The 42,387-nt window shown below is 44.0% G+C and carries 36 protein-coding genes, 4 tRNA genes and 1 pseudogene (1 of these 41 cut by a window edge); 35 read left to right on the plus strand and 6 right to left on the minus strand.

Annotation, left to right across the window (positions count from 1 at the left end; translation table 11 throughout):
- Positions 1–136 precede the first annotated feature (136 nt).
- The 7 genes from KDM90_RS09750 (at position 137) to lon (ending at position 10,930) form a co-directional block, all read left to right on the plus strand.
- Positions 137–1,339, plus strand: a complete 1,203-nt coding sequence (locus KDM90_RS09750; protein ID WP_329605316.1) for an efflux RND transporter periplasmic adaptor subunit — start codon at positions 137–139, stop codon at positions 1,337–1,339.
- The gene (locus KDM90_RS09755; RefSeq protein ID WP_212675395.1) at positions 1,336–4,446 is read left to right on the plus strand and encodes an efflux RND transporter permease subunit; all 3,111 of its coding nucleotides are present in this window, start codon (positions 1,336–1,338) and stop codon (positions 4,444–4,446) included. The genes KDM90_RS09750 and KDM90_RS09755 overlap by 4 nt, the downstream gene beginning before the upstream one ends.
- A 282-nt stretch (positions 4,447–4,728) precedes the next feature.
- Positions 4,729–4,815 (plus strand) — tRNA-Leu (locus tag KDM90_RS09760).
- Positions 4,816–4,842: 27 nt separating this feature from the next.
- The gene (gene tig / locus KDM90_RS09765; protein WP_212675396.1) at positions 4,843–6,186 is read left to right on the plus strand and encodes a trigger factor; all 1,344 of its coding nucleotides are present in this window, start codon (positions 4,843–4,845) and stop codon (positions 6,184–6,186) included.
- A 13-nt stretch (positions 6,187–6,199) separates the two neighbouring features.
- Positions 6,200–6,826 (plus strand): ATP-dependent Clp endopeptidase proteolytic subunit ClpP, encoded by a 627-nt coding sequence (clpP, locus tag KDM90_RS09770; protein ID WP_329605317.1) that lies wholly within the window; start codon positions 6,200–6,202, stop codon positions 6,824–6,826.
- A gap of 191 nt (positions 6,827–7,017) precedes the next feature.
- Entirely contained in the window at positions 7,018–8,283 is a 1,266-nt protein-coding gene (clpX, locus tag KDM90_RS09775; protein ID WP_212675397.1) for an ATP-dependent Clp protease ATP-binding subunit ClpX, read from the plus strand.
- Between the two features lie 238 nt (positions 8,284–8,521).
- On the plus strand, positions 8,522–10,930 hold the full coding sequence (gene lon, locus KDM90_RS09780; RefSeq protein ID WP_212675398.1) for an endopeptidase La: 2,409 nt from the start codon (positions 8,522–8,524) through the stop codon (positions 10,928–10,930).
- 161 nt (positions 10,931–11,091) lie between these two features.
- Here the strand turns inward: lon and lexA are convergent, their stop codons facing one another.
- Positions 11,092–11,745 carry a transcriptional repressor LexA gene (gene lexA, locus KDM90_RS09785; RefSeq protein ID WP_212675399.1) on the minus strand — a complete coding sequence of 218 codons (654 nt, stop codon included), beginning with the start codon at positions 11,743–11,745 and terminating at the stop codon, positions 11,092–11,094.
- Between the two features lie 279 nt (positions 11,746–12,024).
- Between lexA and rpsF the strand changes: the two genes are divergently transcribed.
- From rpsF to KDM90_RS09820, 7 genes are all read left to right on the plus strand, one after another.
- On the plus strand, positions 12,025–12,393 hold the full coding sequence (gene rpsF, locus KDM90_RS09790; RefSeq protein WP_186917837.1) for a 30S ribosomal protein S6: 369 nt from the start codon (positions 12,025–12,027) through the stop codon (positions 12,391–12,393).
- 60 nt (positions 12,394–12,453) lie between these two features.
- Entirely contained in the window at positions 12,454–12,768 is a 315-nt protein-coding gene (priB, locus tag KDM90_RS09795; protein WP_212675400.1) for a primosomal replication protein N, read from the plus strand.
- Between the two features lie 9 nt (positions 12,769–12,777).
- Positions 12,778–13,062 (plus strand): 30S ribosomal protein S18, encoded by a 285-nt coding sequence (gene rpsR / locus KDM90_RS09800; protein WP_186889822.1) that lies wholly within the window; start codon positions 12,778–12,780, stop codon positions 13,060–13,062.
- Positions 13,063–13,099: 37 nt separating this feature from the next.
- A complete protein-coding gene (gene rplI / locus KDM90_RS09805) occupies positions 13,100–13,552 on the plus strand; it encodes a 50S ribosomal protein L9 (protein WP_212675401.1) in 453 nt (150 codons plus the stop codon).
- A 177-nt stretch (positions 13,553–13,729) separates the two neighbouring features.
- A complete protein-coding gene (locus KDM90_RS09810) occupies positions 13,730–15,118 on the plus strand; it encodes a replicative DNA helicase (protein ID WP_438947431.1) in 1,389 nt (462 codons plus the stop codon).
- Between the two features lie 164 nt (positions 15,119–15,282).
- On the plus strand, positions 15,283–15,909 hold the full coding sequence (locus KDM90_RS09815; protein ID WP_212675403.1) for a DUF47 domain-containing protein: 627 nt from the start codon (positions 15,283–15,285) through the stop codon (positions 15,907–15,909).
- A 72-nt stretch (positions 15,910–15,981) separates the two neighbouring features.
- Positions 15,982–16,977, plus strand: coding sequence for an inorganic phosphate transporter (locus KDM90_RS09820; RefSeq protein ID WP_212675462.1), 996 nt, complete (start codon positions 15,982–15,984; stop codon positions 16,975–16,977).
- Positions 16,978–17,033: 56 nt separating this feature from the next.
- On the opposite strand, the gene KDM90_RS09825 is transcribed toward KDM90_RS09820, so the two are convergent.
- From KDM90_RS09825 to KDM90_RS18545, 5 genes and pseudogenes are all read right to left on the minus strand, one after another.
- Positions 17,034–17,732, minus strand: coding sequence for a hypothetical protein (locus KDM90_RS09825; protein ID WP_212675404.1), 699 nt, complete (start codon positions 17,730–17,732; stop codon positions 17,034–17,036).
- Between the two features lie 45 nt (positions 17,733–17,777).
- Positions 17,778–18,536 (minus strand): LytR/AlgR family response regulator transcription factor, encoded by a 759-nt coding sequence (locus KDM90_RS09830; RefSeq protein WP_212675405.1) that lies wholly within the window; start codon positions 18,534–18,536, stop codon positions 17,778–17,780.
- A 36-nt stretch (positions 18,537–18,572) separates the two neighbouring features.
- Positions 18,573–19,889 (minus strand): sensor histidine kinase, encoded by a 1,317-nt coding sequence (locus KDM90_RS09835; RefSeq protein WP_212675406.1) that lies wholly within the window; start codon positions 19,887–19,889, stop codon positions 18,573–18,575.
- A 282-nt stretch (positions 19,890–20,171) separates the two neighbouring features.
- Positions 20,172–20,957: a putative bifunctional diguanylate cyclase/phosphodiesterase gene (locus KDM90_RS18540; protein ID WP_438947432.1), complete on the minus strand. Its 786-nt coding sequence runs from the start codon at positions 20,955–20,957 to the stop codon at positions 20,172–20,174.
- A 27-nt stretch (positions 20,958–20,984) separates the two neighbouring features.
- Positions 20,985–22,403 (minus strand): annotated as a pseudogene (locus KDM90_RS18545) (DUF3369 domain-containing protein); the annotation flags it as partial.
- A 243-nt stretch (positions 22,404–22,646) separates the two neighbouring features.
- On the opposite strand from KDM90_RS18545, the gene aroC reads away from it, so the two are divergent.
- The 21 genes from aroC to KDM90_RS09945 form a co-directional block, all read left to right on the plus strand.
- The gene (aroC, locus tag KDM90_RS09845; RefSeq protein ID WP_212675407.1) at positions 22,647–23,741 is read left to right on the plus strand and encodes a chorismate synthase; all 1,095 of its coding nucleotides are present in this window, start codon (positions 22,647–22,649) and stop codon (positions 23,739–23,741) included.
- A 234-nt stretch (positions 23,742–23,975) separates the two neighbouring features.
- Positions 23,976–25,379: a 3-isopropylmalate dehydratase large subunit gene (leuC, locus tag KDM90_RS09850; protein ID WP_212675408.1), complete on the plus strand. Its 1,404-nt coding sequence runs from the start codon at positions 23,976–23,978 to the stop codon at positions 25,377–25,379.
- 37 nt (positions 25,380–25,416) lie between these two features.
- Positions 25,417–25,548, plus strand: a complete 132-nt coding sequence (locus KDM90_RS09855; RefSeq protein WP_212675409.1) for an entericidin A/B family lipoprotein — start codon at positions 25,417–25,419, stop codon at positions 25,546–25,548.
- Positions 25,549–25,550: 2 nt separating this feature from the next.
- Positions 25,551–26,198, plus strand: a complete 648-nt coding sequence (gene leuD, locus KDM90_RS09860; protein WP_212675410.1) for a 3-isopropylmalate dehydratase small subunit — start codon at positions 25,551–25,553, stop codon at positions 26,196–26,198.
- Between the two features lie 66 nt (positions 26,199–26,264).
- A complete protein-coding gene (leuB, locus tag KDM90_RS09865) occupies positions 26,265–27,335 on the plus strand; it encodes a 3-isopropylmalate dehydrogenase (protein ID WP_212675411.1) in 1,071 nt (356 codons plus the stop codon).
- A 54-nt stretch (positions 27,336–27,389) separates the two neighbouring features.
- Positions 27,390–28,517 (plus strand): aspartate-semialdehyde dehydrogenase, encoded by a 1,128-nt coding sequence (gene asd, locus KDM90_RS09870; RefSeq protein ID WP_212675464.1) that lies wholly within the window; start codon positions 27,390–27,392, stop codon positions 28,515–28,517.
- A 276-nt stretch (positions 28,518–28,793) separates the two neighbouring features.
- Positions 28,794–31,550 (plus strand): motility hub landmark protein FimV, encoded by a 2,757-nt coding sequence (locus KDM90_RS09875; protein ID WP_212675412.1) that lies wholly within the window; start codon positions 28,794–28,796, stop codon positions 31,548–31,550.
- Positions 31,551–31,622: 72 nt separating this feature from the next.
- Complete coding sequence (truA, locus tag KDM90_RS09880) at positions 31,623–32,444, plus strand: tRNA pseudouridine(38-40) synthase TruA (protein ID WP_212675413.1); 822 nt, start codon at positions 31,623–31,625, stop codon at positions 32,442–32,444.
- Positions 32,445–32,639: 195 nt separating this feature from the next.
- Entirely contained in the window at positions 32,640–34,433 is a 1,794-nt protein-coding gene (gene lepA, locus KDM90_RS09885) for a translation elongation factor 4 (RefSeq protein ID WP_212675414.1), read from the plus strand.
- Complete coding sequence (lepB, locus tag KDM90_RS09890) at positions 34,430–35,326, plus strand: signal peptidase I (RefSeq protein WP_212675415.1); 897 nt, start codon at positions 34,430–34,432, stop codon at positions 35,324–35,326. The genes lepA and lepB overlap by 4 nt, the downstream gene beginning before the upstream one ends.
- A 56-nt stretch (positions 35,327–35,382) precedes the next feature.
- Positions 35,383–35,739 carry a DUF4845 domain-containing protein gene (locus KDM90_RS09895; protein WP_230409709.1) on the plus strand — a complete coding sequence of 119 codons (357 nt, stop codon included), beginning with the start codon at positions 35,383–35,385 and terminating at the stop codon, positions 35,737–35,739.
- A gap of 9 nt (positions 35,740–35,748) precedes the next feature.
- Complete coding sequence (rnc, locus tag KDM90_RS09900) at positions 35,749–36,603, plus strand: ribonuclease III (protein WP_212675417.1); 855 nt, start codon at positions 35,749–35,751, stop codon at positions 36,601–36,603.
- A gap of 17 nt (positions 36,604–36,620) precedes the next feature.
- Positions 36,621–37,514: a GTPase Era gene (era, locus tag KDM90_RS09905; protein WP_212675418.1), complete on the plus strand. Its 894-nt coding sequence runs from the start codon at positions 36,621–36,623 to the stop codon at positions 37,512–37,514.
- Positions 37,515–37,602: 88 nt separating this feature from the next.
- On the plus strand, positions 37,603–38,376 hold the full coding sequence (recO, locus tag KDM90_RS09910; protein ID WP_212675465.1) for a DNA repair protein RecO: 774 nt from the start codon (positions 37,603–37,605) through the stop codon (positions 38,374–38,376).
- Entirely contained in the window at positions 38,373–39,131 is a 759-nt protein-coding gene (gene pdxJ / locus KDM90_RS09915) for a pyridoxine 5'-phosphate synthase (RefSeq protein ID WP_212675419.1), read from the plus strand. Before recO ends, pdxJ begins: the two co-directional genes overlap by 4 nt.
- Positions 39,128–39,535: a holo-ACP synthase gene (gene acpS / locus KDM90_RS09920; protein ID WP_212675420.1), complete on the plus strand. Its 408-nt coding sequence runs from the start codon at positions 39,128–39,130 to the stop codon at positions 39,533–39,535. Before pdxJ ends, acpS begins: the two co-directional genes overlap by 4 nt.
- Positions 39,528–41,408 (plus strand): excinuclease ABC subunit UvrC, encoded by a 1,881-nt coding sequence (uvrC, locus tag KDM90_RS09925; protein WP_212675421.1) that lies wholly within the window; start codon positions 39,528–39,530, stop codon positions 41,406–41,408. The genes acpS and uvrC overlap by 8 nt, the downstream gene beginning before the upstream one ends.
- Positions 41,409–41,507: 99 nt before the next feature.
- Positions 41,508–42,086 (plus strand): CDP-diacylglycerol--glycerol-3-phosphate 3-phosphatidyltransferase, encoded by a 579-nt coding sequence (pgsA, locus tag KDM90_RS09930; RefSeq protein ID WP_212675422.1) that lies wholly within the window; start codon positions 41,508–41,510, stop codon positions 42,084–42,086.
- A gap of 62 nt (positions 42,087–42,148) precedes the next feature.
- Positions 42,149–42,224 (plus strand) — tRNA-Gly (locus KDM90_RS09935).
- A gap of 34 nt (positions 42,225–42,258) precedes the next feature.
- A tRNA-Gly gene (locus KDM90_RS09940) sits at positions 42,259–42,334 on the plus strand.
- Between the two features lie 34 nt (positions 42,335–42,368).
- Positions 42,369–42,387: transfer RNA gene (locus tag KDM90_RS09945), tRNA-Gly, on the plus strand; it runs 157 nt beyond the window's last position.

Here is a 42,387-nt window from a genome sequence, read left to right on the forward strand (position 1 = left end):
GTTGCATCAAAATTGCATAGATTACTCGTCGTGCTGTTTTATATGGTTGTCAGGATAGAATGTTGATTGCTTTATTCGCTATCTGGACTTACAGCCTTACATTGTTTAGTGATGGAATCGTAAAGGAAATAATCAAGTGTCTATCCAATTATCGCAATCACACAGTCTGACTTCTGTTCGGTCGTTGATTTTAAAGAAAACAAGTTACCGCTTAGCGTTCCTGACTGTATTCGGTTTAGGGTTGCTGGTTGGTTGTTCAAAGAAACTTGAGAAAACTGAGGATGTTCGGCCAGTTCGTGCAGTTCAAGCGCAGCTCGAAGGCAGTGAAGTGACTGCCGAATTTTCAGGTGAAGTGAGGGCTCGTGTTGAATCTAGGCTGGGCTTTCGAGTGCCCGGTAAGATCATTGCTCGCAAAGTCGAGCTAGGAACCGTTGTCAAGCGCGGGCAAGTTTTGATGCAATTGGATCCGCAAGATTTATTGCTAGGACAGACCCAAGCTCGTGCAGGCTTGACGGCTGCAGAGAGTAATCGCGATTTGGCGCAAGCGGAATTGAAGCGATATCAAGAATTGCGGGATAAGAATTTTGTCGCACAGGCCGTTTTAGATGCCAAAGTGACTGCATTCAAAGCCGCCCAAGCAAGCTATGAGCAAGCAAAGGCCAGCCTATCGAATCAATCGAATCAAGCGGGTTATGCGAGTTTGACTGCTGATGTCGATGGCGTTGTTACTGCGATTGAGGCAGAAATTGGACAAGTTGTTGCGGCTGGCGCGCCAGTTGTTAGACTGGCTAAAACTGATGAATTGGAAGTCATTGTCGGGATTCCAGAAGATAAGATTAATTCAATTCGGCAAATGTCGGATGTGAAAGTGAGTTTGTGGGCAAATCCAAAAGAGGTTTTGCAAGGAAAATTACGCGAATTGTCGCCGATAGCCGACCAGGCGACTCGAACATTTACCGCCAAAATAATACTGCCGGCGAGCGTGAAAGACGTTCGCTTGGGTATGACGGCTATGGTCGTTTTTGGGATGAAAAATCCAAATAATATGATTCGCTTGCCAATCACTGCTTTGTTTCAGGATAAAAGCCAAAATTCTGTTTGGGTTGTTGAATCCGGTGTCGTGAAGTCAGTTCCAGTGCAGCTTGCATCTAGTCAAGGTGAAGATGTTTTGCTTGCATCAGGTGTTGTTGCAGGACAAACTGTGGTGACTGCTGGTGTTAATTTGTTGAAGCCAGGGCAACGCGTAACGATTTTAGGTGTTGAGTCAAATCAAGCGTCCAATCCTTCGACGGGAGCAGCTTCTGCGGCAACATCGGCTGCATCAGGAGCAGCAAAATGAGTGGCGAATTGAAAAAAGAAGGTGGATTCAATTTATCCCGATGGGCACTCGAACATATTCCCTTGACTCGATACTTAATGGTTGCACTTTTGCTTGGGGGGATTTTTAGTTTTGCTCGCCTCGGTCAAGATGAAGATCCACCATTCACTTTCCGTGCGATGGTTGTTCGGGCTGTTTGGCCTGGTGCGACAGCATTGCAGATGGCAGAACAGGTGACGGATAAGCTCGAGAAGAAACTGCAGGAAGCACCTTATGTAGACAAGATTCGTAGCTATTCTAAGCCCGGAGAAACGCTGATTATTTTGCAATTGCGTGAATCGACTCCGCCCAAGGAAACATCGCAAACTTGGTATCAGGTTCGGAAGAAGATTGGAGATATTAAAGGGACTTTACCTTCTGGAGTGGTTGGCCCATTTTTTAACGATGAATTTGGTGACACCTACGGCTCAATATTTGCGATTTCTGCGGATGGCTTTAATTATGAGGAGATGCGGGAATATGCGGATTTTATTCGCCAGCAATTTTTGCGTATCCCGAAGGTGGCCAAAGTTGAAATGTTTGGCGTGCAAGAAGAAAAAATTAATATCGAATTTTCACAAAAGAAGTTCTCGCAGCTAGGGGTGCCTTTTGAATCCATCGTTTCGCAAATTAACTCGCAAAATCAAATAGAGGCGAGTGGCGTGCTGACGACCTCGTCGAACAATTTGCAAGTACGTATTTCAGGCGCTTTGCTATCGGTTAAAGATCTCGAGAATTTGCAATTGCGCGCCAATGGTACGACTTTTCGGTTGGGCGATTTTGCGCAAGTTAAGCGGGAATACAAAAATCCCCCCGGGGACAAAATGCGTTTCAATGGCAAAGAGGTCATTGGGCTAGGAATCTCAATGGAAAAGGGTGGAAACATCATTGAATTGGGTAAACATCTGCAGGCTGAGGTCGCAACAATCAAAGCTAAATTACCGGTTGGGATTCAACTTGAACGTGTGTCCGATCAACCGAAAATTGTTGCGTCTTCTGTTGGCGAGTTTGTGAATACACTGATTGAAGCTGTGGTGATTGTTCTTGCTGTAAGCTTTTTGTCATTGGGTTTGCATACCAAGCCATGGCGACTCGACATCTGGCCTGGTTTGGTTGTGGGTTTGACGATTCCATTGGTGCTGGCTGTCACTTTTCTATTTATGCGTATTTTCAATATTGATTTGCATAAAATTTCGCTTGGCGCTTTGATTATTGCTTTAGGACTTTTGGTTGACGACGCCATTATTGCGGTTGAAATGATGGTGCGAAAAATGGAGGAAGGATTCTCGCGTTTTGATGCCGCTACATTTGCATACAGCTCAACTGCAATGCCAATGTTAACTGGTACTTTAATTACTGCGGCTGGATTTTTGCCTATCGGTCTCGCCGAATCAGCGGCGGGCGAGTATACGTTCTCGATGTTTTCTGTGAACGCCTTAGCACTGCTCATTTCTTGGTTGGCGGCAGTATTATTTACGCCTTACTTGGGGTATTTGCTCCTGCATGTCAAACCCCATGCAGGTGCGGATGGACATCATGAGTTATTTGATACTCCGTTTTATACGCGGTTCCGTTCTTTGGTTAATTGGTGCGTCACTTGGAGAAAAACAACGATCGCGATCACTATGGGCGTATTCGCTTTGGGGGTATTTGGATTTAAGTTTATTGAGCAACAATTTTTCCCGGATTCAAGTCGACCAGAGTTGATGGTTGAGCTATGGTTACCTGAGGGATCTTCGTTTGCAGCGACCGAAGCGCAAGCAAAGAAATTTGAGAGTTTTATTCAAAAGCAGCCTGGTGTCGAGAGCGTCACTAGCTATGTTGGGACTGGTAGCCCCCGTTTCTACTTACCGTTAGATCAGATTTTTCCGCAAACGAATGTGACGCAAATCGTTGTGTTGCCGAAAGATTTGAAAGCACGGGAATTTTTGCGGTTGAAAATTAATCAAGCGTTTAAAGAAGACTTTCCAGAAGTGCGCGGAAGGGTGAAATTACTTCCGAACGGACCTCCAGTTCCTTATCCAGTGCAATTTAGAGTGACTGGATTGGAAGTTGAGAAAGTTCGAGAGATTGCGGATCGTGTTAAGGCAGTGATGCGGGCAAATCCGAACGCGATAGGGGTCAACGATAACTGGAATGAGTCAGTAAAGACTGTGCGGATTGATCTAGATCAGGATAAATTGCGTGCACTCGGAGTGACTTCACAAATGGTAATGCGTGCGGCAAATACGATCTTGACCGGCACCACAGTGGGGCAGTTTAGGGAGTCAAACAAATTAATTGATATCGTCGTGCGCCAGCCAGTGAGCGAGCGTTCAACCATTCAAGCATTGAGTGATGCGAATATTCCTACTGCGAGTGGAAAAACGGTACCTTTATCGCAGGTTGCGAAAGTTTCTTTGGCGTGGGAACCTGGAGTTGTTTGGCGTGAGGGGCGTGAATGGGCCGTGACTGTGCAATCTGACGTTGTGGATGGCATTCAGGGACCGACAGTATCAGCGCAAATTAATCCTAAGCTTGATGCTATCCGAGCGTCGTTGTTGCCTGGATATAAAATTGAATTGGCTGGTGCGGCCGCGGATAGCGGAAAGGCACAGGAATCGATCGCTGCAAATGTTCCACTCGTGATCTTTATCATTTTTACGCTCTTGATGTTACAACTACATAGTTTTTCTCGTGCTGTGTTGGTTTTCTTGACTGGACCTTTGGGTGTTGCTGGGGCCGCGATGGCATTGCTGTTATTGCAGCGTCCGTTTGGCTTTGTCGCTCAACTTGGCGTTATCGCATTGTTTGGAATGATTATTCGGAATTCGGTCATTTTGATTGATCAGATAGAACAGGATCGCGCATCGGGCGTCCCAGCTTGGGATGCGATTGTGGAGGCTGCGGTAAGGCGCTTTAGGCCGATTATTTTAACAGCTGCCGCAGCAGTTCTTGCGATGATTCCATTGTCCCGTTCAGTCTTCTGGGGACCAATGGCTGTCGCAATTATGGGTGGGCTGATTATTGCAACAGCGTTGACTTTATTGTTCTTGCCAGCTTTGTATGCCGCATGGTTTCGAATTAAGAAACCTGCATTCTCAAACTAAGTGTTGTACGAATTAAGTGGAAGTTGAACTAGATTGTTCCATTAATAGTAAAGGATGAGTAAGGCATGGTTCGTTTCCGCTTGTTAGTTTTTTCCAGTGCAAAAGCGGAGAAAAATCAGAAGTTTCCAATTCAATACAAAAAATTGAAGACAACTTTGGTTAAAATCTAGTAGAATAGCTGGTTGAAGTTGAAATGCCACAGCACAAGTGATGGGCGACAATGTTATTGCAGTCGCCCTTTGCTTTTGTGCCGGTTTTTCTACCGGAAGGTGTTTTCATCCCGCGAGGATGGCGAAATTGGTAGACGCACCAGGTTTAGGTCCTGACGCCAGCAATGGTGTGGGGGTTCGAGTCCCCCTCCTCGCACCACAGACTCTTTATATTTGGACGATTTTCATGGCAACTGCAGTCGAAACTTTAGAAAAATTAGAACGCCGTATTACGCTGACATTTCCGATTTCAGAAATGCAGCCGGAAATTGAGAAACGTTTGAAAGTGCGCGCTCGTTCAGCAAAGGCGCCTGGCTTCCGTCCTGGTAAAGTGCCGATGAAAATGGTCGCGGCTCAATATGGGTATCAAGTTGAAAACGAAGTTCTCAATGAAAAAGTTGGAATTGCATTTAGCGAGGCAGTAAAGGAAAACAATCTGCGCGTTGCTGGCTATCCACGTATTGAACCTAAGAAAAGTTACTCAGATAATTATTTTACTTTTGATGCCACTTTTGAAGTCTATCCTGAAGTGGTCGTTGGTGATCTATCTGGAGTTGAGGTAACGCAAGTTAAAACTGATGTGACCGATGCTGAGATCGATAAAACTATTGATATTTTGCGTAAGCAGCGTGTGCATTTTCACGTAAAAGGTGAGCAGGGCGAGCACGGTGATGGTGGCACAGATCAGTCTGCGCAGAACGGTGATCGTGCAACTGTCGACTTTACAGGAACTATCGATGGAGTTGAGTTTGCTGGTGGTAAAGCTGAGGCTTTCGCCTTTGTAATGGGTGAAGGTCGTATGTTGCCAGAGTTTGAGGCGGCGACCTTGGGCTTGAAAGTAGGGGAGTCGAAAGTATTTCCGTTGGCATTCCCGGAAGATTATCATAGCAAAGATGTGGCAGGTAAGACTGCAGAGTTTACAGTCACATTGACGAAGTTGGAATGGGCTCATTTGCCAGAGGTGGATGCTGAGTTCGCCAAAATGTTGGGCGTGGAAGATGGTGATCTTGCCAAAATGCGTAAGGACATTAAGGAAAATTTGGAGCGTGAAGTTAAGGGTCGCGTGAAGGCGAAAACCAAGGATAGTGTCATGGATGCTTTGGTTAAGGCCGTTGAATTTGATGCGCCTAAAACTTTGATTGATCAAGATGCAGAGCGTTTGGCTGAGATGACTCGTCAAGATATGGCTCAGCGTGGAATGAATGTTCAAGGCGTTCCGTTTCCTACAGAGCTGTTCACGACTCAAGCTGAACGGCGTGTTCGTTTAGGTTTGATTTTGGCTGAATTGGTAAAAACAAACCAATTGCAGGCAACAGCCGAACAAATTAAAGCGCAGGTTGAGGACTTTGCCCAAAGCTACGAAGATCCACAGCAAGTAGTGAAGTACTACTATAGTGATCGTAATCGTTTAGCTGAAGTGGAAGCACTTGTATTAGAAGAAAACGTCGTTAACTATGTGTTGGGTCAGGCAAAAGTGACCGATTTAATTTTGCCATTTGATGAGTTAATGGGCAATAACGCGACACAATAAGATAGGAAAATACATGGCAGGCATCATTCATAACTCTGGTTTCGAAACTAATATGCTTGGCATGGTGCCAATGGTTGTTGAGCAAAGTGGGCGCGGTGAGCGTGCCTACGACATCTATTCTCGCTTGTTAAAAGAACGCGTCATTTTCTTGGTCGGCCCAGTGAATGATCAGGCGGCGAATCTGATTGTTGCGCAATTGTTGTTCTTAGAGAGTGAAAACCCCGATAAAGATATTTCTCTTTATATCAATTCGCCAGGTGGATCTGTCTCTGCCGGTATGGCGATTTTCGATACGATGCAGTTTATTAAGCCTGATGTCTCTACATTATGTACAGGCTTGGCTGCATCGATGGGTGCATTTCTTTTGGCTGCTGGTGCAAAAGGGAAGCGTTTCTCATTGCCGAATTCTCGAATTATGATCCATCAACCGTTGGGCGGCGCCCAAGGACAAGCATCTGATATCGAAATCCAAGCACGTGAAATTTTATATTTGCGTGAACGATTAAACGGTATCTTGTCAGAAAAGACGGGTCAAACTGTTGAGCAAATTGCAAGAGATACAGATCGCGACAATTTTATGTCTGCAAACGCTGCCGCTGAATATGGTCTGATTGATAAAGTGTTGACACATCGCGTTTAGAATTGACTTGAGGGTTTAAATGAAACGCCCGCAGCCGACAGGTGCGGGCGTTTTTTGTTTCTTGAATCAATTCGAATCTGCGTGAAAAGAATGAAAAACGTTTTTTTATGTAAGGTAAAGCTGCGAATGTCGGTTTTTTTGCAGTAATATAGTGTCTATTAGCGCCTTCGTTGAGTTTATTGAAAAGTATTATGTCAGATAAAAAAAGTTCCTCAAGTGAAAAATTACTGTACTGCTCATTTTGCGGTAAAAGCCAGCATGAAGTAAAAAAACTTATCGCAGGGCCATCTGTTTTCATCTGTGACGAATGTATTGATTTATGCAACGATATTATTCGCGATGAAATGAACGCTTTGGAGCCGATCGCGTCGTCGAAGAGTGATCTGCCAACACCAGTTGAAATAACCGAGTTACTTGATCAGTACGTGATTGGGCAAGATAAGGCAAAGCGAATATTAGCCGTCGCTGTTTATAATCATTACAAACGACTTAAACATCTCGGTAAGAAAGATGATGTCGAGTTAGCGAAAAGCAATATACTTTTGGTTGGACCTACTGGATCGGGTAAAACTTTACTTGCACAAACTTTAGCGCGCATGTTGAATGTGCCATTTGTTATTGCTGATGCGACAACGCTTACCGAGGCAGGGTATGTCGGCGAAGATGTGGAAAATATCATCCAAAAATTATTGCAAAATTGCAATTATGAAGTGGAGCGAGCGCAAAAGGGAATTGTTTATATTGATGAAATTGATAAAATCTCCCGAAAAGCAGAAAACCCATCGATAACACGCGATGTGTCTGGCGAGGGTGTGCAACAAGCTTTGCTGAAGTTGATAGAGGGAACCATGGCGTCGGTACCGCCACAGGGTGGTCGAAAACATCCGAATCAAGACTTTATTCAGATTGATACGACAAATATCATGTTTATTTGTGGCGGCGCGTTCGATGGCTTGGCAAAGATTATTTCAGATCGTTCAGAAAAAGGTGGAATTGGATTTGGCGCAAGTGTGAAAAGTGAGAGCCAAAGGAGTGCGAATGAGGTGATATTGGATGCAGAGCCTCAAGATTTGATCAAATTTGGAATTATTCCTGAATTAGTCGGACGCCTACCTGTTATTGCTACTCTGATGGAGTTAGATGAGACTGCATTGACTCAAATTCTTGTTGAACCGAAAAATGCTCTGATAAAGCAATATTCAAAATTACTTGAGATGGAAGGTTGTGAACTTGAGATTCGGCCTTCAGCGTTGCAAGCAATTGCGAAGAAGGCTATAGCAAGGAAGACTGGCGCGCGTGGTCTTCGTTCAATTTTGGAATACGCACTCCTTGATATTATGTTTGAGTTGCCAAGTGAAAAGAATGTTTCTAAAGTTGTTATTGATGAGAATACGATCAACAATGGCGGTAAGCCTTTGTTGATTTACAACGAACAGCCAAAGGTTGCGGGCGCTTGACTTGTAAAAGTTTGAATTGCACTCTCATTGATAAGAATTCTGTTTTTTTTCTCTTACTTTTAAAAAATAAGCAGTACAATTTATTGAAACAATAGAGATATTTAGCTTCAATCGAAAAGCTACGCGGGGAGAAAGACTCTGTGTGGCTTTTTTTATTGTTTTTTTCGGATGACGGGCTTGAGTTTTAGCCTAGTGCGCCAATCTAGTTATTGAATGTATTTATTTAAAAAGGTGCGCCATGACAACTTCCATAATTACTGAACGTACAGAACTACCACTATTGCCTTTGCGTGATGTCGTGGTATTCCCGCACATGGTGATCCCATTGTTTGTCGGTCGTCCTAAATCTATCAAGGCACTTGAAGCCGCGATGGAGCAAGGTAAGAGCATAATGCTCGCTGCGCAAAAAGCCGCTGCGAAAGATGAGCCATCAGCTGACGATATATATGAAATCGGTTGTATCGCCAATATCTTGCAAATGTTAAAGCTGCCTGATGGTACGGTTAAAGTGCTTGTGGAGGGGGCTCAGCGAGCACGCATACACAAGATTATTGATTCTGAGTCGCATTTTGTAGCAGATTTAACACCAATTGCGATGGACGGTGGTGATGAGTCAGAAGTGGAAGCAATGCGTCGAGCTATCGTTCAGCAGTTCGATCAGTACGTGAAATTGAATAAGAAAATCCCACCTGAAATCTTGGCATCCTTATCTGGGATTGATGATGCAGGCCGCCTTGCGGATACGATTGCCGCGCATTTACCTTTGAAATTGGAACAAAAGCAGGTAATCCTTGAAATATTTAGTGTTGCTAAACGTCTTGAACATTTGCTGGGGCAGCTTGAGGGGGAATTAGATATTCTTCAGGTTGAAAAACGTATTCGTGGTCGCGTTAAACGTCAAATGGAGAAGTCTCAACGCGAGTATTATTTGAACGAGCAAGTGAAAGCGATTCAGAAAGAACTCGGTGAAGGTGAAGAGGGTGCTGACATCGATGAGCTTGAGAAGAAAATTACGGCCGCTAAGATGCCAAAAGAAGCGCGCGATAAGGCGATGAATGAGTTGAAAAAACTCAAGATGATGTCGCCTATGTCTGCCGAGGCAACTGTAGTTCGTAATTACATCGATACCATCGTGAATCTACCTTGGAAGAAAAAATCTAAGGTGAACAATGACTTGAGTAATGCCGAGAAAGTCTTGAGCGATGATCATTATGGGCTGGATAAAGTCAAAGAACGAATTCTTGAGTATTTGGCGGTACAACAACGAGTCGACAAACTGAAGGCGCCGATTCTATGCTTAGTCGGCCCACCTGGTGTAGGTAAGACCTCCTTGGGGCAATCGATCGCGAAAGCGACAAATCGTAAATTTGTGCGTATGGCTTTAGGTGGTGTGCGTGATGAAGCTGAAATTCGCGGTCATCGCCGTACCTACATCGGCTCTATGCCAGGCAAGATTTTGCAAAGTTTGTCTAAGGTTGGTGTACGTAATCCTCTATTCTTGTTGGATGAGGTCGATAAGATGGGAGCGGACTTCCGTGGTGATCCGTCGTCTGCGTTGTTAGAGGTATTGGATCCAGAACAAAATCACACATTCTCAGATCACTATATCGAAGTCGACTTTGATTTGTCTGATGTGATGTTCGTGGCGACATCGAACTCTTACAATATCCCAGCGCCGTTATTGGATCGTATGGAAGTGATACGCCTCTCTGGCTACACCGAGGATGAAAAAGCGAGTATCGCACAACGGTATTTATTGCCGAAGCAAATCAAGAATAATGGTTTGAAGGAAGAAGAAATTAACGTTTCTGAATCCGCGATTCGCGACATCATTCGTTATTACACGCGTGAAGCTGGTGTGCGTTCTTTAGAGCGAGAAGTATCAAAAATTTGCCGTAAGGTAGTGAAGATGCTGCTTCTCAAAAAGAACGAGAAGAAAGCCACTATCACTGCGAAAAACTTGGATAAATATTTGGGCGTGCGTCGCTATGATTTTGGCGTCGCCACAAAAGAGAACCAAGTTGGGCAAGTTGTGGGTTTGGCTTGGACCGAGGTTGGTGGCGATCTATTGACAATCGAAGCCGTATCGATGCCAGGTAAAGGCGGAACAATTCGCACCGGTACTCTTGGCGATGTGATGAAGGAATCGATTGAGGCTGCTCGTACGGTTGTTCGTAGTCGTGCTGCGCGTTTGGGAATAAAGGCAGACATCTTCGAAAAAACAGATGTGCATATTCACGTACCTGAAGGTGCGACGCCAAAGGATGGGCCTTCTGCTGGTATTGCGATGACGACTGCTCTTGTTTCTATTTTTACTGGAATTCCCGTGCGTGCTGATGTCGCCATGACCGGAGAGATTACTCTGCGAGGAGAGGTATTGCCGATTGGTGGTTTGAAAGAAAAATTATTGGCAGCACACCGTGGTGGAATCAAGACTGTGTTAATCCCTGAGGAAAATGCGAAAGATTTAACAGAAATCCCTGATAACGTGAAGAACAAGTTGGAAATCATCCCAGTGCGTTGGATTGACAAAGTTCTGGAAATTGCTTTGGAGCGTCAGCCTGTTGCATTGACTGAAGAAGAAATGGCAGTGCCAGCGGTTGCTAAGGCAGAGGCAGCGACGGACACTTCTACAATTAAGCACTAGAATTAAGATAGTGAGTCTGCGAAGATTCTTGTGAAAGGATCTTCGTCACTTGGTCTGATATCAATCTTGATTTCGATGCTTAAGTTGAGGTCAAAAAAAGCCCGATCGATTCGGGCTTTTTTAATTTGGGCTTTTTATTTTTTGAAATTTGACGGTGTCGATTACCAGCTACGCAATAGCCCGACGGCAAGACCTTCGAGTGCGAACTCCGGCTCATTCTCGTTAATGATGATTGGCGAGAAGTCTGGATTTTCAGGAAGCAATTCAATACCTTGTGAAGTTTTCATGTAGCGCTTTACCGTGACTTCCTCACCGATACGTGCAACCACGATTTGACCATTTCGTGCGCTGTCTGTTTTCTTTACTGCTAGAAGATCACCATCCATAATACCGATGTCACGCATGGAAAGACCTCGAACTTTTAGTAGGAAGTCAGGTTTGGCGGAAAATAAGGATGGATCCACATTGTATGTCGCTTCTACATGCTCAGTCGCCAAGATCGGTGAACCTGCAGCAACACGGCCAACTAAAGGTAAACTTAACTGCATGAGTGCTGGGTGAGGCAAGGCCATTTGCATGCTCGGCATATGGTTGGATAGTTCGGAGTCTAAGAGTCTGATGCCGCGTGAGGTTCCTGCTGAAATCTCGATCACGCCTTTGCGTGCAAGCGCTTGTAAATGTTCCTCTGCGGCATTGGTCGAGCGGAATCCTAGTTCGTTGGCGATTTCAGCGCGAGTGGGGGGGAATCCGGTGTTTTGAATAGCATCTTTAATCAGAGTTAAGATTTGTTCTTGGCGTGCGGTGAGCTTGAGCATGATGTTGTGGCCTTTTGGTAAATAGGCTGTATATATAAGCAGACTGTATTTTTATACAGTGCATGCATAAATGCAAGTAAACATCAGCTTTTTTCTTATATTTGTCGCATTTGTTTCAGGATCAAATCACTTTTTGCTCAACTTGAAAGTTGCCATTATTGGAAATTGGCTTAAGTGATTGATTAAATTGTGAAAACCAGTTATCATCGTGGGCTGTCCTCTTCCTGCACTCGTCTTGACGCCGAGGCAGGCTATATTTTTTGTCCACAAGGAGAAATTATGCGTCATTATGAAATCGTATTTATCGTACATCCCGATCAAAGCGAGCAAGTGCCTGCAATGATCGAACGTTACAAAGCTACTGTAACAACACGTGGTGGCCAAGTTCACCGCGTTGAAGATTGGGGCCGTCGTCAATTGGCTTACATGATTCAAAAATTGGCTAAAGCTCATTATGTTTGCATGAACATTGAGTGCGACGCTGAAACTTTGCTTGAGTTGGAGACAGCATTCAAATTTAATGATGCCGTTTTGCGTCACCTCACAGTGAAAATGAAAAAAGCAGAAACAGCTCCTTCTCCAATGATGAAGTCTGTGCAGAAAGAAGATTCTGCTAAGGCACAACGCGTTGAAGCGCCAGCAGCTTAATAATTTTGACTAAGAGCGTGTAAGAACTGTAAAGGCAGATCGTAAAGGCAAAAAGAGCTTGTGAATCAACTTAAAGTAGTCGCCTCGATAGTTGAAAAATCGGTGTTGCGTTATACCCCAGGGGGAATACCAATCGCCACAGCTACTCTGGTGCATAACTCTAAGCAAGAGCAAGCAGGCGGCCAGCGCCAAGTTGAGTTTGAGATATCTGCGATAGCCGCAGGGGAAATTTCGAAACGATTCTTGGATATTGAACTTGGTGTGCCAATGTGTTTTACAGGATTCTTAGCACGTAAGAACCGCAACAGCAAAAGTATCGTTTTTCATGTGACTGAGTTTGACGTCGCTGAAAGCGAAACAAATTTACTAGATTAGGAGCCAAAAATGGCATTCGGTAAAAAATTTGATAAAAGCAAATTGAAACAAAAGCGTCAGCAACAAAATCCTTTGTTCAAGCGTAAAAAATTCTGCCGCTTCTCAGCAGGTCATGTAGCTGCAGTTGACTATAAAGACATCGATACATTGAAAGACTTCATCCAAGAAAACGGCAAAATTATGCCTGCACGTTTGACTGGCACTAAAGCTTTGTATCAACGTCAAGTTGACACAGCAGTGAAGCGCGCACGCTATTTAGCGTTGTTGCCATACACTGATTTGCACACAGCGTAATTCATCGAATAACGCAGATAGAAATTAGGAGAAAAAAATGCAAGTTATTTTGATGGATAAAGTCGTTAATCTCGGCAACTTGGGTGATGTAGTTCGTGTTAAAGACGGTTACGCTCGTAACTTCTTGATCCCACAACGTATCGCTCGTCGTGCAACTGCAGCAGCGATCGCTGAATTCGAAGCGAAACGTGCTGAATTGGAAAAAGCAGCTGCAGCTAAATTGGCTGAAGCGCAAGCACAAGGCGAAAAATTGAACGGTTTGACAGTTCAAATTTCTCAAAAAGCGGGTGTTGATGGTCGTTTGTTTGGTTCTGTAACAAACTTCGACATCGCTGAAGCGTTGACAAAACAAGGCTTCGCAGTTGAGAAAGCGCAAGTTCGTTTGCCAGCAGGTCCTTTGAAAACAACGGGCGACCATTCTGTTTCTGTGGCATTACACACAGACGTAGTAGTGGACGTGATCGTTGCAGTATTGGGCGAACAAGCATAATTAAGTTCTTTCGAGAACAAAAAAAGCCGGGATTTCCCGGCTTTTTTTATGGGTAGATTGATGTTGTTAAAATAACTTATGTATCCATTATCTACTCTAAAAAGTCACAGTTTTGAATCAAAGGCTTGTCACACTTCTTCTCTTTTTGCGTTCGAATAAAAAGGTATAATGCGCACCATGAAACAAGCACCCGATCCTCAATTAGACTCACTCCGCGTTCCACCTCATTCTATCGAAGCAGAGCAATCTGTCTTGGGTGGTTTGCTGTTGGATAATGCTGCATGGGACAGGATTGCCGACTTTATCAGTGAAGAAGATTTTTATCGCTTTGATCATCGCTTGATTTTTCAAGCGATCGTGAAACTCATTAACTCATCACGTCCGGCAGACGTGATTACAGTGTTTGATTATTTAAACGCTGCCGGAAAAGCCGATGACGCGGGAGGTTTGACCTACCTGAATGCATTGGCACAGAATACGCCTTCGGCAGCCAATATTCGTCGATATGCTGAGATTGTGCGTGATCGTGGCGTGCTGCGTAAATTGATTACGGCTGCGGATGAAATTGCAGGGCAAGCTTTGAATCCGCAAGGCAAAGAAGTCAAGCAAATGTTGGATGAAGCGGAAGCGAAAATTTTTGCCATTGCAGAAGAAGGCGCACGTGGTGCTCAAGGCTTTCAAGCGATTCAACCTCTGCTTACGCAAGTTGTTGAACGTATTGATGAACTATATAACCGTGATCACACCAGTGACATTACCGGTGTACCGACTGGATTCGTCGATCTGGATCGCATGACTTCTGGATTGCAGCCAGGCGATTTGATTATTGTTGCAGGTCGTCCATCGATGGGTAAGACCGCATTTTCGATCAATATTGGTGAGAACGTGGCGATTGATAGCGGTTTGCCGGTCGCTGTATTTTCGATGGAAATGGGTGGTGCGCAATTAGCAATGCGTATGTTAGGTTCGGTTGGCAAATTGGACCAACATCGATTGCGTACAGGACGATTGATTGATGAAGACTGGCCGCGCCTAACTTACGCGATTCAAAAGATGAATGAAGCGCAGTTTTATATTGATGAGACACCCGCATTAAGTTCAATCGAATTACGGGCTCGTTCCCGCCGTTTGTCACGTCAGTGTGGTAAGTTAGGTTTGATCATCATCGATTACTTGCAACTGATGGCAGGTAATTCCGGTGGTGAAAATCGTGCGACCGAGATTTCAGAGATTTCTCGAAGTATGAAGGGGTTGGCGAAAGAGTTGGGCTGCCCTGTAATTGCTTTGTCACAGTTAAATCGCTCGTTGGAGCAACGTCCGAATAAACGTCCTGTTATGTCTGACTTGCGTGAGTCGGGAGCGATTGAGCAAGATGCGGACGTTATCTTGTTTATTTATCGAGATCAGGTCTATAACCCGGACTCTCCAGATAAAGGTACCGCTGAAATTATTATCGGTAAGCAGCGTAATGGTCCGATCGGTAGTGTGCGTTTAAGCTTTTTGGGTGAGTATACAAAGTTTGATAACTATATTGGCTCATTGTCGATCTACGGCGATAACGAATAGAGTAAGTTTTTGTTTGAATGTAAATTAATCAGTACGTCGTTGTGAAATTGTGCAGTAAAAATTTTGTAGTAACCACTAAGTCAGATGATCTCAATATGTATCGTTAGAAATAATGGACGTTTGAGGCTTATATATAAAAATTTTCTAATTTCAGGGAAATAAAAATGTTTGGACGATTAATGCCTACCGAAGGCAAATTTTTTGACATCTTTAATCAACACGCAGAATTATGCGTCAAAGGTTCAAAAGAGATGGTTGCCTTGATGACCAACTTTGATGATTTGGAAATTCGTGTGCACGCCATTGAAGGGATCGAAAAACAAGCTGACGCAGTCACTTATTCAGCGATTGAGTTGTTGCACAAAACTTTTATCACGCCGATTGATCGTGATGATATTCACAAGCTGATCACCAAGATGGATGACATTTTGGATCTGTTGGAAGATGCAGCACAAACGATTTCTCTCTACGATATTCGTGAAATTACACCCGAAGCACAGCGCTTGGCTGAATTGTGTTTAGCGTGCGCATTGAAAGTGAAAGAGGCCGTTGCACTCTTGCATAACATGGATAACTCTCGTCAAATCTTGTCGATTTGTGAAGAAATCGATCGCTTAGAATCTGATGCTGATCACGTGATGCGTGCTGCGATGTCTAAGCTGTTCCGCGATGAACCTGATGTGCGTAATTTGATCAAGCTAAAGGCGATCTACGAAATTCTCGAAACCGTGACGGATCGTTGTGAAGACGTTGCGAACATTATCGAAGGCATTATTGTTGAAAACGCCTAATTGGTGTTTCAACCTTCATATTGATCGCTTCTTTTCATAAAGAAGAAACTCACGAGAGAACTTACTATGCAAATGAGTCTATATGTCATTATTTTATTAGTGACCTTAGCGTTATTGTTTGACTTCATGAATGGCTTTCATGATGCAGCAAATGCGATTGCCACCGTTGTATCAACCGGCGTATTAAAACCTAGTCAAGCGGTGGCGATGGCAGCGCTGTTTAATGTGTTGGCATTCTTTGTTTTTAACCTGTCAGTTGCAAAAACGATAGGTAAGGGCACAATTGACCCACTTATTATTGATCATTATGTGATTTTCGGTGCTTTGGTTGGTGCGATTTTTTGGAATTTAGTGACTTGGTATTTTGGAATTCCTTCTTCTTCGTCCCATGCTTTGATTGGCGGTTTGATTGGAGCAGCAGTAGCGAAGGAAGGAACTGATGCCCTGATTGCTGCGGGTTTATATAAAATTATCCTGTTCATTGTTTTATCACCATTATTGGGGTTTGTGCTTGGCTCATTAATGATGTTGATTGTTTCCTGGGTATTTGTGAAATCAACACCATTGAAAGTCGATAAATGGTTTCGTCGCTTGCAATTGGTATCTGCTTCAGTTTTTAGTTTGGGCCATGGCGGTAATGACGCACAAAAGACGATGGGCATCATTTGGATGTTATTGATCGCAGCGGGTTATTCAAGTGCGAACGATGCTGCACCACCTTCATGGGTAGTTTATTCTTGCTACGCGGCGATCGGCGCTGGAACTTTGTTTGGTGGATGGCGTATCGTCAAAACGATGGGACAAAAGATTACTAAACTTAAGCCGGTTGGTGGATTCTGTGCCGAAACAGGTGGTGCTGCGACGCTAATTATGGCAACTATTTTTGGGATTCCGGTTTCTACTACGCACACAATTACAGGTGCTATTGTTGGTGTGGGATCGGCGCAAAAAATGTCTGCTGTTCGTTGGGGTGTTGCGGGCAATATTGTTTGGGCTTGGATCTTAACAATCCCAGCATCCGCTTTTGTTGCGGCAATTGCTTGGTGGATCGGTACAAAGCTTTTATAAGGATAGATTTGAATAAAAAAACCGAGCCGCAAAGCTCGGTTTTTTTATATGTGGAGTTAATTGTATCGAAAGCCAAATTTATTTTGGATTTCGCCCAGACACGACCATGTCACCTTGCTGATGTTTTCTTCAGAGTCCAGCTCTGCTTGTTGGATTTGAAATTTAGCAAATTCTGCTTTAATTAAAGGTCTCCAAAATTCATCTATCTCTTTTTCTAGGAGATGTTTAGAGCTGCCTCTTTCGGCGTAGACAGGTTTTCCAGAAAATCGTTTTTCCATTAAGTCTTTAACTATTTTTCCCATCTCGGGCAAGTTTTGTTGATATAGCCTAACGTGCTGCAATTCATGCTCCAGAATTGCGCTGTAGGCGCAGCTTCCCTCTAGAAATTCATTGCCAATATAGACCTGAATTGGCTCGTAGGACAGCTGCACTTTTATTTGTGCTGCAAAGCATTCTCCCTCTTTGGACTTATCTTGCCAAACTGGACCACTGACATCAATTTTTGTGGTCGATTCAAGTGAGGTGAGCCCGACGACATAGTCACCAGCTAAGGAACTCCTGCTTTTCGTGTTTAAAGTCTTGCTGGTATAAGGTTGGCTTATCCTATACCCTTTTTGATTTGTCGTTACTGAAATTTCGATCTTGTGACCTTGTGACTCACATCGGTTCAACGAGACCTTATTTTGACTAGCGCTAGCATTTGATAAGCAGACCAAGAGTGTCAAAATAATAGGCAATAAATGAATCGGTTTCAATTTAACTCCCTTGGTCTTCGCTGCATTTTCTTAGGATAATGTTTATTACATTTGCTTGAATAAATGCACGAAACTGCGGCTCACTTCTAGTTTTTCAGTCAAGCCTTTGATTTGAACCAAATGACGACCGCGCATATCACGAACCACACCCGAAATCGCTTTTGAATTGACTAAAGTAGAACGATGAATCTGCCAAAAAAGATGAGGATCCAGTTCTTCAGCTAGGTCGCGAACTGGTTTCCGAATTAAGGCTTCGTACGTTGCGGTTTGCACCCGAGTATATTTCTCGTCAGATTGAAAAAACAGGATATCCTCTACAGGAATAAGTCTTAACTCTTGTCCAATAGAGGCTTGTATCCATTGGAGGTAATCTGGTTTGGCCGCGATCCCGAGTTGCTTCGCTAGTTGCGCAAGCATATTACTCATATCGTTTGGCTCATGACTGGTGGTTAATCTTGCTTTCAACCTTTCAACAGTCTTACTTAATCGCTCTGTGTCTGCGGGCTTTAAAACGTAGTCAATGGCTCCTTGATCAAATGCCTCGACTGCATATTGATCGTAGGCCGTAATGAAGACAATATGCGCTTTGGTTCCGATTTCACGTGCTGCCTCTAAGCCGGTTTTTGCGGGCATACGAATGTCTAAGAAGGCAAGGTCAGGTTGGTATTGCTCAACCAGTTTTACAGCTTCGTCACCATTCTTTGCTTCTCCAAGAATTTGTAAATCTGGCCAAACTTGTTCCAGCCGTGAACGTAATTGGTCGCGCATTAGTCTTTCATCGTCGGCGATAATCGCAGTAGGCATATCTTCCTCAATCGTATTGGTTGTTGACTAGCTAGATTATTTTGCTAGTTCATATGGAATTTCAATGGTAACGCAGACGCCGCTGGGTTGGTTAGCCGAAATAATAATTTGTGCCTTATCTTTGTAAATTAATTTAAGGCGCTCTCGGATATTTTGCAGTCCTAGGCCAGTGCCATTACTTGGTACCGCACCAAATCCTAATCCGTCATCTTTTACTGTCACTCTCAGCTTTTCTTCGATTAATTCAGCTCGGAATTGCAACGTACCACCTTCAGCCTTGACTTCTAGCCCGTGCTTAATCGAGTTCTCAACTAGCGATTGCAGCATCATTGGTGGGAACGACGCGTTGCGCAAATGGTCAGGCATTTCAAGATCAATTGTTAATCGTTCTTCCATACGCATTTTTAGCAATTCTAGATATGCCTTTACCATGTCCGCTTCGCGCCCAAGATTTGTTTTTGCGGCGTTCTCGCGCATCTGTGGCAAAACGGCACGCAAATAGGCAATTAAACTTCTTTGCATTTTTGCGGCCCGAGGAGGATCGGTTTCAATCAAATATTCAACTGAGGCCAGTGTATTAAATAAGAAATGGGGCTCAACTTGGGCCTGCATCATTTGCATTTGCGCTTCGCTGACTTGACGCAGCAGAGACTCGCGTTCCGCCGTAGCATTAGCTGCTTTCGCTTGTTCTTCCGCGCGGACTTTCCCCCCTAGCAATGCTTTCATTCCAAACAGCCCAAAAACCAGAAGTAAAACAAAATTTTGGAACCATCGTGAAGACTTCGTTTTCTCCTCATCGGTTGCCTCGGCTGCCGCATCGGCTGCTGCACGTTCCATTTCGGCTCGAATTTCCCTTGCTAATTCTTTCGGGAGCTTAATATGAACATCATCTTTGCCGAAGGTAATTCCAGGAGCTTCTCCATCTTTGGCTTTGTTTTGAGCTGCCGAAGTAGCTGATTCGATTTTCGAACTGAGGTCTTCGGTCGCTTCATCTACTATCTTCCATCCTTCGCCAGTGATGTCGACACGTTTGCTATTACCTGATTTCTCAGGGGCTTTAATTCGAATTCCGGTGTTGTCGATTTCGATTTTTTTATCGTCTAATGCAACGGCCGTTTCTTGATGACTTCTCTTGAGTTCTTTCTTTGTCTTTTTTGTGACTTTTACTTCATCACTTGAGAAGAAAGTGTTTTGAATTATGTCAGCGGAAGCCATTAAGAGGACTGCAAATAGAAAAAATTTCCACCACGATAATTTGCTTACCCATGTCGCAGTTTTATCAAAAGCAATACCCAACCACGTCAACATATTTTTGATCGCTAGCTTTAAGGTTTCTTGTGTTTGTGGTGTCATAAAAATCGTTTTTGCTCTCTTGGCTGAATAGATTGCTTATAAATAATTCAATGTCGCACCTCGGATTGGGTTGCCGGTATGGACGGTGCCAATATACTCGAATGTGCTATGTTCAAATTGGGTTTTGCGACAGTTGGTCAGAACTTTGGTATAGAACGAAAAATCGCGCGTATTTGAGGCAAAAAGCGCCACAAAACGCAGAGGTGTCGGTGTGCGAATTGATCGGAGCGAACTAATGTCCTGATCCAATCTCCAACAAGATTGGAAATGACTTATGAACGTCTAATGGCTACTTAGCCAATTGCGTAAATCAAGCTTCGTTAATGGCTTTGCATAGAGATAGCCTTGGGCAAAGTGGCATCCGTAGGACATTAAGGTTTCAGCTTGTTGTTGTGTTTCTACGCCTTCTGCGATCACTTTGATATTAAGGCTTTGACTTAATTGGACGATCATTTTGGCGATGCTTCCTTCGCTCGACTTGTCACCAATTTCATTAACAAAAGCACGATCAATTTTTAATTTGTCTACATTTAATTTCTGTAAATGACTGAGAGAGGAGAATCCAGTTCCGAAGTCATCGATTGAAACTTGGGCGCCGAGATGTTGAATGTGCTGCAAGGTTTGAATTAATAATTCTGGATCGGTCATCGCCATTGACTCGGTGATTTCCAGTTCGACACAATTTGCTGGGGCTTTCGTGTCTTGTAACGCTCTTTCGAGGCTTTGTAAGAACAGGGGATGTGAGAATTGCGCCTGAGAGACATTGACTGCCATTTTAAAGTCAGAAAAGCCTAACTTATGCAGTTCCAATAATTCAAAGCATGCGCTTCGCAAAACCCACTCACCGATATCGACAATTAATCCAGAATACTCGGCAATTGGGATAAATTGATCGGGAGGTACAAATTGACCATCCTCTGTTTTCCAACGCAATAGAGCCTCAGCGCCAATCGCATTTCCCGTTCGCATATCAATTTGTGGTTGGTAAACCACGAACAGCCGTTCATTTTCAAATGCGGCCCTCAACGCGTGCATCATTCTGACCCGTTCGCGTATTTCCACTCCCATGTCGACCGTAAAATAACTGAATGAGGATCGTTGGTGCGATTTGGCTCGCTTTAAAGCAATGTTGGTATCTTTTAGTGCATCAGAGCTTCCACCGTCATAATTCGCCAAGCGCACTAATCCTATCGTGGAGGAAAGTTGTACTTCTTGTTGGTCAACATTGAAAGGTAAATGGAATACACTCGAAATTTTTTCAGGTGAGACTAAATTCTCATCTCCTAATAATGCGAATGTATCTCCTCCTACCCTCGCTAAGTGGCACGCTGTTCCAAAATGATCAAGTAAGCGTTTTGCAACCGAGCATAGTAGCAAATCACCAAATTGATGACCAAGTGCGTCATTCGTTTCTGCAAAATGATCAATATCGATCAATGAGAGTACGCTTTTCTCTTTCGCATTAGAACCCAACGTTTCATTGAGTGTTTGTAAAAGTTTTAGGCGATTTGCAAGGCCAGTTAGCGGGTCGAAGTAGGCAAACTTGTGGAGCCTCGATGTAAGCATCACATTATTGAGTCCTACAGCGACATTGCTACAAAAAACCTCCAATAGTCTTTTATCTAGTTCGCTGATACTTGCTTCGATGTATACGCAAATCGTTCTTTGTCCTACATTGTCGAAAAACAAAACTGTGCTATTCGTTGAATAATAGTTTTTCTTGCTATCTAGACATTTTCCTAAGGTATCGAGAAGTTCATTCGATTCAATTTTTTTTAGTTCTTGTTCTAATAGCTGTGAAAAATGTGAGCTGCTCGCAATTATTGTTAGATTGACGATGTCTATTGGCTCACTATCTTCCTTTGAGCACGCAACGAATCCTTCAATTTTCCGACTTAACAAGAAGTTGATTTGCTGTAGTACGCCAGATGCAAAATTTTGCAACCCTTTTTGCGACATCAGTTCTGTGCTTGCATTAACGATAAGCTCAAGGCCTCGTTGGTTTGCAGAAATTGAGCAAATTTGTTCATAGGAACGAATAGCTGAAGTAACCGTTGTATATAGTTTGGTTCGAGTTAATTCAGATTTGGTTTTGTAATCATTGATGTCATAGTCACGAATTGCGTCAATTTCTGGGGCGTAACCCGGTTGACCGGTACGCAGAATAATACGCACGTCATGCATCCCCAGAGTTTTGCGCACGTAATTAACGAGAGTGAGCCCTGCATCTTCTTGTTCCATTACGACATCAAGCAAGATCACGGCTATGTTACTTTCTTTCGCCAAGATTTCGCGGGCTTCGCTAGCGGAGTAAGCATGCAAGAAACTCAGAGAACGATTTTGAATTTCGAGATTGCCAAGTGCAAACATTGTTGCTGAGTGGACATCTGGATCATCATCAATGATCATAATTCGCCAACTTGGTTGAGGCAAATTTGATTGCTCTAAGTGTTCTCCACTCAATTCGTCCATGAAGACTAGCGCGTCGTCATTGGCATGATTCATTTCGCTCATCTGATTTAAAGCTCCGTGGAGGTGCGATACTGTTCTAGTTATATTGGTAACTCAACAGCATGCGCCGATGAATGTTGCTCCAGTATAAAACAACTAGGTCAAAATGCACTGTTGGTTTGATGCAAATTTTCAGATTAAATTTCATTTTGATGCTTCTACTAGCAATACCAGCTTTTGTTTTCTGAAGAATCAAAGCAAGGCTGATAAAATGGGGGACATTTTTACACTTTATAGCGAAGCGATATGTCTGGAAATACTTTTGGCACATTATTTACGGTAACAACGTTTGGAGAGTCTCACGGGCCGGCAATCGGGTGTGTGATTGATGGTTGTCCACCAGGATTGGCGTTATCTGAACAGGATATTCAACCTGAGTTGGATCGGCGTAAACCAGGTACTTCGCGACACGTCACGCAAAGGCAAGAAGCCGATAAAGTAGAAATATTGTCTGGTGTATATCAGGGGAAAACGACTGGAACTCCGATTACTTTGTTGATTCGCAATGAAGACCAGCGTAGTAAGGATTACGGAAATATTGTCGATACTTTTCGCCCGGGGCATGCCGATTTTACATATTGGAATAAATATGGGGTGAGAGATCCTCGCGGCGGTGGGCGTTCTTCAGCAAGGCTTACTGCGCCCGTTGTCGGTGCTGCGGCGATTGCAAAAAAGTGGCTTAAGGAGAAATTTGGCACGAGTTTCCAAGGAGGTATGACGCAATTGGGGGAAATTGCAATCCCATTTCAATCTTGGGAGCACACGCCAAATAACCCTTTTTTTGCGCCTACAGGTGATGGCGCGATTATCGCAGAGCTTGAAACTTATATGGATGCATTGCGCAAAGATGGTGACTCCATCGGTGCACGGATTGATGTGGTTGCGAATAATGTGCCGATTGGATTGGGTGAGCCTATTTACGACAAACTGGATGCGGATATTGCCTATGCAATGATGGGTATCAATGCTGTCAAAGGCGTTGAGATAGGCGCAGGATTTGCATGTGTCGCACAACGCGGGTCGGAGCATGGTGACGAAATCACTGAGTCGGGGTTTTTATCAAATAATTCGGGCGGTATATTAGGCGGGATTTCAACCGGACAAGAAATTCGAGTTTCAATTGCGATTAAACCGACTTCGTCAATTCGAACTCCAAAACGTTCAATAGATAGGTCGGGGAATCCAGTGATGGTTGAGACTTTCGGACGCCACGATCCTTGCGTTGGTATCCGTGCGACGCCCATCGCGGAAGCCATGCTTGCATTGGTTTTAATGGATCACGTTTTGCGAGATCGTGCTCAATGTGCTGATGTTGTTCGAAAGGGATCTGGCTTGACGTAAGGTTTCTTAGAAAATTTGGCTAATTGCGTAAGAAAATTCTCAAAATAAAAGTTGGTCAAATGTCTGAATATTGAGAATATTTGGATTTAAATTTTGTGCACTTGGAAAAATAGGAATTTTATTTTGTGAAATTGGTCTCGAAAATACGAGGTTCGTTGGTTTTGCAGCGCACAATTGTGGCATAATCGAAAGCTGATTTTAGCTTTATGATTTCTTTATTTTCAGGCACCAACTATGGCCAAGACGCTTTACGACAAACTTTGGGAATCTCACGTTGTACATACAGAAGATGACGGAACTTCAATACTTTATATCGATCGTCATCTCCTTCATGAAGTCACCAGCCCGCAAGCATTTGAAGGTCTAAAGCTGGCTGGTCGTCAACCGTGGCGACACTCGGCAAATCTTGTCGTTGCCGATCACAATGTCCCAACCACAAATCGTCAAGATGGAATTGCTGATCCGATCTCGCGTTTGCAGGTCGAAACTTTGGATGCAAACGCCAAAGAATATGGATTAACCTACTTCGCGATGAATGATCTGCGCCAAGGAATTGTCCACGTCATTGGGCCTGAGCAAGGTGCGACATTGCCAGGAATGACCGTGGTGTGCGGCGATTCGCATACGTCGACACATGGTGCATTCGCTTGTTTAGCTCATGGCATTGGTACCTCGGAAGTTGAGCATGTGCTGGCAACACAGACTTTGCTAGCAAAGAAATCCAAATCTATGCTTATCCGGGTTGATGGTCAGACGCGTTTCGGAGTCACCGCGAAAGACATCGTCTTGGCAATCATCGGTAAGATTGGCACTGCTGGTGGTACTGGCTATGCGATTGAGTTTGCCGGTTCTGCTATCGAAGCTTTGTCGATGGAAGGGCGCATGACAGTTTGCAATATGGCGATTGAAGCTGGTGCGCGGGCTGGCATGATTGCTGTTGATCAGACGACGATTGATTACGTAAAAGGGCGGCCATTTAGTCCTGCGGGGACTGATTGGGAGAAAGCCGTTACGTACTGGCGGACTTTGCATTCCGACGCTGGAGCGCAATTTGATACCGTGCTTAGTTTGCGTGCAGAAGAAATACAGCCTCAAGTAACGTGGGGCACTTCACCTGAAATGGTGGTGGCGATCGATGGTCAAACTCCTGATCCAGCCCTAGAACAAAATCCAGTTAAGCGCGATGCGATAGTAAAAGCGTTAGCTTATATGAGTTTACAGCCGAATACGCGAATTGACCAAATTCAGATTGATAAAGTATTTATTGGCTCATGTACGAATTCTCGAATTGAAGATTTGCGCGCTGCTGCCAATGTTGTTGCAGGTAAATCTCGTGCAGCGAATGTGAAATTAGCGATGGTTGTTCCCGGCTCTGGTTTAGTGAAAAAGCAGGCGGAGGAAGAAGGTCTGGATAAAATATTTGTGGCTGCAGGATTTGAGTGGCGCGAACCAGGCTGCTCTATGTGTTTAGCGATGAATGCCGATCGCTTAGAGCCAGGGGAGCGTTGTGCTTCGACTTCGAACCGAAATTTTGAAGGGCGTCAAGGGCAAGGTGGGCGGACTCATCTCGTTTCACCGGAAATGGCAGCAGCAGCAGGGATCGCTGGGCATTTTGTAGATGTGCGCAGTTTTGCGTAATCAGATAGAGATAGCAAATAGAGATAGGGGAAATATCATGAAAAAAATGGCGACTTTTTTTACTATGTCTTTGGTTTTGTTGAGTTTGACCGCCTGCAATACCATTCAAGGAATTGGCAAAGACGTCAAAAAAGCAGGTGAAGTGGTGGAAAGTGCTGGGAAAAAATAGTCATGAATAAATTTACTTTGCTCGACGGAGTAGTGGCTCCTTTGGATCGTGCCAATGTGGATACCGATGCCATTATTCCAAAGCAATTTTTAAAATCGATTAAGCGTACAGGCTTTGGGCCGAACTTATTTGACGAGTGGCGTTATCTCGATCATGGCGAACCTGGCATGGACAACAGTGTTCGTCCTTTGAATCCTGAGTTCGTCTTGAATCAAGCTCGCTATCAAGGTGCTTCAATATTATTGACGCGCAAAAATTTTGGATGTGGTTCGTCGCGCGAACATGCGCCATGGGCGCTCGAACAATATGGTTTTCGAGTGGTCATTGCTCCAAGCTTTGCTGATATCTTCTTCAATAATTGCTTTAAAAATGGTTTATTGCCCATTGTATTAAATGAAGAGATTATTGATCGCCTGTTTAACTTAGTGCGAGATCAAGACGGCTTTGCATTGACAGTTGATTTGGAGTCGCAACAAGTGCGAGTTCAATCGACGGGCGAAACCTTTGGTTTTGAGGTTGATGCTTTTCGTAAATATTGTTTGTTAAACGGTCTTGATGATATTGGTTTGACTTTGGTTCATGCTGAAAAAATCAAGAATTTTGAAGCAGCACACATCGCAGCACAACCTTGGTTGGCAAAAGTCATTTAAGTTTGAATGATATGTTCTGTGCTGCCTCGGCTATACCTCATAAATTTTTACTAAATTGATACAAGCATGAAAATTGCAATATTACCGGGCGATGGCATCGGCCCTGAAATCGTTGAGCAAGCGGTTAAAGTGTTACGAGTTTTGGATGAACCCTTTGAGATGGAATTTGCGCCGGTTGGCGGCGCTGGCTATGAAGCGGCGGGTCATCCCTTGCCAGAGGCAACGTTGAAGTTGGCTCAGGAGGCGGATGCAGTATTGTTTGGTGCAGTCGGCGATTGGAAATACGATAGTCTTGATCGACCATTGCGGCCTGAGCAAGCTATTTTAGGCTTGCGTAAGAATTTGAATTTATTTGCTAATTTACGGCCTGCGATTTTGTATCCTGAGCTGGCTGGCGCATCAACGCTAAAACCGGAAGTCGTCTCAGGTTTAGATATCTTGATTATTCGCGAGTTGACTGGCGATATTTACTTCGGTCAACCACGCGGTGTACGCGAGTGTCCAGACGGTCCTTTCAAAGGTCAGCGTGAAGGTTTTGATACCATGCGCTATGCCGAAGGGGAGATACGTCGTATTGCACATGTGGCGTTTCAAGCAGCGCAAAAACGAGACAAGCGTTTGACTAGCGTGGATAAGGCGAATGTCCTAGAAACATTCCAGTTTTGGAAGGACATTATGATTGATGTCCACAAAGAATATCCCGATGTCGCTTTGGATCATATGTACGTTGATAATGCAGCGATGCAATTGGTTCGTGCGCCGAAGAAGTTTGACGTGATGGTGACTGGCAATATGTTCGGTGATATTTTGTCTGATGCGGCGGCGATGCTCACCGGTTCGATTGGTATGCTACCTTCTGCCTCATTGGATGCGAATAACAAAGGCCTATACGAACCTTCGCACGGCTCAGCTCCTGACATCGCAGGCAAAGGAATTGCTAATCCATTAGCAACGATTTTATCTGCGGCGATGATGTTGCGTTATTCATTAGGTAAAGCCGATCAGGCAGATCGAATTGAAAATGCGGTCAAAAAAGTATTAACCCAAGGTTTGCGTACTCCTGATATCTTTGAAAGCGGCTGTACAAAAATTGGAACCGCTGAGATGGGTGATGCCGTTGTAAAGGCTTTACTGTAGTGTTGGAATGATTTTTTTGTTGGCAGGTTGTCCTGCGATTTTTAGGGAAAGATGATGAAACTAGTTGGCTTGGTCGGTTGGCGTGGAATGGTTGGCTCAGTCCTCATGCAGCGTATGCAAGAAGAAGGGGATTTTGCTCATATTGAACCCGTGTTTTTTTCAACATCAAACACCGGTGGCGCAGCGCCAGCGATGGCGAAGAATGAAAAAACATTGAAAGACGCAAATGATATTGAAGCATTGAAAAAATGCGACATTATTATTACCTGCCAAGGTGGTGATTACACTTCTGACGTTTTCCCTAAGTTGCGTGCTGCTGGGTGGAATGGTTTTTGGATCGATGCGGCATCTACTTTACGTATGGAAAATGACGCCATTATCGTTCTAGATCCAGTTAACCTTGATGTGATTAAGAGCGCCCTGAATCGTGGCGTCAAAAATTATGTCGGCGGTAATTGTACAGTTTCTTGTATGTTGATGGGCTTAGGCGGCTTGTTCCAGCATGGACTTGTGGAGTGGATGTCATCCATGACTTATCAAGCGGCTTCTGGAGGTGGTGCACAGCATATGCGCGAATTGTTGACGCAATTTGGCTCGATTAATGCCGAAGTAAAAGCCTTGCTGGATGATCCAGCTGCAGCAATATTGGAAATTGATCGTAAGGTATTGGCGAAGCAGCACAATTTTAGCGCTGATGAAACCAAACAATTTGGTGTGCCTTTAGCCGGAAACTTAATCCCTTGGATCGATAAAGACTTGCATAACGGTGTTTCTAAAGAAGAATGGAAAGCTGGAGCTGAAACCAATAAAATTTTAGGTTTGGGTGAATCGTTCGGTACAAAGGCGATTCCTGTGGATGGGTTATGTGTCCGAATCGGTGCTATGCGTTGCCATTCTCAAGCTTTGACAATAAAATTAACGAAAGATGTGCCGCTTGATGAACTTGTTGATATGATTGCGAGCAATAATCAGTGGGCAAAAGTAGTGCCAAATACACGTGAGGATTCGATGCGCGACTTGACGCCGGCTGCCGTCACTGGCGGTTTGACAATTCCCGTAGGGCGTTTGCGTAAAATGCAAATGGGGGGAGAGTATTTGTCGGCATTTACAGTCGGCGATCAATTGCTGTGGGGGGCTGCAGAGCCATTGCGTCGAATGTTACGAATCTTGATCGAGAATTAAATATTTTATTCGTTGTCAAAAAAAGGAATGTTGAAACATTCCTTTTTTTTATTCTTTTGTTCTATGATTTGTAGAAATTGTCTAGTGGTAACAACGAATTCCTTTGGAAATAACTATTTCGCCTCTTAATGTATTTACCATATCTAGAATTCACGTTAAGCTTGCGTGGCAAGTTGGGTAACGTTATCTTCAGTTAAGATATCTTTCGCTTGAGCAATTTTGCTGGTTCCAGTCGCAAAATTGGTTTGACTAAATTTCCCAGGAAATGTTCTAAAAATGCATAATTACAAACGCTTACCGATAAGTTTTTTGGGACGTAAGGCGCTTAAAGCTGCGGCCTTATCTTCATTGCTTGTCATTTCAAATGCATATGCGACAGGGCTAGGGAAGCTTACAGTTTTGTCGTCATTAGGGCAGCCTTTGCGGGCTGAAATCGAACTGACTTCCCCAAATAAGGAAGAAATTAATTCATTGGTGCCAAAAGTTGCATCAATTGAAGCCTTTCGGCAAGCTAATATCGAGTTTAACCCCGCATTGCTATCGCTTCGATTTGCAGTTGAACAGCGCGGAAGCTCTTATGTAATTCGGGTTACTTCAACGCAGCCAATGAATGAGCCATGGGTGGATTTCTTGTTGGAGATGAATGCAAGTAATGGAAAATTAGTACGTGAATATACGTTCTTATTAGATCCTGCCGAATTGGCAAATGGGCAGACCGCTCAGATTGCAAATCCCTCGCAATCAACAATAAAGCAGAGTCAGCCGATCGTTACTCCAATTGATGCAAAAGAAAAAGACGCTCCAACATCAAATGGTGTTGCAAAGCGTTCTTTAGCAAAAAATACGAGTACAGCGTTACCTGCTAATTCGGGTGATGCGCGTCAATATCGTGTTAAGCAAGGTGATACTTTGATGCGAATCGCGTCGGCAAATCTTAACGGAGTTTCACTAGATCAGATGCTGGTGAGCATTTATCGAGCAAATCCGCAAGCGTTTGTTGGCGATAATATGAACAGACTCAAGGCTGGTCAAATTTTGACGATTCCCGATGCGGAAACGGCGCGAGCAAATTCGCAGGTGGATTCACATCTATTAGTGCAAACCCATTCAGCTAACTTTAATGCCTACCGGAATAAATTGGCAGGTCAGGTATTAGCCGCTCCAGTCGAGTCAACAGTTCAGAAAAGGCAAGCGACGAGCGGCTCGATCACCACGAAGGTGAAAGAAGTTCCGACTGCTGCGAATGAGGCGCTCGATAAATTGAAGCTCTCGAAAGTTGCTGATGCGAAGAAAACCCAGGCGAAAGGTATCACCGAGGAAGATCGAATTGCCAAAGATAAAGCGTTAGCCGATGCGAATGCGCGAGTGAAAGAGCTTGAGAAAAATGTCAGTGAACTGAATAAACTATTAGCCGTGCCAGCAAAACCAGTTGCGTCGCCTGTCGTTTCCGCTTCAAAGGCGAGCGAGATTGTTGCTTCAAAGCCGAGCGCAAGCGCAGTTGCAGCGGCAAGTTCGTCTGCAGCAACTTCCGCCTCCCAGATGGCTTCGAATTCAGCGGTCGCAAAAAATGAATCAGCATCTGCTTCGGCTATGAAGAATGCGTCTGTTGTTGAAGCTGTCGCTTCAGCTAGTGCGGTAGTTCAAAAGCCTAAGAAGCCTGTTCCGCTTCCACCTCCGCCACCAGTTCAAGAAGAGTCTAGCTGGTTTGATTCAAAGTATTTGATTGCTGCCGGATTGCTAGCTGCGTTAGGTGGTGCAATCGGCGTGTATTCGTCGCGTAAAAAGAAAGAGTCCCACCAATTTGAGGATAGTATCTTAACTGGATCAAGTTTGAAGGCGAACTCAATGTTTGGATCTACCGGCGGTCAAAGCGTAGATACAAACAATAGTGTATTTAATTCAAATTTTGCGCCGTCCGCGAGCCAATTGGATGCAAATGAAGTCGATCCTGTTGCAGAGGCTGATGTGTATATTGCATATGGTCGAGATTCGCAGGCGGAAGAAATTTTGAAGGAGGCATTGCGTACTCAGCCTGATCGCCATGCGGTACGTTTGAAATTACTAGAAATTTATTTTGGACGGAAGGATCTGCGGTCTTTTGAACTATTTGCGGGCGAGTTGTATGGCATGACCCGTGGAGAGGGGGATGAGTGGGGGCAGGCTGCATCAATGGGCATCTCGCTAGATCCAAATAATCCGCTCTACGCTGGTGCCAGTGCGCAGATCGAGGCCTATGCAGGAAGTGGATTGGGGCAGCCAACTCAACCGCTGGAAGATTTGGATCCAGAAGCATTGTTGGAAAACTCATTGTCAGAAGACATGTTGGATTCGATTAGTGTAATTGATACAGCATCTGCGCTGTCCGATGAGGGCTCGGGAAATATAGAGAAAGCCAAAGCTGAGCCGGCTCCGATCGTGGAGGATCTTTCAATTGATCAAGGTCTTGACTTCGATTTGGATATTTCTGAAAAACCAGAAGAAGAGTTTCCACTGACCTTGCCTGAGATTGATGCGGTAAGTTCGATCAAGCCTGTCGTTGAAGATGAGCCAATGCCAGCAATCGACTTTGGTTCGATTGATTTTGACTTGGATAGTGATACAAAGTCTAATCCCGCAGAAACGTCCATTGAACAAAATGAGTCGCTTGAGGCTTTTAGTCTTGAAGAGCCGTCACTTCTTCAGGATCAGGATGGAGATGATGAAATCGAGATAGGTTCTTTAGATTTTGAGCTCTCCGATGATGAGGATGTAGGATCTAAAGCAGAACCGTTGTTAGCGAAAAATGAGGTGGGACTGAACTTTGGCCTTGACGAGAATCTAGGGAACGCGGAAGAACATGGAAATTCCGTTGTTGAAGAGCTTGAAGATAATTCTCCATATAATGCTGAAATGGCGACGAAATTGGATCTTGCCGTCGCGTATCGCGAAATTGGCGATAAAGAAGGTGCTCGCGAGCTGCTTGATGAAGTATTAAAGGGTGGTTCGAAGGAGCAAGTGGAAAAGGCGCGTCAGCTTTTGGAAGAGCTGAATTAATTGAATAGAAGTTGATTTGACGGGCGCAGACATTGTCTGCGCCCATTTTCGTTTTAGGCACGATCATCCACAATGTTGAATAGAATTATTTTAGGGATTGAATACCTTGGTTTAAATTATCAAGGTTGGCAAACACAGCCAAGTGGAAATACGATACAAGATGTTTTGGAAATGGCTTTAGAGAAGTTCGCCAAAGTTCCAATTCAGACATTTTGTGCGGGACGTACTGATGCAGGGGTGCATGCTGTCGAACAAATCGTGCATTTTGATACCGAATTAAATCGTGAGATGTATTCTTGGGTGAACGGTGTGAATGCATTTTTGCCGAGTGATATCGCAGTTAAATGGGCGCGACAAATTCATATTCAGCGTGAAGATCAGCATGCTTTCCATGCGCGTTTTAGTGCGTATGCGCGAACCTATCATTACTTAGTGCATAACGCCAACATACGATCATCAATATGGTCTGGACGTGCTGGGTGGTGTTTTCGACCACTTGATCTTGAATTGATGCAGCAAGGCGCGGAATTTTTGCTGGGGGAACATGACTTTACCGTTTTTCGTGCCGCAGCATGTCAAGCTAAGTCGCCAGTGAAAAATATGTACGACGTTCAGATTAGGAAACAAGGTGAGCTCATCATTTTTAGCTTACGCGCCAACGCATTTTTACATCATATGGTTAGAAATATTGTTGGCTCATTAATTTTTGTTGGAATGGAAAGACGAGATCCTGTTTGGATTAAACAATTATTAGTCGACAAGGATAGAAGCCAAGCTGCGCCAACGTTCATGCCGGATGGTTTGTATTTGGCTAAAATCGATTATGACAGTCGATGGCGGTTGCCTGAAACGAATGGGGAGAATTTGCCATATGGCTTGCTTCAAACTAGTTGAGTTCTTTATTGCTGTTCGTTATTTTAGATGAAATTGAAGAGGAGTTGCTTTTGAAGCAACATCTCCAAGGAATTTGAGACAGTTGTAGGTGAAATCCGGTAAAATGTTGATTTTGCATAACCCAATTTTTAGGCGCTCGCTTGGGGCAAAGCCCACTTGTCGGCGCCTTTTTTGTAATTTGTTTTAGTGTATCTAATGAATAATATTCGTAATTTTTCTATCATCGCTCATATTGATCATGGTAAATCGACGCTTGCTGACCGGATTATCCAACTATGTGGTGGGCTGTCAGATCGTGAAATGGAGGCTCAGGTTCTTGACTCCATGGACATTGAAAGGGAGCGAGGTATTACCATTAAGGCGCAGACTGCGGCTTTGCAGTACAAGGCTATTGACGGGCAAGTTTATAACTTAAATTTGATTGATACCCCAGGCCATGTTGACTTTAGTTATGAGGTTAGTCGTTCATTATCTGCATGTGAAGGCGCATTGTTGGTGGTCGATGCATCACAAGGTGTTGAGGCACAAACGGTAGCGAATTGTTATACGGCAATCGAATTGGGCGTGGAAGTTGTACCAGTTTTAAATAAAATCGATTTGCCGTCTGCTGATCCCGATAATGCGAGTAGTGAGATTGAAGAAGTGATTGGGATTGATGCGAGTGATGCGGTGCATTGTTCAGCAAAAACAGGCTTGGGTGTCCGCGACATTCTTGAGTCTTTGATCGTCAAAGTGCCTCCCCCAAAAGGTGATCCGGAAGCGCCCTTGCAAGCGCTGATTATCGATTCTTGGTTTGATAATTACGTTGGTGTCGTGATGTTGGTTCGGATTGTTAACGGAACTTTGCGTCCCAAAGATAAGATTTTGTTCATGGCGACAGAGGCGCAGCATTTGGTTGAGAGCGTCGGTGTGTTTACGCCAAAGTCGTTAAGCAGGTCGGAATTGACCGCAGGACAAGTTGGATTCATTATCGCTGGAATTAAAGAGCTAAAAGCTGCAAAAGTAGGCGATACGATCACGACTGTCGGACGTTCGGCTGTTACTCCACTTCCAGGATTTAAAGAGGTCCAGCCCCAAGTTTTTGCGGGCTTGTTTCCGGTTGAAGCAAATCAATACGATGCTTTGCGTGACTCGCTTGAAAAGTTGAAGTTGAATGATGCTGCGTTGATGTATGAGCCGGAAGTTTCTCAGGCATTGGGGTTTGGATTTCGTTGTGGCTTCCTAGGTCTGCTGCATATGGAAATTGTGCAAGAGCGGCTTGAGCGTGAATTTGACATGGATCTTATCACGACCGCGCCCACAGTGATTTATGAAGTGGAAATGGGGGACGGTACCATTTTGATGGTTGATAACCCATCAAAAATGCCCGATCCATCGAAGATTGAAGAAATCCGTGAACCTATCGTCACGGTGAATCTTTATATGCCTCAAGAGTACGTGGGTTCGGTTATCACTTTGTGTACGTCCAAGCGAGGTGTGCAACTTGATATGAGCTACCACGGGCGTCAAGTAAAATTGACGTATGAAATGCCAATGGCTGAAATTGTTCTGGATTTCTTTGATCGTTTGAAGTCTACTTCGCGCGGCTATGCATCCATGGACTATGAATTTAAAGAGTACCGTGCGGCTGATGTTGTTAAAGTGGATATGTTAATTAATAGCGAGAAGGTGGATGCTCTTGCAATTATTGTGCATCGTTCAAACGCTCATTATCGCGGTCGAGCAGTGGCGTCAAAAATGCGTGAATTGATTCCGCGTCAGATGTTTGACGTTGCAATTCAGGCTGCGATTGGAGCGAATATCATATCCCGCGAAAACGTCAAAGCTTTGCGAAAAAATGTGTTGGCAAAATGTTATGGTGGTGATATTAGCCGGAAACGGAAGCTGTTAGAGAAACAGAAGGCTGGTAAAAAACGCATGAAGCAAGTCGGTTCTGTGGAGATTCCTCAAGAGGCGTTTTTGGCAATTTTACAAGTGGAAGAAAAATGAGTTTGCAAGCTTTAATTGGTAATTTCGCTCTGATTTTATTTATTCTATTGATCGTGACGGGCGTCGTTTGGTGTTTTGATCGTTTTACATTGGCACCAAAACGTAGACTCAATGCGGAAGCTATCCTTCGAGATTTTGATGCTAAATCTCATCCAGATTCAGGTGAGCGCGCCAGATTGGAAGCCGACTTATTACGTCAACCAGCTTGGGTTGAATATACAGGTAGTTTTTTTCCTGTGATTGCCTTAGTTTTTATTCTGAGGTCGTTTTTATTTGAGCCATTTAAGATCCCGTCCGGCTCGATGTTGCCGACGCTTTTCGTTGGCGATTTTATTTTGGTTAATAAATTTACGTACGGCATACGCTTACCAATTTTGGATAAAAAAATTATTTCGATGAATGAACCGCAACGTGGCGATGTGATGGTTTTTAAATATCCCAAAGATCCGAGTCAGAATTACATAAAACGGATCGTGGGTATTCCTGGTGATTTGGTTGTTTATAAAGACAAGAAGTTGACAGTGAACGGTGTTCAAAGTGAGTATGAGGGGATGCCTGACTTTTTGCATGAAGGAAGTCAATTGAGCTATTCCAAGCAATTGAATGAAAAAACACCTGCGTTGACACATAGAATTCTGAACGATGAGGATCGGTCACCTGCTGTTTATATGTTTGGCGAAGCCGATTTTCCATTTGCAGATCAGTGCACCTACGATGCAGACGGAGTGAGTTGTAAAGTGCCGCAGGGGCATTATTTTATGATGGGTGATAATCGGGATAATAGTCAAGATAGTCGTTATTGGGGCTTTGTACCGGATCAAAACGTCGTTGGTAAGGCTTTTTTTATCTGGATGAATTTTAGTGATATCAAGAGGATCGGTAGTTTTCAATAAAGTGGAGAGAGATTATGCGTAATTGTCAGCAATATTCACCGAAGAAAAACCGCGGCATGACTTTAATTGGACTTATATTTGTTCTAGGTTTACTTGCGATGGTAGTGGTGGTTGCCTCCAAAGTCGCTCCAACAGTTATTGAGTTCGTATCGGTCAAAAAAGCTATTGTTTCGGCGAAATTGGCAGGCGGGAATTCTGTAAAAGATATTCAGGTTGCGTTTGATAAACAGGCGAACGTTGGCTACATTGAATCAATCACTGGGAAAGATCTCGTGATTGAAAAATCTGAGACCGGTTACGAAATTAGCTTTTTTTATGTGAAAAAGATACCTTTAGTCGGACCTGCTAGTTTGTTGCTCGAGTATGAAGGAACAACAGCCAAAAGTCCCAGTACCAAAAAGAAACAGGAATAGTGAAGTGTTATGAACGAACAGTTGCTGCAAAAACGCTTGGGTCACCAGTTCAATGATGTTGCATTACTGCAGCAAGCGTTGACACATCGCAGTCATAGTGTTTCGCACAATGAACGTCTGGAGTTTCTTGGCGACTCGATACTGAATTGTGTGGTCGCGTCAATTTTGTTTGAGACCTTTGAGAGTATCGATGAAGGTGATTTATCTCGAGTCCGCGCGAATTTAGTTAAGCAGCAGTCTCTATTTGAAATTGCGCAGAAATTGGAACTGTCGCAGTTTTTGCGACTAGGTGAGGGAGAGTTGAAATCTGGAGGGTTTCGTCGACCTTCAATATTGGCAGACACCTTAGAGGCTTTGTTTGGCGCGATTTATCTGGATGCGGGATTTGATGTCGCGCGCAAAGTTATTCGATCGCTCTACGATCCGATTTTGGTTGCTGTTGATCCAACAACTTTAGGCAAAGATGCAAAAACATTGCTCCAAGAATTTTTGCAAAGTAAAAAAATTGCTTTGCCTCAATACAATGTTGTTGCTACGCATGGTGCTGCGCATAATCAAGAATTTGAAATTGAATGCTTAGTACCAAAGTTGGAGATTCAAGTTTTTGGAACCGGCGGTAGCCGTCGAGCAGGCGAACAAGCAGCTGCAAAATTAGCTTTGGAAACTGCTCTCAAAATGTTATCGAAGACCCCCAGTAATAAAAAAGTAAAAGCACGTACTTCGCAATTAAAGCTTGCTGGGATCGCAACTATTCAGTCTAGTGCAACGGCAAATGATGGAGTGCAATTTGCACTCACAAAACAAGACCATCGTGATGAACAGCTTTCACTCGATGTTTCGTTTCCAGAAATTGCACAAAAATAAGATAAGAGTGATTTTTTATGTCAGAAAATTCTGAATTCCGTTGTGGTTATATCGCAATTGTTGGCCGTCCAAACGTTGGTAAATCAACTTTGATGAACGCCCTGATAGGGGCAAAAGTTAGTATCACTTCGCGCAAAGCACAGACAACCCGCCATCGCATAACTGGAATTCAGACCAAAGACGATACTCAGTTTGTCTATGTTGATACGCCAGGATTTCAAACGCGCCATTCGAATCCTTTAAATAGAACTTTGAATCGTACAGTGACCAATACTTTGATGGCCTCTGACGTGATTTTATTTATCATCGAAGCTGGAACTTTTGGGCAAGCTGATCAACAAGTGATCGATTTGTTGCCAAAAAATGTACCTTGTATTCTCGTAATTAATAAATCTGATCGCGTCAAGGATAAGGCGATCTTGATGCCTTTTGCGCAGAAGGTGATGGCACTATTTCCATTTTCCGCGGTAGTTCCAGTTTCTGCTACGCTGAGATTTCAGCTGGATAATTTAGAGCGGGAGACGCGGAAATATTTGCCTCTGAATCCACCTGTGTTTGGTGAAGACGATATCACCGACCGTAGTGAGAAATTTCTTGCGACTGAAATTGTACGGGAAAAGCTTTTCCGCTTTGTTGGTGATGAATTGCCATACACAAGTACAGTTATGATTGAGAAGTTCGAGCAAGAAGGTGATTTGCGTCGAGTATTCGTGGCTATTTTGGTTGATCGCGATGGTCATAAATCGATGGTGATCGGTAATAAAGGTGCGCGCCTCAAAGAGATCTCTACGCAGTCACGTCAAGACATGGAAAAACTATTCGGTGGTCCCGTCTATCTAGAGATTTGGATCAAAGTAAAGTCGGGATGGGCTGACAATGAGGCAGGTTTGCGCGCATACGGCTACGAATAGTAATTAACCAGTGAGTGCGTGATTGGATAAGGATACTACCGTTGTGTTGGTGGCACCGAAACGTCGAGCTCGTCAGCGGGATCAGTCCATGCCGAGTGAGAAGGCTGGAAATACAGAAGATCGTTTGAAACTACCCTCCCGTGCGACCAAAGAGTTTCGAATACTTCATCAGCCTGGATTTGTGCTGCATTCTTATCCGTATAAAGAAACCAGTCTCATCATTGACGTGTTTAGTCGCGATTATGGACGCATATCATTGGTTGCAAAAGGCGCAAAACGGCCTACATCAGCCTTGCGTAGTGTATTGCAGACCTTTCAGCCACTGAATGTGTCTTGGACTGGCAAGTCTGAAATTCGTACTTTAATTGCTGCAGAGTGGTTAGGCGGTATGCTTCCTTTGGAAAGGTCAGCGTTACTTTGTGGCTTTTACTTGAATGAACTTTTGGTGAAGTTTCTATTGCGCGATGAGCCGAACAAGGTTCTGTTTGATCAGTACGTATCGAGTTTGAATCAACTCGCGCACAATGCTTCAGCTGCGATCGTCTTGCGCCAGTTTGAAGTTACACTTTTGCAGCAAGCAGGTCTAATCGGTGATCTAACTCACTGTAATCGTTCGCGCGAACAGGTTGTAGACGACACTCTCTATGTATTGGAGCCTGGGGTTGGCGTACGTGTTGCCGATTCAAATGATAATTTTCCGCTGGTTCATGGTAAAACGCTCTTAGATATGGCAGCAGGTGACTATACTGATCACCAAACGCAGGTGCAAAGCAAACAGCTCATGCGATTTTTGCTTACATTCCATTTGCATGGACTACCATTGAACACACGTCAAATTTTAATTGATTTACACAAGCTATGAATATACACGGACAAACACAGTCCATTGATCTTGGTATTAATATCGATCATGTTGCGACTTTACGAAATGCTCGAGGTACTGTTTATCCGGAACCTTTGAAAGCCGCATTGCTTGCGGAAGAAGCTGGGGCAGACTGCATTACACTCCATTTGCGCGAGGATCGTCGTCATATTAAAGACCGTGATGTTGAAGAAATTCGACCGCGTCTCATGACGCGAATGAATTTAGAAGCCGCAGTGACACAAGAAATGATCGATATTGCCTGTCGAATTAGGCCTCACGATGTGTGTCTCGTACCAGAGCGTCGCGAAGAGGTGACCACGGAGGGGGGGCTTGATGTTGTTCGATTTTATTCGGAGGTTGAGGCCGCGATAAAGCAATTGCAGAGAGAGGGTATCCGTGTGAGCCTATTTATTGATTCCGATCATCAGCAAATTCAAGCAGCGAAAGCACTTGGTGCGCCAGTGATTGAGTTGCATACAGGACGGTATGCTGACGCAACTGATGATCTGATTCAAGCGCGCGAATTAGCTAGAATTGCTGAGGGTGTGGATTTTGCAATCAATTTGGGTTTAAAGGTCAATGCTGGCCATGGCCTGCATTTCACCAATACACAGGCAATTGCCGCTATTCGAGGCATTTCAGAATTGAATATTGGACACGCAATCGTTGCTCAATCGATCTTTGTGGGCTGGCAGAAAGCGATTTCAGATATGAAAGCTTTGATGGTAAGTGCGAGGCTTGCTGCAAGATGATTTTCGGAATTGGTACCGATATCGTTAAAATTTCGCGGATTCGAGGAACTTTTTCTCGACACCCAGAACGCTTTGTAACGAAAATTCTTGGCACTGAAGAGCAAATACACTATCACACTCGAGCCGCACAATCGTCGACACGTGCCATTCATTTTTTGGCGACACGTTTTGCAGCGAAAGAAGCATTTTCCAAAGCAATTGGTCTTGGGATTCGTTACCCAATGAAATGGCACTCAGTACAAGTTCGCAATAACGATTTTGGTCGCCCACAATTTTACTTTGAAAATGACCTCGCCAATTGGATGAAATCTCATCACTTGGCCGCACACTTATCAGTTTCGGATGAGACCGAGTTTGCAATAGCTTATGTGATCGTCGAACAATCCAGTAAGAATTATGAGTAAGATTGAGTCAGTTGAAACTGCACCCGTTGCGGTGCTTGAGTTGGTGGCTTCATTACCTAATCTTCCTGGGGTTTATCGTTACTTTGACGCGAACAACCAAGTACTCTATGTAGGTAAAGCTCGTGATTTGAAGAAGCGAGTATCGAGTTATTTTCAAAAAAATATTTCAAGTCCTCGTATTGCGATGATGGTTGCCAAAATCGCCCGTCTTGAGACCACTGTGACGCGGAGTGAAGCTGAAGCCCTAATTCTTGAAAATAACTTGATTAAAGCGTTAAAGCCACGCTATAACATTTTATTTCGCGACGATAAGTCTTACCCCTATTTGCGGATTACGAGTGAAGCAACCCCTCGCATGGCTTATTTTCGCGGGGCTATCGACAAAAAACATCAATATTTTGGACCTTTTCCTTCGTCCTGGGCAGTGAAAGAGTCAATGCAACTTTTGCAGAAGATTTTCCTGTTGCGTAGTTGTGAGGACAGCGTGTTCGCAAATCGTACTCGTCCATGTCTCTTGCATCAAATTCAGCGTTGTAGTGCGCCATGCGTAGATTTTATTTCGTCCACTGAATATTTGTCAGACGTCGAAGATGCGTCGGATTTTTTGAGGGGAAAACAGACTGAAGTCTTAAAAAAACTTGAGTACAAGATGTTGAGTTTCTCGCAGAAGTTAGAATTCGAAAAGGCTGCGATTGTTCGAAATCAGATTACTGCATTGTCGAAAGTCCTACATCAGCAAAGTATGGAGTTGGCAGGTGATGCAGACATTGATATTGTTGCTGTTGTAGTTGAAGGTGGGCGTGCATGTGTCAATCTTGCGATGGTACGAGGAGGGCGTCATTTGGGAGATCGTTCGTATTTCCCCACTCACTTAGATTTGGGACATGCCGCGCCAATCGAGGATATTGAAAAGGAAGTGATGGCGGCATTCATCGCGCAGCATTATATTGATCAATTTATCCCGCATCAGCTTATTCTTAATGTTGAAATTGATGTGCCAGAATTGATGCTTGCGCTAATGGAGCAATGTGGACACAAAATCCATCTTAGTTTTCAACCGCAAGAGCGAAAACGAGCTTGGTTAGAGATGGCTGAAAAAGGCGCTCGGCTAGCTTTGACGCGAGCACTTTCAGAGCAAGGTGCGCAGCAATTACGAACACAAGCGCTGCTCGAAGCCTTGGAAATTGAAGTGTCTGATACGGAGCAGTTTCGTGTTGAATGTTTTGATATTAGCCATACCCAAGGCGAAGCGACCCAAGCTTCCTGTGTGGTCTATCATCATCACTCGATGCAAAATGGCGAATATCGTCGATTTAATATTCGGGATATTACTCCAGGCGATGACTATGCGGCGATGCGTCAAGTAATCTACAGACGGTATGAGAAATTCGCGGCAGAACACCGAGATGACGTTGATTCTCAAGACGTGATGCCAGATATTATTTTGGTTGATGGTGGCAAAGGACAGGTTGAAGTTGCTCGTAAGGTTTTTGATGAGCTTGGCTTAAATACGAGTCTAATTGTTGGTGTCGCGAAAGGAGAGGGGAGAAAAGTCGGACTTGAAACTCTCATATTTGCCGATGGACGTGCTCCTAAAGAACTCGGAAAAGAGTCGGCTGCATTGATGCTCATCGCACAAATTCGCGACGAGGCTCATCGATTCGCGATTACAGGAATGCGGGCGAAGAGGGCAAAAGTGAGACAAATATCCAAATTAGAAGAGATTGATGGCATTGGCCCAAAGCGCCGGCAGAAATTGTTGACTCGATTTGGTGGTATTAAAGGGGTTGAAGACGCCAGCGTTGAAGACTTGATGGCCGTCGATGGAATTTCTCGTGTCTTGGCCGAGGAAATTTATCAACGCCTCCGTTAGGCGATATAACGTTGTTGTTTTCCCTACCGCATGAAATTAATCGCAACTGTAAACTCGAGTCAAAATATAATGACGTGAATCCTGCAAATACAAACGAACATGCCATTTAATTTTCCTATTTTATTGACCTGGTTGAGGGTTGCTTTGATTCCACTCGTAGTGGGAGTCTTTTATTTGCCAGATTCGATCTTGAATCTATTTGAAAAAAATTTGGCGTCGACCTTAATATTTATCATCGCTGCGTTGACGGATTGGCTTGATGGTTTTTTGGCTCGCCGTTGGAATCAAACGTCAGCATTTGGCGCATTCCTCGATCCGGTGGCTGATAAATTGATGGTCGCTGGTGCCTTATTGGTTTTAGTTCAGTGGAATCGTGTCAATGCAGTTATCGCATTTATTATTATTGGGCGTGAAATCACAATTTCTGCATTGCGAGAGTGGATGGCTCAAATTGGAGCTTCGAAGTCGGTGGCTGTCAGCTCACTCGGTAAAATAAAAACTGCTGCGCAAATGGTTGCGATTCCTATGCTTCTTTTTTACGGTGAATTATTTGGTGTTATTGATACGGTTCTTTGGGGAAGTTTGCTATTGCTTGTGGCGGCGGTTTTGACGGTATGGTCCATGTTTTATTACTTGCGCAAAGCATGGCCACTTATTAAAGAAAAAGCCGGTCAATAATCAAGATCAATATTCTTGACAACTTTGGTAGGTGCTATATAATGCACGGCTGTTGTCGCAGCGCGGGAATAGCTCAGTTGGTAGAGCGCAACCTTGCCAAGGTTGAGGTCGAGAGTTCGAGACTCTTTTCCCGCTCCAAGTTTTTGCGGTAATGATGTTCAAGTAGTGCAATGCGGGAATAGCTCAGTTGGTAGAGCGCAACCTTGCCAAGGTTGAGGTCGAGAGTTCGAGACTCTTTTCCCGCTCCAAGTTTTTGCGGTAATGATGTTCAAGTAGTGCAATGCGGGAATAGCTCAGTTGG

The sequence above is a fragment of the Affinundibacterium fentianense genome, assembly GCF_018139545.1.
Lineage (GTDB): Bacteria > Pseudomonadota > Gammaproteobacteria > Burkholderiales > Burkholderiaceae_D > Undibacterium > Undibacterium fentianense.

What these genes read in the sequence shown, in the direction of transcription:
- KDM90_RS09755 (WP_212675395.1), top strand. Translation starts at nt 1,336, where the DNA reads ATGAGTGGCGAATTGAAAAAAGAAGGTGGATTCAATTTATCCCGATGG.
- tig (WP_212675396.1), top strand. Translation starts at nt 4,843, where the DNA reads ATGGCAACTGCAGTCGAAACTTTAGAAAAATTAGAACGCCGTATTACG.
- clpP (WP_329605317.1), top strand. Translation starts at nt 6,200, where the DNA reads ATGGCAGGCATCATTCATAACTCTGGTTTCGAAACTAATATGCTTGGC.
- clpX (WP_212675397.1), top strand. Translation starts at nt 7,018, where the DNA reads ATGTCAGATAAAAAAAGTTCCTCAAGTGAAAAATTACTGTACTGCTCA.
- lon (WP_212675398.1), top strand. Translation starts at nt 8,522, where the DNA reads ATGACAACTTCCATAATTACTGAACGTACAGAACTACCACTATTGCCT.
- lexA (WP_212675399.1), bottom strand. Translation starts at nt 11,745, where the DNA reads ATGCTCAAGCTCACCGCACGCCAAGAACAAATCTTAACTCTGATTAAA.
- rpsF (WP_186917837.1), top strand. Translation starts at nt 12,025, where the DNA reads ATGCGTCATTATGAAATCGTATTTATCGTACATCCCGATCAAAGCGAG.
- rpsR (WP_186889822.1), top strand. Translation starts at nt 12,778, where the DNA reads ATGGCATTCGGTAAAAAATTTGATAAAAGCAAATTGAAACAAAAGCGT.
- rplI (WP_212675401.1), top strand. Translation starts at nt 13,100, where the DNA reads ATGCAAGTTATTTTGATGGATAAAGTCGTTAATCTCGGCAACTTGGGT.
- KDM90_RS09810 (WP_438947431.1), top strand. Translation starts at nt 13,730, where the DNA reads ATGAAACAAGCACCCGATCCTCAATTAGACTCACTCCGCGTTCCACCT.
- KDM90_RS09815 (WP_212675403.1), top strand. Translation starts at nt 15,283, where the DNA reads ATGTTTGGACGATTAATGCCTACCGAAGGCAAATTTTTTGACATCTTT.
- KDM90_RS09820 (WP_212675462.1), top strand. Translation starts at nt 15,982, where the DNA reads ATGAGTCTATATGTCATTATTTTATTAGTGACCTTAGCGTTATTGTTT.
- KDM90_RS09830 (WP_212675405.1), bottom strand. Translation starts at nt 18,536, where the DNA reads ATGCCTACTGCGATTATCGCCGACGATGAAAGACTAATGCGCGACCAA.
- KDM90_RS09835 (WP_212675406.1), bottom strand. Translation starts at nt 19,889, where the DNA reads ATGACACCACAAACACAAGAAACCTTAAAGCTAGCGATCAAAAATATG.
- KDM90_RS18540 (WP_438947432.1), bottom strand. Translation starts at nt 20,957, where the DNA reads ATGGGAGTGGAAATACGCGAACGGGTCAGAATGATGCACGCGTTGAGG.
- aroC (WP_212675407.1), top strand. Translation starts at nt 22,647, where the DNA reads ATGTCTGGAAATACTTTTGGCACATTATTTACGGTAACAACGTTTGGA.
- leuC (WP_212675408.1), top strand. Translation starts at nt 23,976, where the DNA reads ATGGCCAAGACGCTTTACGACAAACTTTGGGAATCTCACGTTGTACAT.
- KDM90_RS09855 (WP_212675409.1), top strand. Translation starts at nt 25,417, where the DNA reads ATGAAAAAAATGGCGACTTTTTTTACTATGTCTTTGGTTTTGTTGAGT.
- leuD (WP_212675410.1), top strand. Translation starts at nt 25,551, where the DNA reads ATGAATAAATTTACTTTGCTCGACGGAGTAGTGGCTCCTTTGGATCGT.
- leuB (WP_212675411.1), top strand. Translation starts at nt 26,265, where the DNA reads ATGAAAATTGCAATATTACCGGGCGATGGCATCGGCCCTGAAATCGTT.
- asd (WP_212675464.1), top strand. Translation starts at nt 27,390, where the DNA reads ATGAAACTAGTTGGCTTGGTCGGTTGGCGTGGAATGGTTGGCTCAGTC.
- KDM90_RS09875 (WP_212675412.1), top strand. Translation starts at nt 28,794, where the DNA reads ATGCATAATTACAAACGCTTACCGATAAGTTTTTTGGGACGTAAGGCG.
- truA (WP_212675413.1), top strand. Translation starts at nt 31,623, where the DNA reads ATGTTGAATAGAATTATTTTAGGGATTGAATACCTTGGTTTAAATTAT.
- lepA (WP_212675414.1), top strand. Translation starts at nt 32,640, where the DNA reads ATGAATAATATTCGTAATTTTTCTATCATCGCTCATATTGATCATGGT.
- lepB (WP_212675415.1), top strand. Translation starts at nt 34,430, where the DNA reads ATGAGTTTGCAAGCTTTAATTGGTAATTTCGCTCTGATTTTATTTATT.
- KDM90_RS09895 (WP_230409709.1), top strand. Translation starts at nt 35,383, where the DNA reads ATGACTTTAATTGGACTTATATTTGTTCTAGGTTTACTTGCGATGGTA.
- rnc (WP_212675417.1), top strand. Translation starts at nt 35,749, where the DNA reads ATGAACGAACAGTTGCTGCAAAAACGCTTGGGTCACCAGTTCAATGAT.
- era (WP_212675418.1), top strand. Translation starts at nt 36,621, where the DNA reads ATGTCAGAAAATTCTGAATTCCGTTGTGGTTATATCGCAATTGTTGGC.
- recO (WP_212675465.1), top strand. Translation starts at nt 37,603, where the DNA reads ATGCCGAGTGAGAAGGCTGGAAATACAGAAGATCGTTTGAAACTACCC.
- pdxJ (WP_212675419.1), top strand. Translation starts at nt 38,373, where the DNA reads ATGAATATACACGGACAAACACAGTCCATTGATCTTGGTATTAATATC.
- acpS (WP_212675420.1), top strand. Translation starts at nt 39,128, where the DNA reads ATGATTTTCGGAATTGGTACCGATATCGTTAAAATTTCGCGGATTCGA.
- uvrC (WP_212675421.1), top strand. Translation starts at nt 39,528, where the DNA reads ATGAGTAAGATTGAGTCAGTTGAAACTGCACCCGTTGCGGTGCTTGAG.
- pgsA (WP_212675422.1), top strand. Translation starts at nt 41,508, where the DNA reads ATGCCATTTAATTTTCCTATTTTATTGACCTGGTTGAGGGTTGCTTTG.